Here is a 56,661-nt window from a genome sequence, read left to right on the forward strand (position 1 = left end):
AGGCCCCACACCCGTCACCCACCACACACCGAAGCCCCACCCCTCACCACCCCCGCCGAAGGCGAAACCCACCACGGCGGGAGAGCCGACAACGTACGCGGGCCCCCGCCGAAGGCGAACGGCGGGAGAGCCGACAACGTACGCGGGCCCCCGCCGAAGGCGAACGGCGGGAAAGCCGCAAACGTACGCAGCGCCGCCGGCTACCCCCGCTTCAGGACGACGACGTCCCCCGCAGCCCCCACCACGACGTACCCGGCCCGCGGATGCCGTGCCTGCGCGTCGGCCAGGACCTGTGCGGGCGTTCCCCCGTCGCGGAGTTGGGCCGCGACGTAGTCCGGCACCAGTCCGCGGGTGTCGCCGGTCCAGTAGACGCGGGTGCGTCCGGTGAGGTGGCTGAGCGGGCGGACGTCGGACTCGACGCTCGCGCCGTCGGGTATCCGGTCGAGGAGCCGTTCCGCCGCGGTCGCCGACGGGGGCGTGCGGTAGGTGTCGGCCTCGGTCAGTCGTGCCAGCGGCAGCGTGGTGGTGAGCGCGAGGGCGGCGGCCAGGACGGCGGCGGGCAGGTGGTGGGCGTACGAGCGCAGCCAGGGCCGGCGGGAGGCGAGGGCCCGGGGGAGGACGTCGACGAGGGCGAGGAAGACGACGGGCATCAGGACGGCGCTGTAGTGCCAGTCGGTGCCCCAGTAGTGCGGTTCGTGGGAGAGGAAGCGCCAGCCGAGGGTCGGTGCGGCCACCAGCAGCAGTGGGGAGCGCAGGGCGAGCAGTCCGGTGGTGGGCAGCAGGGTCCACAGCAGGGTGCGCAGGGCGACGTCGAGGGGTATGGCGGGGCCGGCGTCGCCGTTGCCGCTGAGTTTGTTCCAGTAGTCGTACGAGCCGGAGCCGTTGAAGGCGGGTATCAGGAGGCCGAGGGTGACGGCGGTGGCGGTGATGCCGAGGGCGACCAGGGCGAGCGGCAGCGGTCCGGGGCGGCGGGAGCGGATCAGGCAGAGCGCTCCGATGGCGGCGGCGGTGACGCCCAGGTCCTCCTTGACCAGGACGAGCGGTGCGGCCCAGCACACCGCGGTGTTCCAGCGGCCGCGCAGTGCCGCTTCGAGGGCGAAGGCGATCAGCGGGACCGCGAAGGCTATTTCGTGGAAGTCGAAGTCGACGGCCCGTTGGATGCCCCAGGACAGGCCGTAGGCGAGGCCGAGGGCCAGTCCGCGCCGGCGGCCCAGGTGGTGGGCGGCGGCGCGGGTGACGGGTATCGCGGAGAGCGCGAACAGGGCGGCCTGCGCGGTGAGCAGGGTCAGGGGTGAGGGCAGCAGCCGGTAGAAGGGGGCGAGCAGCACCAGGATGGGGCTGAAGTGGTCGCCGAGGATGTTGGTGCCGGGGCCCTTGAGGTCGACGACGGGTGCCTGGAGGTGGGCGTAGCCGCGGATCGCCTGCTCGAAGATGCCGAGGTCCCAGGAGATCGTGGACAGGGTGCGGTAGCGCCAGAACGAGAGCACGGCGAACGCGAGGAAGAAGAACCCGGCGGTCCAGTACGGGTCGAGGCGCGGGGCGCGGAGCGCGGCGAACCGGGATGCCGGGTCGGGGGCGGACGGCGGACCGGACGCGGTGGCGGTGCCGGGGGAGGGCCCGGAGCGGTCGTCCGCCGTGGTTGCTGCGGCCGTGTCCATGGGCATCCTCACTCTCGATTTCCGAAAAGATATCCGAACCGGGAGGCGGGCCGGTCCGGCGTTCGCCGGCCGGTCCGCCCCCTTGTTCACCTGTCCCGCAACCCTGTTGACACGCTCTTCGGATTGGACGCCCCACGTGATACCGACCGTCACTTCCGCCCGCCGCCCGGCCCCACGCCTCGTCAGCGCCGCCGCCCTGGCCGCGCTGTTGACCGTCGCCGGCTGTTCCGGCCACGGTGCCGGGGGAGGCGGTGGTGCGCACTCGGGGGCGGACCCGTCCGCTTCCGCGGGCGGCGACGGGCGGTCGGGGGCGGCGGGCAGTGCGCTGCGCACGCTGGACTCGTTGGCCGTCAAGCGCTCCGGGACGAAGGACGGTTACGCCCGGGACCGGTTCGGTTCGGCCTGGGCGGACACTGACGGCAACGGCTGCGGCACCCGTGACGACATCCTCAAGCGGGACCTGCGCGGCACCGCGTTCCGGGACGCGAAGCAGTGCGTGGTGGTGTCCGGGACGCTGCCGAAGGACCCGTACACGGGGAAGTCGCTGCACTACCAGCGGGGGCGCAGCACCGTCGACATCGACCACGTGGTGGCGCTGTCGGACGCCTGGCAGACGGGCGCGCGGCAGTGGGCGGGCCGCAAGCGGGTGGCGCTGGCGAACGATCCGCTGAACCTGATCGCGGTGGAGGCGTCGGCCAACCGCAGCAAGAGCGACGGGGACGCGGGGGACTGGCTGCCCCCGTACGCGGGTTACCGCTGTACCTACGTCGCGCGGCAGGTGGCGGTGAAGAAGAAGTACGGGCTGTGGGTGACCCGGGCCGAGAAGGACGCGATGGCGAAGGTGCTCAACTCCTGCCCGCGGCAGGCGCTGCCGAGCGGGGGGACGCCGACGGAGGCGCCGGCGCGCTTCACGGCGAAGTAGCCGCCGGGAGGCGGGGAGGCGGAATGGACGGCCCCCGGGCCCGGAGTCGCGCGCCGCGCGGTCCGGGCCCGGGGGCCGTCGGTCGTCCTGCTCCGCGTCCGTCCGGTGGGATCGCCGGACGGGCCGCTTCGGTCAGCTGGTCGGCAGCTTCCAGTGGACGCCCTGCATGTCGATGTCCGGGGCGACCTCGACGTCGAGTTCCTTGGCGGTGGGCGGCGCGTCGAAGGCGACGTCCACGGTGGCGGTGGCGCCCGGGGCGATCGAGCCGTCGAAGCCGATGCCGATCTTGCCGTCGATGATCTGCTCCGCCTTGCGGCCGTCGGCGCCGGTCTTCGCCTTGATCTGGGTCAGCGCCGGGTTGAAGACGGCCTTGCCGCTGTTCTTGATCTGGACGGTGACCTTGTACGCCTTGTTGCCGGCGGTGTGGCCGGAGACGATCTCGCCGACCGTGTACGGGGAGAGCTTGGCGACGCTCACCTCAAGGCCCTTGTCCGGGTAGGTGGCCGCGTCGCCCGGCCCGTAGGGCTTGTCGCCCTTGCTGCCGTCCTTGGGCTGCGCCTGTGCGCCGTTGACCTGCTTGTTGATCTCGTCGACGGCCTTGTTCACGGCGAACACGGTGACGACGATCCCGACGATCGCCAGGATCATGGCGAGGGCGCCGAGGATCGTGCCGGTGAGCGCCACGCCCTTGTTGGTGGCCTGGCCCTTCTTGACCCGGCTCAGGCCGACGAAGCCGAAGATCAGCGACAGCAGTCCGAGCGGCCCGGCCAGCCAGAACAGGATCATCGGGATGCCGCTGAGGGCGCCGATGATGCCGAGGATCAGGGCGGTGACGCCGAGGCCGTTGCGGGCCGCCTGGTGACCGGGGGCCGGCATGCCGGGCGCCCCCTCCGGGACGGGCTGGTACTGCATCTGCTGGGACATGCGAAGGGGCCCCTTCCGGGCGCTGGACTGCGTTCCGTCGAATCGGTGGGTCAATAACAACAGAGGCTGTGAATCGAGTCAACACGAATTCACGAAATGCAGTTGTTCACGGCGTGAAGGGGTTCGTTCGTAGTGCATGGGTATGCTCGTCGACACAGGGGGCACGCAGAAGTCACGGGGTCATCGGGACGGGAGCCACACAGGTGCCGGAGCAGGCGACGGACGACAGCGCGGACCGCGGCGCTACGGACACCCGCGCGAGGAGCGGGACGGACGGCCGCCCGACCGAGGTGACCGCCGCCGGCATCGCCCGGCTCGCCGGTGTCGGCCGGGCCGCGGTCAGCAACTGGCGCCGCCGCCACGCCGACTTCCCCAAGCCCGTCGGCGGCACCGAGACCAGCCCCGCCTTCGCCCTCCACGACGTCGAGCAGTGGCTCCGCGACCAGGGCAAGATCGCCGAGGTCCCGGCCCGCGAACGGGTCTGGCAGCAACTCGTCGGCCACCCCGCCGGCGCCGCCGCCGCGCTCCGCCAGGTCGGCGCCGTCCTCCTGCTCGTCCACGAACGCCCCGCCGCCTGGCGGCAACTCCGCGCCGCCGCCGCCGACACCGAACTCACCGGCGTGCTGCCCGCACTGCTGGAGTCCGTGCTGGCCGCCCGGCTCGGCCCCGAGCACCCGGTGCGCGGTCTGACCCGCGCGGCCCTCGCCCGCTCCGCCGATCTCGTCCGCGCCGCCGGCGACCTCGCCACCACCGACGGGCCCGCCGCGGCCTACGCCTTCCTGCTCGGCCGCCACCTGGACACCAACCCCCGCCAGTACACCCTGACCCCGCCCGGGCCGGCCGCCCTGATGGCCGAACTCGCGCACGGCGACGGCCCGTCGGCCACCGTCCTGGACCCGGCCTGCGGCGTCGGCGGACTCCTGGCCGCCGCCCGCGAGCACGCCGTCGGCGACGCCGCGGCGGACACCGGCGGGGCCCCGGACGCCGCGCCGCCCGCCCTCCACGGGCAGGAGGCCGACCCCGACCTCGCCGCCCTCACCGCGCTCCGGCTCGCCCTGGAGGCACCCGGCGCCGCGATCCGCATCCGGGCCGCCGACACCCTGCGCGCCGACGCCTTCCCGCAGCTCGCCGCCGACGCCGTCCTGCTCCACCCGCCGTTCAACGAACGCAACTGGGGCCACGACGAACTCGCCTACGACCCGCGCTGGGAGTACGGCTTCCCGGCCCGCACCGAATCCGAACTCGCCTGGGTCCAGCACGCCCTGGCCCGCCTGCGCCCCGGCGGCACCGCCGTCCTCCTCATGCCGCCGGCCGCCGCCTCCCGCCGCTCCGGCCGCCGCATCCGCGCCGACCTGCTGCGCCGCGGCGCCCTGCGCGCCGTGATCGCGCTGCCCGCCGGCGCCGCCCCGCCCAACAACGTCCCCCTGCACCTGTGGGTGCTGCGCAAGCCCGGCGGCCCCACCCCGCCCGTTCCGCACCTGCTCGTCGTCGACACCGCGGCGGCCGCCCCGAAGCCCGAGCCGGGCACCGCCCCCGCCGGCGGCCGCGACAAGCTCGACTGGCAGACCGTACGGGCCACCGCCCTGGACGCCTGGCGGGACTTCGACCGCGACGGCGGCATCGAGGAAGTGCCCGGCGTGCGGCGCTCCCTGGCCGCCATCGACCTGCTCGGCGACGACGTCGACCTCGCCCCCGCCCGGCACCTCCCGCCGCCCGCCGCGGCCGGCGGCCCCGCCGAACTCGCCCGGGTCCACGACCGCCTCACCGCGACCCTGGCCCGCACCACCGAACTCACCCCGCACCCCGCCCCGGACGCCACCGCCGCCGAACCGCCCGCCGCCCGCTGGCCGCTGACCACCGTCGGCGAACTCGCCCGCTCCGGCGCCCTGGTCCTGCGCGCCGGCGGCCCCGGCACCGCCGGGCCCGAAGGCGGTCCCGCGGTCCTCACCGACCACGACGTGATCGGCGGCCTCGCCCCGTCCGGCACCCTCCCCGAGACCCCCACCGGCACGTCCCCCGAGGAGCCGGTCCTCGTCCAGGAGGGCGACGTGATCGTCCCGGTCCTCGGCGGCGGCACCACCGCCCGGGTCGTCGACGAGGCCACCGCCGGCGCCGCCCTGGGCCGCAACCTCGCCCTGCTCCGCCCCGACGCCGCGGCCCTCGACCCGTGGTTCCTGGCCGGCTTCCTGCGCGGCACCGCCAACAACCGGCAGGCCAGCAGCTACGCCTCCACCGCCACCCGCCTCGACGTCCGCCGCCTGCAACTGCCCCGGCTCCCGCTCGCCGAACAGCGCCGCTACGGCGGTCGCTTCGCCGACCTGGCCGCCTTCGAAACGGCCCTGCGGCTGGCCTCCCGGCTCGGCGAGCAACTGGTCCAGGGGCTGCACGACGGGCTGACGGACGGGTCGGTCGCGCCCGACTGAGCCGGCCCGGCGGGGGCCGGCGGATTGCCCGGGGCAATCCGTACAACCCTGCACACGCGATCAGCGTCGTATATACGCTCGCAAGGCACGTGCGCGCCCGGTGGACCCGCCGGCGGCGCACGCGGCCGCCGGCGGGCGCACCACCCCGTTCGAGCGGAGTCGATGGGGGAGACCCGGCCCCCGGCCACGAACGATGCCTCAGGAGCAGTGATGCACGGCCCAGTCCCGGCCCCGCGGCCGCACCGTCCCCCGGCGCGCGGAACGGTCCTCGCGCTGCGGGTGCTCTTCGTGGCCGCCACGGTGCTCAGCCTGGGCTTCCTGGGCTGGGCCGCGATGCTGCGGGCCGCGATCGTGCAGCGCCGGCCGCTGGGCTGGTGGCTCTTCGCCGGCCAGTTGGCGCTGTTCATCGGCACCAGCGTGCTGATCGTCAGCTTCCCGGAGACCGACTGGCGCACCAACCTGGGCGTGGCCCTCCTGCTGCTCCAGATCGCCGGGGTCGTCGCCTACTACCTCGTCGTCGACCTCCGTGTCGCGCGCCTCCAACCCGCCGGGCCGGTCCCGCCGACCTACCCCGCCGGCGCCTTCCCGCACCCCTACGCGCCGCCGGGCGGCGGCGCCTTCCCCCCGCACGCCCCGCGGTACGCCCAGGAAACCCAGCCGTACGCCGCCGCGCCCCCGGGACCGGCCCCCGCCCCGGTCAACCCGTACGCCACCACCGCCACCGGGCTCCCCCCGCAGCAGCCGCTGCCCGCCCACCCGGCGCCGGCCCCGCAGGGCCCCGCGCACCGCCCGCAGCCCCAGCGCATCGACCAGGTCCGCGCCGAACTCGACGAACTCAGCGACTACCTCCGCAAGGAGGGCGGCCGGTGAACGGGCGGGTCATCGCCGACCGCTACGAACTCTCCGGCCTGCTCGGCCAGGGCGGCATGGGCCAGGTCTGGATCGGCTACGACCGCCGCCTGGACCGTCGGGTCGGCGTCAAGCTGCTCCGCCCCGACCGGGTCGCCGGCACCCCCGACGGCGAGGAGATGCGCCGCCGCTTCGTCCGCGAGTGCCGGGTCACCGCGCAGGTCGACCACCCCGGACTCGTCACCGTCCACGACGCCGGCAGCGACGGCGAGGACCTCTACCTCGTCATGCAGTACGTCGACGGCGCCGACCTCTCCGACCACCTCGCCGAGCACGACCCCTACCCCTGGCCCTGGGCGGTCTCGGTCGCCGCCCAACTGTGCGCCGTGCTGGCCGCGGTGCACGCGGTGCCGATCGTCCACCGGGACCTCAAGCCCCGCAACGTCATGATCCGGCCGGACGGTTCGGTCGTCGTCCTCGACCTGGGCATCGCCTCCGCCCTGGACACCGACACCACCCGCCTCACCCACACCGGTTCGCCCATCGGCAGCCCCGCCTACATGGCGCCCGAACAGGCCATGGGCGGCGCCGTCGGCCCGTACACCGACCTCTACGCCCTCGGGGTGCTGCTGCACGAACTCCTCAGCGGCGAGGTCCCGTTCGCCGGTTCCACGGCCCTGGGCGTGCTGCACCGTCACCTCCACGAGGAGCCGGTCCCGGTCCGCCGGCTCCGCCCCGACGTGCCCGAGGAACTCGAAGCGCTCGTCCTGCACCTGCTGCGCAAGGACCCCCAGGCCCGACCCGCCGACGCCCAGGAGGTCTACGCGGCCCTCGCCCCCCTCCTGCCCACGTCCACCGGCGGCCCGCGCGCCCCGCTGTCCCCCATGGACCCCACCCGCCCGTTCTGCCAGCCGCACGCCCCCTGGCCGACCCGCTCGGCCGCCCCGGCGCCCGCACCGACCCCGACGGTGCTGGCCACCCCGCGCGTCCCCGAGGCCGCGGGTGCCGCCGCGACGCCCGCCCGGGCCGTCCCTGACCCCCGCGCCTCCCTCGCCGGCAACGCCCCGTGGAGCGCACTGGGCCCCACCCCCGCCCGGCCCGCGGTCGCGGCCGGGCCTGGTGCCGGCGTTACCGACGTCCGCGCCCCGGCCCCCGCCGGCCCGGACGTCGCCGCCGCCGTCGACGAGGTCAAGCACCTCCTGGACCAGGGCCGGATCACCCGCGCCGTGGACATCCTCGGCGGCATCCTGCCGGCCGCCGCCGAACGCCACGGCCCGCACTCCCCGGTCGTCCGCACCCTCCGCAAGCAGTACGCGGCCACCCTCATGGACGACGGCCAGTACCGCCGCGCCCTGCCCGAACTCCGCCTCCTGGCCGAGGAGTACGCCAAGGAGTCCGGCGCCGGCGCCACCCGCCAGGCCCTCCAGTTCCACTACGACGCCGCCCAGTGCCTCGAACAACTCGGCGAGGTCGCCCGGGCCCTGGAGGAGTACCGGTCCCTCCTGCCGTACTTCGAGCACTACGCCGACGACCCCGTCCGCCCGCTCGAAATCCGCCGCTCCATCGGGCACCTGCTGCTGGCCCAGGGCGAACAGGGCGCCGCCAAGGAGACCCTCTCCCGCCTCCTCTACGACGCCGAGCGCCTGCACGGACCGCACCACCCCTTCCCCACGGAGATCCGCCGGACGCTGTACTGGCTGGGGCAGATGCAGGGGTGACGCCGCGCGCGGAGGGCGCGGCGGCGGGCCGCGGTGGGCCACCCGGGCGGGCCGCCCGCCGCCGACCGGAACCGACCCCGGCGCAGCTCGTTGGCCGAAGCAGTGGCCTGGGCCACGCCGACTCCCTAGCATCGATCATTCAAGGTCGTCACTAGGTCGCAAGTAGGTCGTCACTCCGTAAGAGGTCGTCACTCCGTCGCACGATCCGATCTGCCGGGAGGCCACGTGCTCCGTCGTAGGACAGCGCTCTCCGTTACCGCCGCCGCCGCTCTGCTGGCCGCGACCCCGTTGCTCACCGCCTGCGGCACCGACGCCCACCCCGGCGCCGCCGCCGTCGTGGACGGCAAGCGGATCACCGTCGCCCAACTCCAGTCCCGGGTCAAGGACGTCCGCACCGCCCAGGCCACGTCCCCCCAGGGCAAGCAGCTGATCGCCAACACCGGGCGGCTCAGCCTCGCCACCCTCAACAGCATGATCTTCGACCGGGTGTTGGACCGGGCCGCCGCCGACGCCGGGGTGCAGGTCACCCGCGCCGACGTGCAGAAGGGCCGGGCGGCGGCCGAGGAGCGGGCCGGCGGCGCCGCCCGCCTCAAGACGATGTGGCTCCAGCAGAGCATCGCCCCCGACGAGATCGACACGGTCGTCCGCAACCAGCTCCTCCTGGACGGCCTCGCCAAGCACCTGCACGCCGACCGCGCCCGCCCCGACGGGCAGCAGAAGCTCGTCCAGGCGCTGTCGAAGACCTCCCGCGACCTGCGGGTCGACGTCAATCCGCGGTTCGGCAAGTGGGACGACCAGGAAGTGATCCTCGGCCAGACCAAGGAGCCGTGGATCGTGCCGGCCACCGCCCACCCGCAGCAGGCGTAGCCGCCGGGCCGCGGCGGGCGGCCGGGGCGCTGTCAGCGGCGTGCGTTACGTTCGTTTACGTGAACGCTGACGCCGCTGACGCCACTCCCGCCGCCGGTCCCGGCGCCGCGCCCCACCCCGAGGGCCCCGGCACCGGCCGCCTGGTCCTGCTCACGACCAGCCACCGGGTCGCCCCCGGCCTGCTGTCCTGGCCCGCCTGGCAGGTCCTGCGGGCCGCCGACCGCGTCCTGTGCGCCGACCCCGACCACCCCCAGCTGCCGTACCTCCGCGAGGCCGGCGTCGTGGTGGAGACCGCCGCCCCCACCGCCCGCGAGCTGGTCGACGACGTCGTCCCCGGCGACCGCACCGCCGTCGTCCTGACCTCCGCCGACGGCGAGAGCGCCCTCACCGACGGCCTGGCCCGCCTCGCCGGCTCCGGCCGCGAGACGATGCCCGACCTGGAGCTGCTGCCCGGCTCCTACGACCTCCCCGGCGCCCGCCTGCTCGACCTCGTCCAGGTCATGGACCAGATCCGCGCCGAGTGCCCCTGGAGCGGCATCCGCACCCACCGCGACCTCGCCAAGTACGCCATCGAGGAGGCGTACGAGCTGGTCGAGGCCATCGAGGAGGGCGACCGCGAGGCGCTGCGCGAGGAGCTGGGCGACGTCCTCCTCCAGGTCGTCTTCCACGCCCGGATCGCCCACGACGACCCCGACGAGCCGTTCTCCGTCGACGACGTGGCCGGCACCCTCATCGAGAAGCTGCTCCACCGCCACCCGCACGTCTTCGGCGACGAGTCCGCCGAGACCCCCGAGGACGTCAAGGCCCACTGGCTGCGCACCAAGGCCGAGGAGAAGCAGCGCGCGTCGATCACGGAGGGCGTCCCGCTGGCCCAGCCCGGCCTCGCCCTCGCCGCCAAGCTCGCCTCCCGGGTCCGCACGGCCGGCCTGGACGTCCCCCTGCCGTCCGGTTCCGGGATCGGTTACGAACTCCTCGCGCTGGCCGTCCGCGCCGAGTCGGAGGGCGTCGACCCGGAAGCCGCCCTGCGGGCCGCCGCCCGCGCCTACCGCGACGCGGTGGTGGCGGTCGAGGGGGGCGGCGCTTAGTGGTCGGCTCCGGAAGTCCTACGGGTGTTGGCTCCAGAGCTGATGTCGTGCGTGGCGTTCGGTCAGATGTCGGGGGCAAGGTAAGGGTCGCGGGCGCAGTCGGCTGATGGCGTCTTCCTCGTGTCGGCTTCTTGAACCGAACGGGCCTGGGTACCGTCCTATTAATTCCTAGGATAGTAGGGGGAGTTGAGATGACGGGTGTTGAGGTAGCCGTCGGGGTCTTATTCGCCTGGGCGGTGCAGAAGGCCAGGCGCGTGGCCGGGCGGGCCGATGCAGAGGTCGACCGGGCGCTGGACTCGGCGATGGACGAACTCCATGACCTGGTGAGCGCGCGGCTGGGCCAGCAGCCCGCGCTGCTGGAGCTGACCGCCGAGGCCGCAGAGCAGGCCGAAGAAGCCGGAACGGAAGAGGCCGCCGTGCCCACCGGCCCCGTCCGGCAACGGATGCAGCGCGCACTCACGGACGCGGCCGAGCATGACGCGGACTTCGCCGCGGCTCTGGAGCGCGCCGTCCAACAGGTGCAGGATGCCCGGAACGGCACGGCCGGTCAGGCGACGGCGGAAGGCGCCGGAGCCGTAGCCGTCAATGGCACCGTCAACGTCACCGCCCAGAACGGGGGCGCAGCTGCCATGACCATGGGGAACGTGACGCTGAACCCTCCGCAGCCGGGCCCGCAGCACGGCTGAGCGCGCCCGGCGTCCGCCAAGCCACCCGGGCCGCGCAAGCTCCTGAGGCCACACAAGACGCGCTCCCACACGTCCCCGGAGGGAGCGTCACCCACGCCACGAACGGCGGAGTGGCGGTCGGGCACGCCGAACACGTCTCCTACGTTCGCAAGCTACGCCGCGCGCGGGTCCTGCTAGCCGTGGTGCCCGTTATCGCGGTGGGTGGCACATACTTGGCCATCAGGCTCGCGCCGCACCAGTCCACCCCCGGAGACCGGCCGCCGGCGCAGGGACCACTGTCTTCCTCGGCGTCGCCCTCGCCGTCCCCGTCGGCCTCTGCCGCGTCCCGGTCCCCCGAAACGCCCTCCCCCTCGCCCGCCACGCCCGCGCCAGGCCCGCACGGCACCGACGGCCCGGCACCGACGCTGCCGCAGCCGCCCGCGCCGACGGAAACGCCGAACCCCACCCCCGGCGGCGGCTCGAACGGGCACTCCAATCCGACAAGACTGTCCCCGGGTTCCAGCTCCCACCTGGAGAACGTCGCGGCCCGCAAGTGCGTCGCCGGTGACGGCGCCTTCCTGTCCATCGGCTCGTGCGGTGCCAGCTATGTGTATACCTGGAAGCTACTCCCCACCGGAGGCGACACTTTCGAGCTGGTTAATCGAGCCAGTGGCTCCTGCCTGACGGCGCCCCAGGTCAACAACGTCCAAGCCAGCCTCACCCCCAACTGCAGCTCCGGCAACAACCGCTGGCGCATCGACACCACGTCCGCGGCAGGCCAGACCGTGAAGAGCGCCGAGACCGATCACTGCCTGGAGATCGACTCCCCTTTCAGTGCCGCCATGGTGATGGTGACCACCTGCAACAGCGACGATCCGAAGCAGTTGTGGAGAGGCGGTGGGGCGGGCTAAGTGGTCGGCTCCGTAAGTTCTTCGGGGGTTGATCACGTTGCCCGTCCGACAGAGGATTCTTCCTGGTGGTCGGCGGTGTGCCGGTCGAGCCTGGCCAGTAGATCGTCCAGGTCGGAGGTGGTGAACTTCCACTGAACGGCTGTGCTGTGGCGTTGTAGCGGTCGGCGAAGGCTCGGAGCCGCTCCCTGACCTGAGCGAGTCGTTGAAGTCGTTGGGGTGGAGGACCTTGCGCTGCACGACGGAGAAGTAGATCTCCACTTGGTTCAGCCAGGAAGCGTGCACTGGGGTGTGGATCAGCACCGCGTTCGGGAAGGCGGCCGATCGGTCGGCCGCCTTCTTGCCGCGGTGGGAGGAGCCGTTGTCCACGCCCCAGAACACGCGTTTCGCGCTGGCGTAGGGCTCGCGTGTCATGGCCTGGGTGACCAGGTTCGTGAACGGGTCGATGCCGGTGGTCTTCTCACAGCGGCCGAACACCTTCGCGGCGTGGACGTCGTAAGCGCCAGGTAGGCACCACCTGTGCGCGCGCCCGCAGCCGGTGCTCGGTCTTGTGGCCGTAGGCCATCGTCTTCAGCCGCGCGCGTTCGGCGGCACTCGGGGCTGTCGGACAGGCAGTGAGGAGGGGCATGGCGGGTGAGCCGACACGGGCAGGCACTCGGCGAGCAGGTCGATGACGTCGCGCCAGGCTCGCTGTGCGTGCCGTGGGTGGTAGCCGACGCCGGGGACCACGGGGTGGTCGACCGGCGGGTGGTGGAAGGCGTGCAAGGCGCCGCCGTAGACCGCGAGGCGCCAGTCGACGCCCGCGGCCTGCATCTCGGCGGTGAACGCGTTCCGTTGCGCGGGCGGCATGATCGGGTCTTCCGACCCGACCCCGGCCCACACCGGGCAGCGAATGCGCGCCGCCTCGCCCGGTCGGCCCGTGATAGTCGCGTTGACCGTCCCGATCGCGCGCAGGTTGACGCCGTCGCGCCCGAGTTCGAGCGCTACGGCGCCCCCGGTGCCGTAGCCGACGGCGGCGATCCGGTCGGGGTCGGTCCGCGGTTCGGCGCGCAACACGTCGAGCGCCGCGTGGCCGATGCCCCGCATCCGGTCGGGGTCGGCGAGCAGCGGCATGCAACGGGCCAGCATCTCCTCGGGGTTGCCCAAATAGCGCCCGCCGTGAAGGTCGAAGGCCAGCGCCACGTATCCCAGCTCGGCGAGAGCATCGGCCCGGCGGCGCTCGACGTCGCTGAGCCCCATGCCCTCTGGCCCGAGCAGCACCGCGGGCCGGCGGTCGGCACCGGCCGGGAGCGCGAGGTGCCCGATCATCGTCAGACCGTCGGCCGGGTACTGGACCGTGCGCGTGGTAATCGTCGTCATGCGACGGGACAGTAGTGATCGTCGAGTCCGGTCGGGCCGCTGTTCTGCCGCTGGCAGAACAGCGCGGGTGCCCCTCTGAAATGCGGCGGTGGCTCACAAGATCCGTCACAACCCCCGTTCCCACGGCAGCACCTGCCCCGGCACCACGCACGACACAGGTTCCGGAGCCAAACCCCCGAAGGATTTACCGAGCCGACGACTTGGTACCACGTGGGCTGTCCCGCCCGGCGAACGTGCTGGTCCACCGGGCGGGACCCTTCCCTCACCGCGCCGCGGTGGCGCGGCACCCTTCGGGGGAGCGTCCGCAACGCTCCCCGCAGGGCGGACCGGGCGGGGCCGTGCGGCGAGCCGGTCGGCTCAGACGGAACGCGTCCCGTCCCGCTCGGCGGTTGCCCGGTCGGGGGAGTCGTAGGCGGGCGCGGGGAGCCGGGCGCCCCGGCTGACCGCGATCCGCCGCACGTTGCTGAGCGAGGCGGTCAAGTCGCTGGTCAGCAGGTGGATTTCGCCCGGCGTCCAGCTCCGTTCGCGCAGGACGTCCCGGGCCTCCTCGATGAGTTCGGCCGCCGCGTCGAGCTGTTCCGTCTCGACCCGGTCGGCCATGCGGGAGACGTATCCGGTCCCGTCGCTGCCGAGGAGATAGCAGGGCTTCCCTTCCAGGCTGCTCCATGGCAGAAGTCGCCCGTCGTGCAGGAGCCGTCGCTTAGGCTCGGTCATGTCGTCAACCTCCTGGGGTTGGTGACCACGCCCTCGGGCCGGTGCACGCCGGTCGCGAGGGTCTCTGCGTTTCTTCACGCTGTGTGGTCGTTCCCTCACAGGATCAAGCCCGCTGTGGCTAGGCTGCTAGTGGGGCGAGCCCGACAAAGCAGCCGTCAAGCAGGGGAGTTCAGCCCATGGAGAAGGAACGCAAGCCGCGCACGCCCAAGGAGAAGTACGGGCAGGAGTTGAGGATCCGCCGCATCGCAGCGGACATGACGCAGGAGGCGCTGAGCGAGCGGGTGGTGTGCTCGCCGACGCTGATCAGCCATTTCGAGGCGGGGAGGCGGATCCCGAAGCCGGATGACGCACAGCGGATCGACCGAGCGCTGGGAACGGACGGGTTCTTCGTTCGGTGGTTGGTGGATCTGGAGTCGAAGTACGCCGACTACTTCGCTTCTGCGGCGGAGTTGGAAAAACTGGCCAAGCTGATCCAGCAGTTCGCGCTGTCGTTGGTACCCGGAATGCTTCAGACAGACGACTACGCGCGGGCGGTATTCGCTGCATACCGCCCTAACCACACACCCGAAGAACTTGACGACGAGGTAGTCACTCGAACACAGCGTGCCCGGATTCTCGACGGGCCGTTGAAACCGGTGGTCTGGACGATGCTTGACGAGTCCGTGTTGCGGCGCCGCGTCGGCGGCGCCCAGGTCATGGCCGAGCAATTGCGCAAGATCGCGGGCCTGGCCGAGTCAGGGCGGCTGCGGTTGCACGTGCTGCCGCACGGTGTTGGTGCGCACGCGCTCATGGACAGCGATCTCACGCTGATGAGCTTCGAGGACTGTGCCCCAGTGGCGTACGTCGAAGGCTTTCTGACCGGCAACTTGATGGACGACCCGGCGCTGGTGGCCGCCAGCCAGACCGCTTACGCTCTAGCTCTGAGCGACGCGTTGTCGCAACAGGAGTCACTGGCCCTCGTCAAGGCCGTAGCGGAGGAATACGCACATGGTCAGCAGTGAGCACGCTGTCTACGACTCGTCCACGCTCAGCGGCTGGTACAAGTCCAGCTACAGCGGCGGCAATCAAGGCAACTGCCTTGAAGTAGCTCGCGGCCACGCCACCATCCCCGTCCGCGACAGCAAGCGCCCCACTGGCCCTGCGCTGGCCTTCTCCCCTGGGAGCTGGTCGGCGTTCGTGACGGCCGTCGCGCGTGGGGAGTTCGGCGCCTGAGGCGCCTCGTCAGCCCGTAGCGGAGGAACACGCACATGGTCAGCAGTGAGAGCACCGTCTACGACTCGCCCGCGCTCACCGGCTGGTACAAGTCCAGCTACAGCAGCGGAGACACCCCCCAAGGCGACTGCCTAGAGGTGGCTCGCGGCCACGCCACCATCCCCGTCCGCGACAGCAAGCGCCCCACCGGCCCCGCGCTGACGTTCTCCCCCGGAAGCTGGTCGGCGTTCGTCTCGGCCGTCACGCGTGGGGAGTTCGGCGTCTGAGGCGTTCCGCTGCGCATGTCGCCACCAGGGCCAGCGCCACGCCGGCGCCCAGCGCGCACACGCCGCCCCAGCCGCCCAGGCCCCAGACCATCGAGGTGAGGGCGGAGCCCACTGCGCCGCCGGCGAAGTAGCTGGTCATGTAGGCGGAGTTGAGGCGGTTGCGGGCCTCGGGGCGGACGCCGTAGACGAGGTTCTGGTTGCTGACGTGGATCGCGTGGGCGGCCAGGTCCAGGACGATCACGCCGGCCAGGAGGGCCGCCAGTGACCAGGCGCCGCCCGTGCCGCCGGCCGCCAACAGGCCCCAGGAACCCAGCAGCAGGACCGCGCTGACGCCGGTGACGCGGTGCGCCAACCCTCGGTCCGCCAGGCGGCCGGCCGTCGAGGCCGCGAACGAACCGGCCGCGCCGACGAGTCCCAGCAGCCCGATGGTCGACTCCCGCCAGCCGTACGCGGGCCCGGACAGCAGGAACACCAGCGCCGTCCACAGGACGCTGAAGCCCGCGAAGGTCAGGGCGCCCAGCGCGGCCCGCCAGCGCAGCACCGGCTCCTGCGCGAACAGCGCCAACGTCGAGCGCAGCAGGGCGGGGTAGCGCAGTCCGGCGGTGGTGCGGAGGGCGGGCAGGCGCAGCCGCAGCAGGAGCGCGATCAGCAGCATCAGGGCGGCGTTGATCCAGTAGACGGTGCGCCAGCCGCCGACCTCGGCGAGTAGTCCGGACGCCGTGCGGGCCAGCAGGATGCCGAGCAGCAGTCCGGTCATGAGGGTGCCGATGGTCCGGCCGCGTTCGGCGGGGGCGGACAGGGTCGCCGCGAACGGCATGACGACCTGGGCGGCGACGGAGGTCAGGCCGGTCAGGGCGGTGCCGGCGAGCAGCAGCGTGCCGTTCGGGGCGCTGGCCGTCACGGTCAGGAAGACGGCGGTCAGGGCGCACAGGGTGACCGCCAGTCGGCGGCGTTCCAGCAGGTCGCCGAGGGGGGCGAGGAGCAGCAGGCCGAGGCCGTAGCCGGTCTGGGCGACGGTGACGACCAGCGCGGCGGTGCTGGTGGAGAGGCGGAGGTCGTGGCCTATGACGTCCAGGAGGGGCTGGGCGAAGTAGTTGCTGGCGGCGGAGAGGGCCGTGGCGACGGTCATCAGGAGCAGGGTGCCGCGGGTCAGCAGGGGTGTCGTCGGGGCCTCCGCTGCGGGCCCCGGAGCGCCTCCGGGGCGCGCCTGCGGTCCGGTCGTGGGGTGCGCGCCGTGCGCGGCTTCGTTCATGCGGCCCAGCGTCCCGCCGGGATCATCGATCGGTCCAACGCATAGTTTTCATCGCATCGATCGTGGAACGCGATCGATGGCGCGGGGCGGCGGGTGCCTACGATCGCGCGCATGGAGCTCCAGCAGATGCGGTATGTCGTCGCGGTCGCCGAGACCGGTGGGTTCACCCGGGCCGCGGAGCGCTGCCACGTGGTGCAGTCCGCCCTCAGTCACCAGATCGCCCGGTTGGAGAAGGACCTGGGGGCGCGGCTCTTCGACCGGACCAGTCGCAGCGTGCGGCTGACCGCCGCCGGGGAGGCGTTCCTCCCGGTCGCCCGGCAGGCGTTGCAGGCCGCGGAGCGGGCCCGAGCGGAGGTGGAGGCGGTCACCGGGGAGGTGCGCGGGCGGCTGGCGGTGGGGGCGATCTCCACCGTGGGGGCGGTGGACCTGGCCCGGGAGCTGGGCGCGTTCCGCACGAAGTACCCGAAGGTGCGGATCAGTCTCCAGATGGAGATGAGCGATCCGCTGATCGAGCGGGTGCGGGCGGGCGTGCTGGACGTGGCGTTCGTCGGGCTGGTGCCCGGGGCGCGCGCGGTCGGCGTGCGGGAGGAGGTGCTGGCGCGCGGGGAACTGGTCGCGGTGGTGCCGCCGGAGCACCCGTTGGCCCGGCGGGAGTGGACGACGCTGGCACGGGTCGCGCGGGAGACCTTCGTCGACTACGCGGAGGGCTCGGCGGCGCGGCGCCAGCGGGAGGAGGCGTTCCGGGCGGCGGGGCTGACGACGCAGGTGGCGTTCGAGGTGACCACGGTCGAGTTCCTGGCGGAGCTGGTCCGGGCCGGGCTCGGCATCGGCATGGTGCCGGAGGTGTCCGCGCGGAAGCTGACCGGGCTGCACCTCGTGCGGGTGCGGCCGGCGCCGGTGCGGACCGAGCGGGTGGTGTGGAGCGGGTTGGGGCCGTCGCCGGCCGCGGCGGCGTTCCTGGCGGGGCTGGGCGTCCAGACGGGGTGACCTGCTGTGTTGCGTGGGGCGGGTGCGGCACCGGTTACGGTCGAGAGGTGCAGCAGACGTCCGACGCCCGCCAGGAGAACCGGTCCGACTCCCACCCGGAGGCCCGGCCCGAAGCCCGTCCGGCGGGTGATCCGCCCACCGGCTGTCCGGTCGCCGCGTCCCCGGCCGCCGCCGGCCCGACCCCCGCCCTCTTCTCCTGGGAGTTCGCCGCCGATCCCTATCCGGCGTACGCCTGGCTGCGCGAGCACGCGCCGGTGCACCGGACCCGGCTGCCCAGCGGCGTCGAGGCGTGGCTGGTCACGCGTTACCCGGACGCCCGGCAGGCGCTGGCCGACGCCCGGCTGTCGAAGAACCCGGTGCACCACTCCGAGGCCGCGCACGGAAAGGGCAAGACCGGCATTCCGGGCGAACGCGGCGCCAACCTGATGACGCACCTGCTGAACATCGACCCGCCGGACCACACCCGGCTGCGCCGCCTGGTCTCCAAGGCGTTCACCCCGCGCCGGGTCGCCGCGTTCGCGCCGCGCATACAGGAGCTGACCGACCGGCTGATCGACGCCATGATCGAAAAGCAGCACGGCGCACAGCGGGGGAGCGCGGACCTGATCCACGAGTTCGCGTTCCCGCTGCCGATCTACGCGATCTGCGACCTGCTCGGCGTCCCGCCCGAGGACCAGGACGACTTCCGGGACTGGGCCGGCATGATGATCCGGCACGGCGGTGGGCCGCGCGGCGGCGTCGCCCGGTCGGTGAAGAAGATGCGGGCGTACCTGGCCGAGCTGATCCACCGCAAGCGGGCCGACCTCGGCGACGACCTGATCTCCGGGCTGATCCGGGCCTCCGACCACGGCGAGCACCTCACGGAGAACGAGGCCGCGGCGATGGCCTTCATCCTGCTCTTCGCCGGCTTCGAGACCACCGTCAACCTCATCGGCAACGGCGCCTACACCCTGCTCCGCCACCCCGCCCAGCGCGAACTGCTCCAGAAGTCGCTCGCGGTCGGCGACACCGAACTGCTCGGCACCGCCGTCGAGGAACTGCTCCGCTACGACGGACCCGTGGAGCTGGCCACCTGGCGGTACGCGACCCGCGCGCTGACGCTCGGCGGGCAGCGGATCGCCGAGGGGGACCCGGTGCTGGTGGTGCTGGCCGCCGCCGACCGGGATCCGGCGCGGTTCGACGAGCCGGACGTGCTCGACCTCACCCGGCGTGACAACCCACACCTGGGCTACGGGCACGGCATCCACTACTGCCTCGGTGCCCCGCTGGCCCGGCTGGAAGGGCAGACCGCGTTGGCGACCCTGCTGACCCGCCTGCCGGACTTCCGACTTGCGGTGGAACCGGATGATTTGCGCTGGCGTGGCGGGCTCATCATGCGCGGACTGCGCACCCTGCCGGTGGAGTTCACGCCCGAGCCGTCCTGACCGGGCGCCATCCCGTAATTGACACTTCGTCAGCTGCGTAACCATTGCGTGATCTCCGCTACACCGGCTTGTGACTGCCCGTGACCCCGGTTACCTTTCCACCGACGATCGGGGCCGGCCCCGGGATGCCGCCCGGTGTCCCCGCCGACACCGGTCCGACAACTCAACCGCCGCGCGAAAGGCAACCGCATGCGTTCCGGGAACGGCCGACACCGTCGCCCCAGACAAGCACCGGCCATCTTTGTCACGGCAGGAGTGACCGGCGCGGGCCTGGCCCTCCCGCTGTTCACCGCGGGCGGCGCCCACGCGGCCGACGCGTCCACCTGGGACCGCGTCGCGCAGTGCGAGAGCGGCGGGGTGTGGAGCTCCGCCACCGGCAACGGCTTCTACGGCGGCCTCCAGCTCACCCAGGAGATGTGGGACGACTACGGCGGCTCCGCCTACGCCTCCCGCCCCGACCTCGCCAGCCGCGCCCAGCAGATAGCCGTGGCCGAGGCGATCCTCGACGACCGGGGCCCGGACGCCTTCCCCAGCTGCGCGGTGAAGGCCGGGCTGACCAAGGGGGGCCGCAAGCCCGCCGTCGACCCCGGCGCCACCACCCGGCCCGCGCCCCGCCCGACCCACGGCCACACCGGCACCGGCGACCCCTCCGACGCGGCCGGGGACCAGGGCGAGGCAGGTCCGGGCAGCAAGACCCCCGCACCGTCCGACGGTGACTCCGCCGGTTCCGGCACCGGCACCGACGCGGGTGCCGACGCCGGCACCGACGCCCCGGACGCGCCCCCGGCGACCCCGGACCCGACGGACTCCCCGTCCGCCACCCCCGCCCCGTCCGACTCCGCGACGCCGGGCGACTCCCCGTCGGGCACGCCGTCCGACCCGGCGGACCCCAGCACCCCCACGTCCCCGTCCGGCTCCACCGGCTCCACCGGCCCCGACCGGCCCGCCGAGCCCGGCACGCCGCCCGCCGCCGGCAAGCACCGCGGCACGCCGGACGACGGCGCGGCCCCCGCGGAGGACCGGGACGGCGGCAGCGGCCGGCACGCCTCGCGCGGCGGGGAGACGCCCCGCACGCCCCCGGCGGAGACCGGCAGCTACCGCGTGCGCGTCGGTGACAACCTGTCAGCCATCGCGGACCGCCATGACCTGCCGGGCGGCTGGCCCGCGCTCTACCACCGCAACCAGGGCGTCATCGGCGCCGACGCGGACCTCATCCACCCCGGCCAGTTGCTCGATCTCGGCCGGACAGAGGGGTAGTTACCGGCAGTTCGTCGTTTTTCGCGGCGTTCCGTAAAAGTGAGATATGGCTCTCGTTGCGGGGGGCGGACCCCGGTTCGCCCCCCGTTCTCATACCGGTGCCGACCTGCGGAAATGACCACCGCGATGATCAAAAACGGTCAACTTGGTTCAGAAGATGGGGTTTGAACACCAACGGGATTACTGATTACGGTCAGGACCGCTCGCCAAAGCGGGCCCTTCGATCGCACGCCGAGTCCTGCCGGCGGTCGGAGTCGACGACGCGCAAGCGCCGAAGGCAGGAGCGGGGGACCCAAGGTAAGTGCCGGCCCCGCCCGTGAAGACGGGTCAGCCGGCTTGGGGTGAAGTCGCGTGTCCAGTACACGCGGCCGGGCAGCTCACACGGCCCGAACCCGACAGCTCACCTCGTAGGCGTCGGTGAGAAAACGAACGCACGATGCTGATCAACAAGGGCAAGCACCGCCGCAGCTCCAAGGCCGTCCGCGTCGCCACCCTGGCCGGTGTCGCCGGCGCCGCCGTCGCCGTCCCGCTGATGGGTGCCACCTCCGCTTCCGCCGCCTCCGTCGCGACCTGGGACAAGGTCGCCCAGTGCGAGTCCGGCGGCAACTGGTCGATCAACACCGGTAACGGCTACTACGGTGGCCTGCAGTTCTCGAACTCCAGCTGGGCCGCCGCCGGTGGCACCCAGTACGCGGCCCGCGCCGACCTGGCCACCAAGTCCCAGCAGATCGCCGCCGCCGAGAAGCTCCTCGCCATCCAGGGCCCGGGTGCCTGGTCCTGCGCCGGCGCCGGCAACCTGACCTCCGGTGGCCCGGCCGCCAACGTCGACCCGTCCGGCGGCGCCACCGTCAAGAAGAGCCAGGGCGCCTCCGAGGCCCGCAAGCAGACCGAGGGCACCACCAAGAAGTCCGCCCCGGTCCGCGAGAAGGCCGAGAAGGCCCAGCCGGCCCCGCAGCAGTCGCAGCGCTCCGGCGACACCTACACCGTCAAGGCCGGCGACACCCTCGCCAAGATCGCCAAGGCGCACGGCACCCACTGGAAGGCGCTCTACGCCGCCAACAAGTCCGTCGTCGGCGGCAACCCCAACCTCATCTTCCCGGGCCAGAAGCTCAGCATCTGAGCCGTCCCGGTTGCCCGAGAGAGCTGCCCCGCCGCGGCGCGTACCCCCGAGCGCGCCACGGCGGGGCTTCTCCGTTCCCGGGCCCCGGAAACCCGCCGTGGTCCGGCCGCCCCGCCCGGATTGACCGCGGCGCCCGTCCTGACGTGCACCGATCGCCGGGCCTCGCCGACGGCCCGGCGCGACGTTCCCCGCTCAGCGAACATTGCCCGTAAACCTCCCGTGAACTGGGCTTTTAGCCTGCTTGTTGGGGTTTTTCGTCCCACGGAGCGGGCCACAGGCGAGCGGATCCGTCCGGGGCCGTTAGGCTCATGCCGAGAACTCCAGACACCCACGAAGGAGACAACGTGCCGTCCATCGACGTCGTCGTAGCCCGCGAAATTCTCGACTCGCGAGGTAATCCCACGGTCGAGGTCGAGGTCGGCCTCGACGACGGCAGCACCGGCCGTGCCGCTGTGCCGTCCGGCGCCTCCACCGGCGCCTTCGAGGCCGTCGAGCTCCGGGACGGCGACCCCAACCGCTACCTCGGCAAGGGCGTGGAGAAGGCCGTCCTCGCCGTCATCGAGCAGATCGGCCCGGAGCTCGTCGGCTACGACGCGACCGAGCAGCGGCTGATCGACCAGGCGATGCTCGACCTGGACGCCACCGACAACAAGGGCTCGCTGGGCGCCAACGCCATCCTCGGCGTCTCCCTCGCCGTCGCGCACGCCGCCTCCGAGGCCAGCGACCTGCCGCTGTTCCGCTACCTCGGTGGCCCGAACGCGCACGTGCTGCCCGTCCCGATGATGAACATCCTGAACGGCGGCTCGCACGCCGACTCCAACGTGGACATCCAGGAGTTCATGATCGCGCCGATCGGCGCGGAGTCCTTCTCCGAGGCGCTGCGCTGGGGCGCCGAGGTCTACCACACCCTCAAGAAGGTGCTGAAGGCCAAGGGCCTGGCCACCGGCCTCGGCGACGAGGGCGGCTTCGCCCCCAACCTCGGCTCCAACCGCGAGGCCCTGGACCTGATCCTCGAAGCCATCAAGGAAGCCGGCTACGCCCCCGGCCAGGACATCGCGCTCGCGATGGACGCCGCCGCCTCCGAGTTCTACAAGGACGGCAAGTACCAGTTCGAGGGCAAGGAGCGCTCGGCCGCCGAGATGACCGAGTACTACGAGGAGCTCGTGGCGGCCTACCCGCTGGTCTCCATCGAGGACCCGCTCTTCGAGGACGACTGGGCCGGCTGGAAGGTCATCAACGACAAGCTCGGCTCCAAGGTGCAGCTCGTCGGCGACGACCTCTTCGTCACCAACCCCGAGCGCCTGGCCCGCGGCATCGAGGAGGGCTCCGCCAACGCCCTCCTGGTCAAGGTCAACCAGATCGGTTCGCTGACCGAGGCCCTGGACGCCGTCGAGCTGGCCCAGCGCAACGGCCTCAAGTGCATGATGTCGCACCGCTCCGGCGAGACCGAGGACGTCACCATCGCCGACCTCGCCGTCGCCACCAACTGCGGCCAGATCAAGACCGGCGCCCCGGCCCGCTCCGAGCGCGTCGCCAAGTACAACCAGCTGCTGCGCATCGAGGAGATCCTCGACGACGCCGCGGTGTACGCGGGCCGTTCCGCCTTCCCGCGCTTCAAGGGCTGACCACGCCCTGACGCCGTCGGCGCCCCGCGCCCGCACGGCAAGCAGCACCGCACCGTCCGGCCGCGCCCCCGCGGGTCCGCCCCAGGACCCGACGAGGGGCACGGCCGGGGCGAAGCACACCGTCCCCGGCACCGGTCCCGTACCGTTGCCGGGGACGTACGTCATGACGACCGCCGTGACGACGTCGGGACGGACGGAAGCTGAAGGGGAGGCGAGGCGACGTGCCCGCGGACCGGTTCTCCACCGCGACCCGGCTCAAGGCGCTCGGCGAACAGGCCGCCGCCCGTGTCCACCGCGCCAAGCGGCGCCCCCGCCGCAACCGCCTCACCGGCCGCGCCGCCCTGTTGGCGCTGGTGATGTGTTCGCTGGTGGTCGCCCTCGCCTACCCCATGCGGCAGTACATCTCCCAGCGCTCGGACATCGCCGACCAGCGCCGCAAGGCCCAGGACGCCGCCGCCGCGCTCGACCGGCTGCGCGACGAGAAGGCCCGCTGGCAGGACCCGGCGTACGTCCGGCAGCAGGCCCGCCGCCACCTCCACTACGTCATGCCGGGCGAGACCGGATACGTCGTCCAGGACGGCTCCGGCGTCCGCGCCGCCCCCAAGGAGGCCAAGGCGGCCCAGCGCCCCTGGTACGACAAGCTCTGGAGCGATGTCGACGCCGCCGACACCGCTGACGCCGCGGGACCCGCCGCCACGATCGGGCGGTAGCCCCCGACGGCCACGACCGGCGAGACTGTACGCGCGGGCCCGCACGCGGTCGCGCGGGACGCCACCGGTCTCCCGCCGCCGCCCGGCCCCGCCGCCACCCACCTCCGGCCCTGACCGAAAGCGCACATGGACACCCCCCCGCCCCAGACCGAGCCCACCGAGCCCACCGCCGCGGACATCGCCGCCTTCAAGGACCAGCTCGGCCGCCCGCCGCGCGGCCTGCGCACCATCGCGCACCGCTGCCCGTGCGGGCAGCCGGACGTCGTGGAGACCGCACCGCGCCTGGAGGACGGCACCCCCTTCCCCACGCTCTACTACCTCACCTGCCCGCGGGCCGCGTCCGCGATCGGCACGTTGGAGGCCAACGGCGTGATGAAGGAGATGACCGAGCGACTGGCGAACGACCCCGAACTGGCCGCCGCCTACCGCGCGGCCCACGAGGACTACATCCGTCGGCGGGACGCCATCGAGGTGCTCCAGGGCTTCCCGAGCGCGGGCGGGATGCCCGACCGGGTCAAGTGCCTGCACGTGCTCGTCGGCCACTCGCTGGCCGCCGGGCCGGGCGTCAACCCGCTCGGTGACGAGGCCCTGGCGATGCTCCCCGAGTGGTGGCGCAAGGGCCCCTGCGTGACGCCCTGCGCGGAGCCCGCCCCGGGCCCCGCGCACACCTCCGAAACCCGGCCGGACGCCGCCGACGGCGACCGCCGTCCCGAAGGAGACGCCAAGTGAAGCGGGTCGCCGCCATCGACTGCGGTACCAACTCCATCCGCCTGCTGGTCGCCGACCTCGACCCGGAGACCGGTGAGCTGAAGGACCTGGACCGCCGGATGGAGATCGTCCGGCTGGGCCAGGGCGTGGACCGCACGGGGCGGCTGGCGCCCGAGGCGCTGGAGCGCACCTTCGCGGCCTGCCGGAAGTACGCCGCGGTGATCAAGGACCTGGGCGCGGAGCGGCTGCGGTTCGTGGCGACCTCCGCGTCCCGGGACGCGGAGAACCGCGACGAGTTCGTCCGCGGGGTGGTGGACATCCTCGGCGTCGAGCCCGAGGTGATCAGCGGGGACCAGGAGGCGGAGTTCTCCTTCGTCGGCGCCACCAAGGAGCTGACCGGCCACCCGCACATCGAACTCCCCTACCTCGTGGTGGACATCGGCGGCGGCTCGACGGAGTTCGTGCTCGGCGACCGTACGGTCCGGGCGGCGCGCTCGGTCGACGTCGGCTGCGTCCGGATGACCGAGCGCCACCTGGTCCACGACGGTGTGGTCTCCGACCCGCCCGCGCCGGAGCGGATCGCCGCGATCAAGGCCGACATCGCCGCGGCCCTGGACCGCGCCGAGGAGACCGTCCCGCTGACCGAGGCCGCCACGCTGGTCGGCCTGGCCGGTTCGGTGACCACCGTCGCCGCGGTCGCGCTCGGCCTGGACCAGTACGAGTCGGCGGCCATCCACCACTCCCGGATGTCCCGGGCCACGGTCGCCGAGATCACCGAGCGGCTGCTGACCTCCACCCACGCCGAGCGCGCGGCGATCCCCGTCATGCACCCGGGGCGGGTCGACGTCATCGCCGCCGGCGCCCTGGTCCTGCTGTCGATCATGGATCGGGTGGGCGCCGACGAGGTCGTCGTCAGCGAGCACGACATTCTGGACGGAATCGCCTGGAGCATCGCCTGACCGGCAGGTCGGTCAGGCCCCGTGGGCGGCGCCGCAACCGCCGTCCGCACCGCGGCTTTTGAGCGGGCGCGGCGCCGCCCGAGCGGGTTTCGGGGCCCCTGGAGGGGTCCCGGAAGGTCGTCCGGGAAGAAAGTTCGTGAAATCCTTCACATGAAAAACCCGCCTCCCGGGCGAACTGGAGGGCCATTCGACCCTCATTCGAAGGTCCAAGGACTCATCTGCCCGAAGAATGCGGGGTCTACGGTGGGTCTCCACCGTGTTACGCGAGTGCCCTCCAGGGCCTTGGTACGGCCCTTCACGAGGGGACAACCCCTGATCAACAGGGGTATCCAACGTGTCGCGTTATACCGTGGTTCCCCGAACGCGCTATGGCGTCGGTCACGGGGACGGCGGAGTGTAGCAGATGCCTCCGTCATTCTTGTGAAGGGGCTCACGAGCGACCCCCCAAGTGGGGGTGGATACTCGATTGCATGAGCACCACGGAGCGTCCCAGGATCCTCGTTGTAGGCGGTGGGTACGTAGGCCTGTACGCGGCACGCCGCATCCTGAAGAAGATGCGGTACGGCGAGGCGACCGTCACGGTCGTCGACCCGCGCTCGTACATGACGTACCAGCCCTTCCTCCCTGAAGCTGCGGCCGGCAGCATCTCCCCCCGTCACGTTGTGGTCCCGCTGCGGCGCGTGCTGCCCAAGGCGGAGGTCCTCACCGGTCGGGTGACCACCATCGATCAGGACCGCAAGGTCGCCACCATCGCCCCGCTCGTGGGCGATGCGTACGAGCTGCCCTTCGACTACCTGGTCGTCGCGATGGGCGCCGTCTCCCGCACCTTCCCGATCCCCGGCCTGGCCGAGAACGGCATCGGCATGAAGGGCATCGAGGAGGCCATCGGCCTGCGCAACCACGTCCTGGAGCAGCTGGACAAGGCTGACTCCACGACTGACGAGGAGGTCCGCCGCAAGGCGCTGACCTTCGTCTTCATCGGTGGTGGCTTCGCCGGTGCGGAGACCGTCGGCGAGGTCGAGGACATGGCCCGCGACGCCGCGAAGTACTACAAGAACGTCAAGCGCGAGGACATGCGCTTCCTGCTGGTCGACGTCGCGGACAAGATCCTCCCCGAGGTCGGTCCCAAGCTCGGCGCCTACGGCAAGGAGCACCTGGAGTCCCGGGGCGTCGAGGTCTACCTCAAGACCGGCATGAAGTCCTGCGTCGACGGCCACGTCATCCTGGACAACGGCCTCGAGGTGCTGTCCAACACCATCGTGTGGACCGCGGGCGTCAAGCCGAACCCGGCGCTCTCCCGCTTCGGCCTGCCGCTGGGCCCGCGCGGTCACATCGACGCCGAGCCCACCCTCCAGGTCAAGGGCACCGACTACATCTGGACGGCCGGCGACAACGCCCAGGTCCCCGACCTGGTCGGCCGCAAGAACGGCAACGAGAACGCCTGGTGCCCGCCGAACGCGCAGCACGCGCTGCGGCAGGCCAAGGTCCTCGGCGACAACGTGGTCTCCGGCATGCGGGGCTTCCCGCAGAAGGAGTACAGCCACGCTAACAAGGGCGCGGTGGCCGGCCTCGGCCTCCACAAGGGCGTCGCGATGATCGTCATGGGCAAGATGAAGATCAAGCTCAAGGGCCGTCTCGCCTGGTACATGCACCGCGCGTACCACGGCATGGCGATGCCGACGTTCAACCGCAAGATCCGGGTCTTCGCCGACTGGACGCTGGCCGTCTTCCTCAAGCGCGAGGTCGTCTCGCTCGGCGCCATGGAGAACCCCCGCGAGGAGTTCTACGAGGCCGCCAAGCCGGCCCCCGCCCCGGCCGCCGCGGCCGACGGGGACAAGCCGAAGGCCAAGGCTTCCTGAACCATCGGTCGGGTACTCCGACCAGCCCGAAGGGCGTCCGCCATCCGTGGGGCGGGCGCCCTTCGGCATGCTCGGGTGTGGCTGAAACGGCACGCCGTGTTGTTCTCTAGCAGGCGAACGGGACTATCTGAGGGCCCACTTGGCGTTTACGTGGTGGGTGAAACTTCTTTGCCCGACTCGTCATGACGGAGGTGTTGCGACATGGCCGGTGCCGCTGGACGGCTCACCAAGCTCGCCGAGGAGGTGCTGGGGACCCCGCTCCCGGTGCGGATCCGCGCCTGGGACCGCAGCGAAGCCGGCCCCCCGGGAGCCCCCACGCTGGTCTTCCGCAATCGTCGGGCCCTGCGACGACTGCTGTTCAAGCCAGGCGAGTTGGGCCTGGCCCGGGCCTGGGTGGCCGGTGACGTCGACGTCGACGGGGACCTCTACGAAGCGCTCGACCTGCTCGCCGGGCTGATCTGGGAGCGCGGCAGCGCCGCCCCGAAGCCCGCCCGCGCCGCCGTGCTGCGGGCCCTGGCCCGCCCCGAGGTCCGTGCCGCCGGCAAGGAACTGCTCTCCCTGGCGGGTCTGCCCGTCCCGCCCGCACCGCCCGCCGAAGAGGCCCGGCCGCGCCGCGGGCCACTGCACTCCCTGCTCCGCGACCGCCAGGCCATCAGCCACCACTACGACGTCGGCAACGACTTCTACGCGCTGGTGCTCGGCCCGTCGATGGTCTACTCCTGCGCGTACTGGGAGTCCCCGGACGGGAGCCTGGAGGACGCCCAGCGCGCCAAGCTCGACCTGATCTGCCGCAAGCTCGGCCTGACGGAGGGCCAGCGGCTGCTGGACGTGGGCTGCGGCTGGGGCTCGATGGTGCTGCACGCGGCCCGCGAGTACGGCGTGCGGGCGGTCGGCATCACGCTCTCCGAGGAGCAGGCCACCTTCGCCCGCAAGCGGATCGCCGACGCCGGGCTCGCCGACCGGGTCGAGATCCGGGTCCAGGACTACCGCGAGATCGCCGACGGGCCGTTCGACGCGATCTCCTCGATCGGGATGGCCGAGCACGTCGGCCGGGCACAGTACGCGGAGTACGCCGGTCTGCTGCACGCCCTGCTGAAGCCCGGCGGACGGCTGCTCAACCACCAGATCGCGCGGCGGCCGCTGGCGGACGAGGAGACGTACCGGGTCGACGAGTTCATCGACCGCTACGTCTTCCCCGACGGCGAGCTGGCGCCGGTGGGGCGGACGGTCGGGCAACTGGAGGAGGCCGGCTTCGAGGTCCGGGACGTCGAGGTGATCCGGGAGCACTACGCGCTGACGTTGCGCCAGTGGGTGGCCAACCTGGAGGCCCACTGGACCGAGGCGGTGCGGCTCACGTCCCCCGGCCGGGCCCGGGTCTGGCGGCTCTACATGGCCGCCTCGGCGCTGTCGTTCGAGCGCAACCGCATAGGGGTCAACCAGGTCCTCGCCGTCCGCACCCCGGACTCCGGCGCCTGCGGGATGCCGCTGCGGGCCCGGACCTGGGCCGGCTGACGTGCCCCCGCCGCCGTCCCCGGCCCCCCTCGGGGGGCCGGGGACGGCGGCGGCACCGAGGCGACCGGACGGCCGGCCCGGTCCCGGCTCCGCCCGGCTACTCGGCCTTGATCGCGGTGAGCACGTTGAGCCTCGCCGCCCGGCGTGCCGGCCACAGCGCGGCCAGGACGCCCACGAGCGCGGCCAGGGCGAGGAAGCCGCTCATCCGGCCCCAGGGCAGCACCGTTTCGTAGGTCGACAGTTGGCCGGTGGCCTTGATCAGTTCGCCGGTCGACCAGGCGAAGAAGACACCGAGGCCGACGCCGAGTACTCCGCCGAAGAGGGAGATCACCAGCGACTCCAGGCGGACCATTCGCTTGATGCCGCGGCGGTCCAGACCGATGGCGCGCAGCATGCCGATCTCCTGGGCACGTTCGAAGACCGACATCGCGAGGGTGTTGATGACGCCGAGCACCGCGACGACCACCGCCATGGCCAGCAGGCCGTAGAGCATGTTCAGCATCAGCGTGAAGTTCTGGGCGAGGGAGTTGGAGATGTCCTTCTTGTCCGCGATGGTGATCGCCGGGTTCTTGCCGAGGGCCTTGTCCAGGGTGTCCTTGGACTCGGCGCTCGCGCCGTGCTTGGTCTTGACCAGCACCTTCGTGTCGGTGGCGTGCTTCTGGTGCGGGGCCAGGACGGTGTTGTCCAGGACGAGGCCGTGGAGCATCTGACTGCTCTGGTAGATGCCCGAGACGGTCAGCGTGTCCTTCTTGCCGTCCTCGAACGTCACCGGCACCTGGGAGCCCGGCTGCCAGCCCTTCGCCTTGGCGGTGGCGTCGTCCACCACCGCCCGTCCGCCGCGCAGGTCACCCAGCGAGCCCTTGGTGAAGTCGAGCTGGGTGAGCTTGCCGAAGTCCTTGCCGTTGACGCCGGTCAGCTGCTCGACGTCCGAGCCGACCCGGGCCGAGGCGCTGCGCAGCGGGCTGATCGCGGTGACCTCGCCCAGACCGCTGAGCTCCTTCGCCACGTCGGGGGAGAGCGGCGTCCGGGTCGCCATGGAGACCACGTAGTCGGCCTGCAGGGAGCTGGTGGTCTCTTTGTCGATGGCCTGCTGGGCGCTGCCCGCGACCACCGTCATGCCGGTGATCAGCATCAGTCCGATCGTCAGCGCGGAGGCGGTGGCGGCCGTGCGGCGCGGGTTACGGACCGCGTTCTGCCGGGCCAGGACGCCGGAGATCCCGAAGAGCCGCAGGACGGGGGAGGCAAGTGCGATCAGCGGGCGGGAGAGCAGCGGAGTCAGGACCAGCACACCGATCAGCAGCAGCCCCACACCAATGCCCATGGTGGCCCGGGCGGACCCGCTGTAGGACATCCCGGTGGCGGTCAGGACCGCCGCCGCACCGCCACCGGCGAGGAGCGCGCCGATGGTGTTGCGGACCACCAGCGACTTGGTGGTGGCGGTGGCGTGCGTGCTGTTCATCGCGGCGACCGGCGGGATCTTCGCGGCCCGGCGGCCGGGCAGCCAGGCGGCCAGGACCGTGACGACGGTGCCGACCAGCAGGGACGTCACGATCGTGGACGGTGAGACCACCAGCGGGCCGTCGGGCATCGTGGAGCCGGTGGCGCCTATCAGGGCACGCAGTCCGGCGGCGATGCCGATACCGGCCAGCAGTCCGGTCACTGCGGCCACTGTGCCGATGACGAGCGCCTCGGCCAGCACCGAGCGGGTGATCTGGCGGCGGCTGGCGCCGACCGCGCGCATCAGTGCCAGCTCCTTGGTGCGCTGGGCGACGAGCATGGTGAAGGTGTTGGCGATGATGAAGATGCCGACGAAGAGGGCGATGCCGGCGAAGGCCAGCAGCGCGTTCTTCATGCCCTCCATGGCGGTGGCGATGAACTTTGCCTGGGCGTCAACGAGTTGCTTGCGGCTGGTGGCGGTGGCGCCCTGCGTGGGCAGGATCTTCTCGGCCGCGTCCTTCAAGGCTGTCTGAGAGGTGCCGGGGGCGGCCTTGATGTCGATCTCGTTGAACACGCCGGGCGCCGTGAACAGCCTCTGGGCGGTGGCGGTGTCGAACAGTGCGAGGGTGCCGCCGGCCGCGACCGCGCCGTCGTCGGTCGTGAAGATGCCGGTCAGCTTCTGCTCGCGGACCGGTCCGTCGACGGATATCCGGACGGTGTCGCCGACCTTGTAGCCGCCGCGGTCGGCGGTACGGGCGTCGAGCGCGAACTCCTGGGGGCCCTTGGGGGCGGCGCCGTCCCGCATCGGATAGCGGGCGTCCTTGCCGCCCCTGCCGGGGAAGTAGTTGCTGCCGGTGGTCGGGAAGCCGTCGCCGATCAGCTTGCCGCCCTTGTCGGCGATGGCGGTGAAGCCGGAGACGGTACCGGTGGCGGAGGCGGCGCCGGGCAGGTGGGCAGCCTTGTCGAGCAGCTTCTGGTCGAGCGGGGAGCGCGCTCCGGGTGCGCTCCGGGTGTCGTCGGATCCCTTGATGGCCACATCGACGTTGTCGAAGCCCTTGCGGGAGGAGTTCTGGGTGGCGTCGGAGATGGTCGAGGTGAAGACCAGGGTGCCGGAGACGAAGGCCACGCCGAGCATGACGGCGAGGACGGTCATCAGCAGCCGGGCCTTGTGCGCGAGCACATTGCGCAAGGCGGTACGGAACATGAGTGGGTCAGTCCTGGAGAAGTGGTCCGGGGTGTCCGGGTGGGGAAGGTGGCTGCTGCCGGTCAGCTGACGCGGCCCGTGGTGTCGAAACCGGGGGTCCGGGGCCGCGCGGCGGCGCCGTCGGAGAGGCCCAGCATGCGCTCCAGCACCATGTCGGCGCTGGGGTCGGGCATGTCGTCGACGATCCGGCCGTCGGCGAGGAATATCACGCGGTCCGCGTACGACGCCGCGACCGGGTCGTGGGTCACCATCACCACCGTCTGGCCCAGCTCGCGCACGGAGTTGCGCAGGAAGCCCAGGACCTCGGCGCCGGAGCGGGAGTCGAGGTTGCCGGTGGGCTCGTCGGCGAAGATGATCTCGGGCCGGGAGGCCAGGGCGCGGGCCACCGCCACGCGCTGCTGCTGGCCGCCGGAGAGCTGGCTCGGGCGGTGCTTGAGCCGGCCGGACAGGCCGACGGTCTCCACGACGCGGTCCAGCCAGGCGCGGTCCGGCTTCCGGCCGGCGATGTCCATGGGGAGGGTGATGTTCTCCAGGGCGGTGAGCGTCGGGAGGAGGTTGAACGCCTGGAAGACGAAACCGATCTTGTCGCGCCGCAGCTGGGTGAGCTTCTTGTCCTTCAGCCCGGTCAGCTCGACGTCGCCGATCTTCGCGGACCCGCTGGAGATCGCGTCCAGGCCGGCCATGCAGTGCATCAGCGTGGACTTGCCGGACCCGGAGGGGCCCATGATCGCGGTGAACTGGGCCTGCCGGAAGTCGACGGAGACCGCGTCCAGGGCGACCACCCGGGTCTCGCCGTGTCCGTAGACCTTGGTGAGATCCGTGGCGCGGGCGGCTACCGCGGTGCTGCGGCCGGCGGGGGAGACACCGGAGTGGGTGGTGGTCACGGGAAATGACTCCTGTCAGGACGGGGAACGGGCCGCTCCCGCGCCGGCACGGTGCCGCGGTGGGTGGGCGGTGGAACATCGGTTTCCATCGTCCGGCAGCTCACCGGGTCCGGACGTCAACCCGTGTGACCGTCCTTGGACCGCCCCCAGGGATTAGCTCTCCCCGCTCCGTCATCCCTCGGTATGAGGCCGTCTCTGAGGCCGGCGGCGCCGTGAGGGGGGCCGCGGGGGCGGTGGCGGAGGGGCCGGGAAGGCCGTCGGGAGGCCCTCGCGCAGGCGTCGAATTTTCGTCAATTCAGGGTCGAATTTCGCCCTCGCGGGCACCGGTGAACATGGGCATCAGGCATGTGCCGGGGGCCCTGGCGGTCACTGATGCACCCTCAGTTGCCAATAAAATAAGACAACCTCGGGAAGAGCGGCCGATCTGGTTGGTGCGCTGCGGGCTACGCTCGTGCTGCCTTCTTGGAGGGTGGCATGGGGGACCCCAAGCCCGGATGGTGGAATGCAGACACGGCGAGCTTAAACCTCGCTGGCCTTCGGGCCGTGCCGGTTCAAGTCCGGCTCCGGGCACTTCCGCGGGCAGCGGGACAAAGACCCGTAAATACCTGAATATTCAACTTACTTGCGGAGAGGGGCCGCCGGGATTACCCGGCGGCCCCTCCTCGGTATTGTGCGGGCCCCGCTCAGCGCTCCACGAGCGCGAACAGCGCCTCCCAACGGGCGACGATCTCGTCGGTCGAGAACCGCTGGATGTTCTCCCGGGCCAGCTCGCCCATCCGGTCCCGCAGCTCCTCGTCCGACATCAGGGCGTCGAGGTGCCGGGCGAATTCGGTGATGTTGCCCGGCGGGGCCAGGAAGCCGTCGACGCCGTCGGTGATGATCTCGCGGACGCCGGGCGCCACGTCGAACGCCACACACGGCACCGCGGTGGCCATCGCCTCCATGGGCGCGAGCGGGAAGCCCTCACCGCGCGAGCTCAGCGCGAAGACCGCGCTCTCGCGCAGCGCGCCGGCGACGTCGCTGGTGCGCCCCATCCACTCGACCGAATCGGTCACCCCCAGCTCGGCCGCCTGCTTGCGCAGCGCCTCGGCCTCCTCGCCGGAGCCGTAGAGCCGCAGTGTCCAGTCCGGGTGCTGCGGCGCGACCTTCGCCCACGCCTCCAGGAGCAGGTCGACGCCCTTCTCCTCGTGCAGCCGGCCGATGCTCGCGACGACCTTCTGGGAACGCTCCGAGGGCACCTCGGGGAAGAACGGCAGCGGGTTCGGCATGAAGCCGACGTTGTCCATCCGCTGCCGGATCCACTTGTCCGCGTCCTCCCGGGTCAGCGGCAGCATCCGGTCGACGTCCTGGTAAAACCGCTTGACGCGGGCGAAGCGGGACGACTTGCGGCAGGTCTCGAACGACTCGTGGCTCATACCGATGACCGCCAGCCCGGCGGTGTCGGCCAGCGCCACCCACTCCATCGCCCACACCTGCGTGACGATCACCACGCCGTGCGGCCGCGCGGCCCGGAACAGCGCGCTCATCTTGGCGGCCTGCTCGTGCATGCCGGCCTCGCGGGCGGCCCGGCGGCGCTGCTCGACGACGTTCAGCTTGTCCTTCAGGCCCCGCACCGGGCGGACGCTCGGCGGGTGCACGTCGTAGAGCGTGGTGGTCTCGTAGGGCAGGTCGGGGCCGAGCTCGTGGATCCGGCCCTCGGGCGGCGGCACGATTCCGATGACGTGCACCCGGTGGCCCTGCTCGGCGAACAGGCGCGCCATCTGGTGCGACCAACTGGTGATGCCGCCCAGCTCGTTGACGCTGTTGGAGACGAAGAAGACGTCCCGCGGCCCGGCTGCGTTCGACTTGGTCATCAACGGCTCCACTGCGCAAAGAACTGGTCGACGATGCTCTGTGCGGCGTCGCCCTGGTCGTATTCCCCGAACTTGGCGACGAATTCCTTGCGGTCCTTGGCGTATTCCAGCTGCTGGGACTCGAAAGAAGCCATGGCCTCGAAGAAATCGTCCTCGGTGCGCACCACCGGGCCGGGGGCGTGCTCCAGCAGATCGAAGTACGTTCCGCGGCCCTCGTGCACGTATTCGTCGTAGTCGTAGGTGAAGAAGATCAGCGGCCGGTCGAGCAGCGAGTAGTCGAACATCACCGACGAATAGTCCGTGACCAGGCCGTCGGCCAGCTCCAGGATCGGCGTGATGTCGTGCCGTGCGGAGACGTCGATGACCCGGCCCTGCACGGTCGGCGGCAGCACCACGTGGTTGAGGTAGTGCGAACGGACCAGCAGGACGTAGCGGTCGCCGAACTCGTCGGCGAAGCGCTCCACGTCGAAGGGGAGCGCGAACCGGCCGTGCCGGCCGCCCGCCTTGCGGAACGTCGGCGCGTACAGCAGCACCTTCTTGTCCGCGGGGATGCCCAGCTCCGCGGCGAGCGGACCGCGCTCCCGGTGGCCCAGCTCGGTCTCCCGCAGCCGCGCCTTGACCAGCGCGTCGTTGCGCGGGTAACCCACCCGCAGCAGGGTCTTCTCCTTCAGGCGGAACGCCTTGGCCAGCGTCCGCGCGTCGTGCTCGGTGCGGCACAGGAACCGGTCGAAGCGGTCCAGCGACTGCTGCTGCTCGGCCTGCTGCTGGCGGGTCTGGGCCTTGAGCGAGGGCTGGTCGAAGCCCATGTTCTTCAGCGCCGACCCGTGCCAGGTCTGGATGTAGGTGGTCTCGGGGCGCTTGGTCAGCTTGAGCGGGTAGCTCTGGTTGTCCACCCAGAACTCGGCCTGCGCGAGCGCCTTGAGGTACGGCAGCGACCAGCGCTTGACCAGCGTGGCGTCCTTGGGGAAGTCCTTCGGGGACCCGGCGTACGCCCAGATCGCCTCGAACTTCAGGCCCTGCCGGCGCATCTCCTCGTAGATGGCGCGCGGGCTGTCGCTGTACTGCTTGCCCAGGTGGCTCTCGAAGACCACCGTGCGCTTCTTGATCGGCAGCCGGCTGAACACCTCGTGGTACGCACGCAGCTTGGTGTCCCCGGAGGTCAGCGTCTTGCGCAGCGCCTTGGCCTTGCGGAAGCCGCTCTTCGCCAGGGTCCCCGGCCTGCCGCGGACGCCCTTGGCGATGAGCTCCTGCACGCGCTCGGCCTTCTGGCCCTCGCTGATCAGGCGGAACGCCAGGTGGCCCTTGGAGGAGATGTGCGGCTCGATGTGGTCGGCGACCATCCGGCTCAGCCGCGGCCGGATCGGCAGCGGTCCACCGGCCAGCTCGGTGTCGGCCACCGTCAGCCGGGAGGTGGTGGGCTTTCCGTCGACGGTCAGCCGCAGCCGGACGTCCCAGATGGTGTCGACGATGCCCAGCGGGCGCAGCTGGGCGGTGAGGTCCGCTGCGGTCTCCCACACCACGGCGTCACCGTCGTGGCGCACCGTCTGCACCGGGAAGGAGAAGGACTGCAGGCTGCGGCGGCGGGCGCTGAACTCCAGCGCGCCGGCGAGCTTGGCGCCCTCGGGGACCACGCCGAGCGGATTGGTGATCCGTCCGGCCAGCGAGACGGTGTTGCCCTCCTCGGCGAACCGGGTGAGCTGGTTGCGCAGGAACAGCTGGTTGACCGGCTTCTCGTGGTACCCGATGTCCGTCACGTCCAGCACCTGGCGGCCGAACGCGTCGTCGAAGTGCCCGTCGCACCAGTAGATCCGGCCGTCGTGCTGGGCCAGCGGCGAGGAGAGCTTGTCACGGTTGATGAGGGTGTCGACCGCCGGGATGAGGTTGTCCCAGTCACCCTGCTGGAGCAGGTAGGCGCAGATGGCCTGTATCGGCAGGACCCGCTCGTACGCCTCGGGCGCGAGGTTGGCGAGGTACTCCTTGGAGAGCGCGGCGAACTCCTGGCGGTACGCCTCGTCCCGGAAGGGCAGGTCCCGCAGGTGCAGCACCAGGTCGTGCTTGAGGAATTTGACGTCCTTGGCGAGCTTCATCTCGGTGAGCCCGCGCTCCACCAGTGCGGCGTCGATCCGCCGGTGGACCTCCAGCCGGTGGATGTAATTGGTCATCTCGTGGCGCCGGTTCGTCACCGACTTCACGGCGGCCTTCTCGAAGACGTTCCAGAAGTAGACCTGATTGGGGATCAGGGTGATGCGCTTCGCCGCGAGATAGGCGTCGGCGATAAACATCAGGTCTTCGTAGAACATCCCCTTGGGGAACCGGAGGTCATTCTCGATGAGGAACTCGCGCCGGTAGCACTTGTTGGTGGAGAGGGTGTCCCAGACGAAAAGGTCCGGCAATTCCGTAACGGACTCAAGGGTGCGCGTCGTGGAATAGAGCCAGGAGTACCACTCGTCGCGCTTCTGGTTCCGGGTGTCCTTGTGGATGCGGACGCAGAGGCCGGAGACGATGTCCGAGCCGGTTTCCTCCGCGGCCTCCAGCAAATTGCGGCAGGCGTTGTGCTCCAGGACGTCATCGCTGTCCAGGAACATGACGTACTGTCCCCGGGTGTGCTGGATGCCGTGGTTCCGCGGCTCTCCGCCGGCACCGCTGTTCTCCGGCAGCTGGAAGGCTCTGACCCGCTCGGGGTGGGTGGCGGCGAGCGCTTGCGCGACCTCGAAAGAACGGTCGGTGCTGCAATCGTCGACGATCACCACCTCGACGTCCCGGAGCGTCTGGTCCAGCACGGACTGGACCGCGGTCGGCAACCGGTCGGCGTCGTTGTAGACAATGACGACTACTGAGACGTCAGGCACAGGCACCTCAACCCTCTTTCGCTGCTGTTTCCGGCCAGAATAGCCCCATCTACACACGGGGTTTACGACCACCCGCACCCGGACCGCTACACGTGGTGACGGGGTACTGCCCGGGCAAGGGCAGGTACCGGCTAGCCAGTATGACGACGCCTCTGGTCAATCGGTTGCCCAGGTGTGGCGCGATCAGACATTTATCGGATTCGGATCATGCCGGTGACCCCGGGCTCCCGGAGTTGACGGGGCCGGGAAATGCCCGTTCGACGGCGGCGGGAAAAGATCGATTACCCGGATTTTGTCCGGACTATCTGGATGGCCCGGATGCCCGGCGCACGCGCCGGCGAGTGGCACATGACACAGCGGCAGGTGTGACGAAGACGGCGCCGGTCGGCACCGGATCGGCCGGTTCGGGCACCTCCGCGCGTCCCTGGACGTCCTCTCTGGAGAGGACGTGTACTGCGTGGGGTGGGGGAAGATCCTGCCCAAGAACGAGAGACGCGTCTTTGCCAAGCCATTACGCTTGCGTCAAGGCCGCGCAGGGCGGCCATGGAGGAGTGAGATGAGGAGCAGCAACCCGGTCTTCTCGCGACGGGGGTTCAGCCGAGGCACCGGCTACGCGGGCTTCAACGCACCGCCGCAGGCCGGGGGCCCCGCCGCCAACCCGTACGCCGGAGCCAACCCGTACGCCACCGAGGCGCCGCAGCACGCACCGCAGTACACCCCGCAGACCCGCCCCATGACGATGGACGACGTCGTCGTGCGCACGGGCCTGACGCTCGGCACGGTCATCGTCGGCGCCACCGCGGGCTGGCTGTTCCTGACCGGACAGCTCGCCTTCGCGATCGGCGCGGGGCTGGCCGCGACGGTGCTCGGCTTCATCCAGTCCTTCAAGCGCAAGCCCGTGCCTGCGCTGATCCTGGGCTACGCCGCGCTGGAGGGCGTCTTCCTCGGCGCGCTCAGCGGCTTCATCAACGACCTGCCGAAGATGAACGGCGCCCCCATGCAGGCGGTGCTGGGCACGATGGCGGTCTTCGTCGCCATGCTGGTCGCCTACAAGACCCGGATCGTCCGGGTCACCGCGCGGTTCACCCGCTTCGTGATGATCGCGGCGCTCGGCTTCGTGCTGCTGTCGCTGGTCAACCTGCTCTTCATGGTGTTCGGCGGGGGTGACGGCCTCGGCTTCCGCAGCGGCGGCCTGGGCATCGTCTTCGGCATCGTGGGTGTGGTCCTCGGCGCGCTCTTCCTCGCCATGGACTTCAAGCAGGTCGAGGACGGCGTCGCGTACGGCGCTCCGCGCGAGGAGTCCTGGCTGGCCGCGTTCGGCCTGACCACGACCCTGGTGTGGATCTACTGGGAGATGCTGCGCCTGATCTCGATCCTGCGCGACTGACGCCCCGTACGACGGACGAGGGGCCCGTGGGCAACTGCCCGCGGGCCCCTCGCGCGTTCACGGGACGCGGCCCGGGCCCGGTCAGAACTTGCGGGCTGCGCGCCGGAGATCGTGTTCGTGCACGATCGCCTTGGCGTGACCGTAGGAGAGGTCGTGCGCACCGCGCAGCCAACTGACCTTTTCGTCGAAGCGGACGAGTGCGGGGCCCTCGTCGACGGTGCGGAGCCAATCGGAGATTTCCCGGCCGGTGCAGTGCGGGATGCGGGAGAGCATGTTCCGGTGGGTTTCTTGGGAGAAGGACTGAGACATCGGCGCCTCCGGACGCGGTCGATGCTGGTTCTTCCGTTCTTCCGCTCACCGTGCCTGAGGCTTCCGGCATTGGCAACCACCCGGGAGTTGCGCTTAGGCTCGCGCCGTGCTTGACGTGATGCCTTTGCAGACCGCCGTGGACGCGCTCGCCGACCGGCTCAGGGCGCTGCCGCAGAGCGCCCTGAGCCGCGGTGCCGCGGCCGAAGGGCTGGTGCTGGCGCGTGAGTTGGCGACCCGCGCGCAGCTGATCGAACGCCCTGGGGCGCAGCCCCGGGAACTCCCGGACGCCGGGATGTTCGCGGTCGGCGACCAGGTGGCCGTGGCCGGACACGACCTCGTCGAGGCGCTGCGGACGGCCGCCGCGGAAGCGGTGGCGGACGGCCCCGGCGGTGCGGAAGCTGACGTGAAAACGGCCCCCGCCACGCATCTGGCGGAGGCCGTGCAGCGCGTCCGGGACGCGGCTCAGAGCGAGGCGATGACCCGGTCCGCGAGGATGTAGACGTTCTCGTCGCGGCGCTCGCCCCACGAGAACGTCAGCGCGTACGCCCCGGAGATCCCCGACCCGCCGAGCAGTACCGGGCGGTGGCCGTCGCGCAGCGCGCCGGCCACGCTCTCGGCGGTCTCGCGGTCGCCGGGGGTCAGGCAGAGCGTCGTGCCGTCCGCGAAGACGTACACGTCCAGGGTGCCCAGCGGACCGGGGCGGACGTCGGCGAGCGGGGTGCCCTCGTGGGCCAGCTCCGCCAGGCGCGCCACGGTGCGCTCGTGGTCGGCGACGGCCGGCACGGGGGAGAAGTCCGGGTGCGAGGGGTGGCGCCGGCGGGCGGCGGCGAGTTCGGCGGATTCGCTCTCCTCGGCCAGCTCGAACTCCGGCGCGTCCAGGGCCTCCAGCGCCTCGACGGACTCCAGGGTTTCCAGCGACTCCAGTGATTCCAGGGCCTCGACGGGCTCCAGCGCCGGCAGCGGCTCCAGGCCCTCCGGGCCCAGCAGCGACTCCAGCCCGGCCAGGTCCGCCTGGCGCGGCACGAACGGATGCCCGTCGAACCGGTCCAGCTCCAGCCGCTCGGACTGCTCCCGCCGGCCCTCGCGGCCGTCGAGCGGACCGTCGTCGCCGAAGCCGGGCAGCGGCCCGGACAGCGACGGGGCGTCCGCGTTCAGGGACTCCCTGGCCTCCTGCGCGGCCCAGAAGGCGCGCGCCTCGGCCAGTTCCCGCTCCCGCTCCTCGGCCAGCGCGTCCGCGACGGCGGCGCGTATGTCCGCGAGCGGGGTCTCGCCGGTGGGCACCCCACGGGCGGCCGGGACCGCCGCGGCGGCCACGCTCGCGGCCTGCGCGCGGGCGGTGGCGTCCGCGCGGGCGGCGACGAGCTCGGCGTGCAGCGCGGTGATCTGGCGGCGCAGCACACGGGCGGTGCACAGGGCGACGGCGCCCAGCACCACGGCCACTGCTGCGGCCAGCAGCAGGACGAGGGTGGTGACACTCATGCCGAAACCTCGCTTCGCTCGGCCTCGCACTCGCGAGGCGCGCACCTTTCGGTGGTTCGCTCACTTCCGGGCATACGCACCACACACTGTCGCGGACCGGTCACCGGCGTACTCCCGTTAGCAGATTGTTCTCCGACTTCCTACAACAGCGTGACCGAGGTCGGCGAGAGATCGCAGGGTGGTATGTCCTTGAATGGGGGGTCCATGAGGGCTTCTGCGGTGGGGCGCCCCCCGGCTGAGCTGCAAGAACGCTGCTTCCCCGGGATGTTGGTCACAATCCTGGGGGCGATTGGGTCGCGATCTTGTCACCGAGTGGCCTGGGTCACTCGCCGTCGCGGACGGTGCCCAGACGAGCGCGAAGGGTGCGCGGGGAACGGGAGTTGGTCCGTTTCCCCGCGCACCCTTCGGCGCACGCAGGCGCCGGGCCGGACGGTGCCGGCCCGGCCCCGCTCGGCTCAGCTCAGCCGCTCGATGACCATCGCCATGCCCTGGCCGCCGCCGACGCACATGGTCTCCAGGCCGAACTGCTTGTCGTGCCACTGGAGGGAGTTGATCAGGGTGGTGGTGATGCGGGCGCCGGTCATGCCGAAGGGGTGGCCGACGGCGATCGCGCCACCGTTGACGTTGAGGCGGTCCAGGTCGATGCCCAGGTCGCGGTAGGACGGGATCACCTGCGCCGCGAACGCCTCGTTGATCTCCACCAGGTCGATGTCGGAGATCGAGAGGCCGGCGCGGCCGAGGGCCTGCTTGCTGGCCTCCACCGGGCCGTACCCCATGATCTCGGGGGAGAGGCCGGAGACGCCGGTGGAGACGATCCGCGCCAGCGGGGTCAGGCCCAGCTCGCGGGCCTTGGTGTCCGACATGATCACGAGGGCGGCGGCGCCGTCGTTCAGCGGACAGCAGTTGCCCGCGGTCACCAGGCCGTCGGGGCGGAAGACCGGCTTCAGGCCCTGCACGCCCTCCAGTGTGACGCCGGCCCGCGGGCCGTCGTCCTTGGCGACGACCGTGCCGTCGGGCAGCGTCACCGGGGTGATCTCGCGCTCCCAGAAGCCGTTCTTGATCGCCTGCTCGGCGAGGTTCTGGGACCGCACCCCGAACTCGTCCATGTCCTGGCGGGTGACGCCCTTGAGGCGGGCGAGGTTCTCCGCGGTCTGGCCCATCGCGATGTACGCGTCCGGGACCAGCCCGTCCTCGCGCGGGTCGTGCCAGTCGGCGCCCTCCTGCTCGGCGCGCGCCGCGGTGCGCGCCTCGGCCTCCGCGAACAGCGGGTTGTGGGTGTCCGGCAGGCCGTCGGAGGTGCCCTTGACGCTGCGCGAGACCATCTCGACGCCCGCGGAGACGAACACGTCGCCCTCGCCGGCCTTGATGGCGTGCAGCGCCATGCGGGTCGTCTGGAGCGAGGAGGAGCAGTACCGGGTGACGGTGCAGCCCGGCAGGTGGTCCATCCCCATCTGGACGGCCACGATGCGGCCGAGGTTGTGGCCCTGCTCGCCGCCGGGCAGGCCGCAGCCCAGCATCAGGTCGTCGATGTCGGTCGGGTCCAGCCCGGGCACCTTGGCGAGGGCGGCCTGCACGATCGTCGCGGTGAGGTCGTCCGGGCGCAGGTCCTTGAGCGAGCCCTTGAAGGCGCGGCCGATCGGAGAGCGGGCGGCTGAGACGATCACGGCTTCGGGCATCACGGCTCCAAGGGGTGAGTGGGTGCGGCGTCCGGCGCCCCGGCGCGGTGGTGACCGGTGGTGGGCGGCGAACAGGGCGGACCGTCTGGGAAGTTACCTGCACGTAGTGCGAGAGGTCACGGGGTGGGTGCTGTGATGCGGACCTCTTTTCTAAGCGAGCGCTTATGGGGAACGGCGGGGGCGGAGCGGCTATTCCCGTCCCGGCCCGCCGCGCACGCACGCGGCGGGCCGGGACGGGCCGCACCGACGGGCGCCGCGTGCCCCGGGCGCCGCGTGCCCCGGGCGCCGCGCGGCTAGCCCGTGACCGACGGCCGCTCCGTCGGGCTCTCCTCCGCGGTCGGCAGCTGACGGCGCCGACGGTGCTTGAGCAGGGCCCAGGGTGCGCGCGAGGCGGTGACCTCCGTGCCGCCCTCGGAAGCGGCCCGGGCCGCGGCCTGCTCGACGGGCAGGAGGCCCTCGCGCCGGGCCGGTTCGGGCCGCTCCTCCTCCGGCCACAGCCCGAGCGCCGCGCACACCGTGGGGAAGACGGCCATCGCCGCGGTGGCGTACCCCTCGGCCGAGGGGTGGTAGTTGTCCGGGCCGAACAGCTCCCGCGGACGGGCCTCGAACTCCGGGCCGAGCAGCGCGCCGAGCGAGACCGTCCGGCCGCCGTTCTCGACGGCGCCGATGGTCTGGGCGGCGGCCAACTGCCGGGAGAGCCGGCGGGCCACCCACCGCAGCGGCTGGTAGACCGGCTCGATGGTGCCCAGGTCGGGGCAGGTGCCGACGATCACCTCGCAGCCCGCGGTGCGCAGCGCCCGCACCGCCTCGGACAGGTGCCGCACCGACTCCGCGGGCGGCAGTCGGCGGGTGACGTCGTTGGCGCCGATCATGATGACGCAGAGGTCGGGGGTCTCCGTGCCGTCCGCGAGCAGCAGCTCCACCTGGCGGGGCAGGTCGTCGGAGCGGGCGCCGGGCAGCGCCACGTTGCGCAGGTCGACCGGGAGTTCGGCGAGCGCGGCCAGGCCGGAGGCGAGCAGCGCCCCGGGCGTCTGGGAGGCGCGGTGGACGCCCTGGCCCGCCGCGGTGGAGTCGCCGAGGAAGCCCAGCCGCAGCGGCGGCCGGTCGGTGCGGTGGTCGAAGGCGGCGCCGTAGCGGCCGTCGGCGCACGGCGGGACGTCGCTGGAGCCGCCCACCGTGCGGCGGGCCAGTCGGACCTCGGTCAGCAGCAGCCCGACGCCGGCCACGCCCAGCAGCCCGATCCCGCCGCCGCCGAACGCGGCCGCGGTCGCGATCCGCCGTGCCACCCTCGCCCTGGACCCCGTCATCACTGTCGTCACCATCGACCGGCACCTCCCCGTGCAGCGCGGGCGCGCCGCGGCCAGCCGGCCGGACGCGCTCGTGGAACCGAGAACCCCTTCACCGGGTAAATGCCCGTTCCGGGCGGTGCCGCAACGCACCGGAGCTTCCGATGGAGCCCAGTGATCGAACCCGCGGGCCCATGGTCCACCTGGGCAATAGGCTGGCTGCACGGGCGCAGGAGAGCGTGCCCCCGACCGCGGAGACCACCGTGCAGTTTTACGATTCGATGATTGAGCTCGTCGGCAACACCCCGCTCGTGCGACTCAACAACGTCACTCAAGGGATCCAGGCAACCGTCCTGGTGAAGGTCGAGTACTTCAACCCCGGAGGGTCGGTCAAGGACCGCATCGCGGTGCGGATGATCGAGGCCGCCGAGGAGTCGGGCGAGTTGCAGCCGGGCGGCACCATCGTCGAGCCGACCTCCGGCAACACCGGGGTGGGCCTGGCGATCGTGGCCCAGCAGAAGGGCTACAAGTGCATCTTCGTCTGCCCCGACAAGGTGTCGACGGACAAGATCAACGTGTTGCGGGCCTACGGCGCCGAGGTGGTGGTCTGCCCCACGGCGGTGGACCCCGAGCACCCCGACTCGTACTACAACGTCTCCGACCGCCTGGTGCGCGAGACGCCGGGCGCCTGGAAGCCCGACCAGTACAGCAACCCCAACAACCCGCGCTCGCACTACGAGACCACCGGTCCCGAGCTGTGGGAGCAGACCGACGGGCGGATCACCCACTTCGTGGCCGGCGTCGGCACCGGCGGCACGATCAGCGGCACCGGTCGGTACCTCAAGGACGCCAGTGAGGGCCGCGTCCAGGTCGTCGGCGCGGACCCGGAGGGCTCCGTCTACAGCGGCGGTTCCGGCCGGCCGTACCTGATCGAGGGCGTCGGCGAGGACTTCTGGCCGACCGCCTACGACCGCACGGTCGCCGACGAGATCGTGGCGGTCTCGGACAAGGACGCCTTCCAGATGACCCGGCGGCTGGCCAAGGAGGAGGGCCTGCTGGTCGGCGGCTCCTGCGGGATGGCCGTGGTGGCCGGTCTGCAGGTCGCCGAGCGCCTCGGCCCGGACGACGTGGTGGTCGTCCTGCTCCCGGACAGCGGCCGCGGCTACCTCTCCAAGATCTTCAACGACGAGTGGATGGCCGACTACGGCTTCCTGGAGGAGAGCGGCACCGCCGCCCGGGTCGGCGAGGTCCTCCAGCACAAGGAGGGCGAGCTGCCGTCCCTGGTGCACATGCACCCGGAGGAGACCGTCGGCGAGGCCATCGAGGTGCTCCGCGAGTACGGCGTCTCGCAGATGCCGATCGTCAAGCCGGGCGCCGGGCACCCCGACGTGATGGCCGCCGAGGTCGTCGGCTCGGTCGTCGAACGGGAACTGCTGGACGCGCTGTTCACGCAGCGCGCCTCGCTGTCCGACCCGCTGGAGAAGCACATGTGCCCGCCGCTGCCGCAGGTCGGCTCGGGCGAGCCGGTCGCCGACCTGATGGCGGTGCTGGAGAACGCCGACGCGGCGATCGTCCTTGTCGAGGGCAAGCCCAAGGGCGTGGTGAGCCGGCAGGACCTGCTGGCGTTCCTGGCCCGCAGCGTCGCCAAGTAGCGGCTCGACGCCGCGCCGTGCCCGGCGCGGCGTCAAGTGTCCGTCAGGAAAAGGCCCGTCGCCGCAAGGTGTACGTATGCGTCACGTGCACGCAGCACGCGCTTAACACTTCTCCGGCACATTGTTGTGCAGGCGATGCGGACCTCCGGAGCGGCTCCCGGACCTCCACGATCGCCAGGATGCGACGACCGGCCCTGACCCGGTTCGCGTCTCGGGCGGGGACCGCCGTCGTCCCGCCCCCGGCTCCGGCCGGGGGCGGCGGTCCCCGCATTAACCCCCGCTCCCGGCCGTCAGCCGCGGTCGGCTTCCGTCCGCCGTGCGGCCGGTGAGCGCTGCGCCAGGCCGTACACGGCGTTGACGCCGACGATGCCGGCCCAGCACACCGTCAGGCCCACCAGCCCGGCGTTGGCCACCGCGATCGCGGACAGCGGGATGGCCAGCACCAGGGAGACCACGGCGACCGCGAAGCGCTGCCAGAACTCGGTGCCGGCCGCCGGCGCCCGCGGCGGCTGCGCCCCGCGGGCCACCTGCATCTGCTGCTCGGCCAGGTGCCGGCGCACTCGCCGGTCGACGTCCTCGTCGAGCTTCGTCAGGAAGGACTCCACCAGTTCGGACTCGTACTCCGGCCCCAGCTCCTTGCGGGTCTGGAGGGTCGCGTCGAGGTCCTTCTTCAACTCGGGGTCGTGTCTCGCCATGTTCCCGAGGCTACGGCCGGGCGGTGGGGCGGCGCGGTAGGGCTAGCCCCCCGATCCGAGCGGAGCCTACTGCCCTTCCCCGGGCCGCGAGCCGACCAGCCGCGCGGTGTCGTGGCGGGCGGCGAACCAGTAGAGGACGGCCGGCACCGCCAGGCCGACCAGCCAGGAGACGTCCGCGCCGCCGAGCGGGGCGACCAGCGGGCCGGTGTAGAACGCCGTGGCGAGGAAGGGGAGTTGGGCGAGCACGCCGACGACGTAGACGGTCAGTGCGCGGACGTTCCAGGCGCCGTACCGGCCGGCCGGGTCGCTGAGCGCCGGGACGTCGTAGCGCTCCTTGGAGATCAGGTAGTAGTCGACGAGGTTGATCGCCGACCAGGGCGTGAAGAACGTCAGCAGGAAGAGCAGGAAGTCCTTGAAGGAGGTGAGGAAGGAGTCCTTGCCCACCAGGGCCACGGCGGTGCCGGCCACCATGATCCCGGCGAGGTACGCGGACCGGCCGCGCGCCGAGAGGGTCCGTTGCCCGCGGAAGCCGCTGACGCTGGTGACCAGCGACATGAAGCCGCCGTAGGTGTTGAGGATGTTGATGGTGAGCTTGCCGAGGGCGATGACGAAGTAGAGGAGCGAGGCGATCAGGCCCGTGCCGCCCAGCCCGACGAGGTAGCCGACCTCGTGGCCCACGAACGCGCCCGGAGCCGCGGCGGCCGCCAGCGCCCCGAACGTCATCGACCACTGCGCGCCCAGCACGGAACCGCCCAGCGTCCACCAGAAGGTCGCCCGGGGCGAGGTGTCCCGCGGCAGGTAGCGCGAGTAGTCCGCCACGTACGGGCCGAACGCCAGCTGCCAGGAGGCCGAGAGCGAGACCGCGAGCAGGAGGACCGGCAGCGCGAAGCCGCGGTCGTGCAACAGGGCGCCGAGGTCGGCGCGCTCCAGCAGGCGGACGCCCAGATAGACGAAGGCCAGCGCGCAGACCAGGCCGGCGACCTTGCCGAGGAGGTGGATCAGGCGGTAGCCGACGGCCGCGGCGAGCGCGGTGACGGCGGCGAAGAGCACGATCCCGGTCGTCTGGCCGAGGTGCGTCAGCTCGCCCACCGCCTGCCCGGCGAGCACGCTGCCGCTGGCGAAGAAGCCGACGTACATCACGATGACCAGCGCCAGCGGAACCACCGCCCCACGCACCCCGAACTGCGCCCGGGAGGTGATCATCTGCGGTAGGCCGAGCCGCGGCCCCTGCGCGGAGTGCAGCGCCATCACCGCGCCGCCCGCGAGGTTGCCCAGCAGTAGGCCGATCAGCGCCCAGAACGCGTTGGCGCCGAAGACCACCGCCAGGGCACCCGTGACGACGGCGGTGACCTGGAGGTTGGCGCCGAGCCAGAGGGTGAACTGGCTGACCGCGCTGCCGTGCCGTTCGTCGTCCGGGACGACGTCGATCGAGCGCCGTTCGATCACGCCTGCCATGGGTGCCGCCTCTTCGCCGCGCTGCATGTATGGATCCATGCAGGATCAGGGTCGATGAATGGGAGGTCAATAGGTCGGCGGCGATTCGCCCGCTCGCGGGGTCCCGACGCACCGAGCAGACTGGTGCCCGCCGCTCCGGTACGGTCTGGGCACGAAAGGCCGGACGCCGGCGGACGGGGAAACGGCGGATCTCATGGAGCAGCCCACCAACAACGCGGAGCACGCCACGACCGGCGGGGGCCGGGCGTCCGACCCGGACGGGACCGCGCCGGACACCGGCCGACGCCCGCCGGAACCGGGCGACCTGGCCGACCGGCTGGAGGCGCACCGCACCGAACTGACCGGCTACTGCTACCGGATGCTCGGCTCCGCCTTCGAGGCCGAGGACGCCGTCCAGGAGACCATGGTCCGGGCCTGGCGCGGCCACCACCGCTTCGAGGGACGGGCCTCGCTGCGCTCCTGGCTCTACCGCATCGCCACCAACGTCTGCCTGGACCTGCTCAAGAGCAGCAGCCGCCGCGCCCGCCCGATGGACCTCACCTCACCGGCGAGCCTCGACACCCCGGTCGGCACCGGCCTGCCGGAGACCACCTGGATCGGGCCGGTCCCCGACGAGCGGGTGCTGGCCCGGGCCGGCGACCCGGCGGACACCGCCCTCGCCCGCGAATCCGTCCGGCTGGCGTTCGTCTCCGCACTCCAGCGACTGGCCCCCCGGCAACGGGCGGTGCTCATCCTGCGCGAGGTGCTCAGCTGGTCGGCGAGCGAGGTCGCGGAGCTCCTGGACAGTTCGGTCGCCTCCGTCAACAGCGCCCTCCAGCGCGCCCGGGCGACCCTGGCCGCCACCGGCGACGACCCGGCCGGGCCCCCGGCCAGGCCGCTGGACGCCGCCCAACAAGACCTCCTCAAGCGCTACGTCGACGCCTTCGAACGCTTCGACATGGCGGCCCTGACCGCCGTACTGCACGAGGACTGCACCCTGTCGATGCCCCCTTACGCGCTGTGGCTGCGCGGCCGCGCGGACGTCGTCGGGTGGATGCTGGGACCGGGCTGCGGCTGCCGGGGCTCCCACCTGGTGCCGCTGTCCGCGAACGGGACGCCGGCCTTCGCGCAGTACCGCGCGGACGGCACCCCCTGGGCCCTCCAGGTCGTCGAGCTCGCCGACGGCCGGATCACCGCGCTCAACTCCTTCCTCGACACCGAGCGGCTCTTCCCGCTGTTCGGACTGCCGTTGCGGTACCCCGGGTAGCCCCCGCGGGGCGCGCGAGGGCGGGTCCGGGGAGCCGGTGGCGGCCGGCGGCGACGGGGCTGCGGCCCGGCGCGGACGGGCGGTCGGGCGCCGCCAGGATGGCCGGAGTCCGCCGCCACGCGCCGCTCCGCGCCGGACCCGGGACCGGCGGGCCCGAGGAATTCCGTACAGTCGGTGCACCGACGTCAAGGCCCCGGACCGGGCCGGGAAGAAGAGGCGATGAGCGGGGACGGGGAGAACGGCGTCAGCACCAACGGGACGCAGCCGCGGGGGACGCGCGCGGCGGGGAACACGGCAGCGGGGAATACGGCAGCGGGCGGTGCCACCGGCACCGGCGCCCGCCTCCAGCGGCTCTTCGAAGGGCACCGGCTGACGCCCACCCAGCGGCGGATCGCCCACTGCATGGTGCGGCGGGCCGCCGACGCGCCGTTCCTCTCCAGCGTCGAACTGGCCGAGTTGGCCGGCGTCAGCCAGCCGTCCGTCACCCGCTTCGCCGTCGCGCTCGGCTTCGACGGCTACCCGGCGCTCCGCCGCCACCTGCGGGACGTCGCCCCGGCCGAGCAGCCCGGCGTCTCCGGGGTGGACAACGAGTACCAGCAGGCCGTCCAGGCGGAGATCGACAACCTCCGCCACCTCGCCGACGCACTCGCCGACCCCGGCCCGGTGACCGAGGCCGGCCGCCTCCTCGCGGCCTCCCGGCCGCTCCCGGTCCTCGGACTGCGCGCCGCCACCGCCCAGGCCGCCGGGTTCGTCTACTTCGCGCGCAAGGTGCACCCCGACGTCCGGCTGCTGGACGAGGGCGGCACCCTGCTCACCGACCGCATCGACGCCGCGGTGCACGCCGGCGCCACCGCCCTGCTCTGCTTCGCCCTGCCCCGGCACCCCCGCGAGGTCATCGAGGCGCTGGCCTACGCCCGCACCGCCGGACTCGCCGTCGTCACCGTCGCCGACAGCGCCTTCGCCCCCGTCGCCCACCACACCGACCTGCTCCTGCCGGCGCCGGTCGGCACCGGCCTGGCCTTCGACACCGCCTGCGCCCCGATGCTCCTGGGGCGCGTCCTGCTGGAGGCGATGTGCGACGACCTCCCGGACGCGCAGGCCCGGCTGGAGGAGTTCGACGCCAAGGCGGCGGAGCGCCAGCTGTTCGTGGAGTGAACGGCCGCGGCCCGGCCGTCGCTCAGCCCAGCGCCAGCTTCCGCAGGCCGTCCGCGTGCTCGGCGCCGCTCTCCGCGGTGAGTTCCTCCAGCGTCTGCGGGGTGCGGACGGTCGCGAAGGCGTGGGTGCCGTCGGGGGCCGGCGCGTAGCCGTAGACGCCGGGGCGAGGCAGCGAGTTGTAGGCGAAGTGGGTGGAGAAGTAGTACGCGCCGGTGTCCAGGAGGGCGACGTGGTCGCCGGCCTCCAGACGGGGCAGCGGCCGGTTCTCGGCGACCAGGTCGCCGGCGAAGCAGCACGGTCCGGCGATGTCCTGCGGCACCGGCGCCCCGGTCTTCGGGCGCCCCGCGGCGTCGTACGCCGCCACCCGGATCGGCCAGGACGCGGGCGCGAAGACGGTGCGGGTGGCGACCTGCGCCCCGGCGTGGGTCAGCGCGATCGACCGGCCGCCGGCCCACTTGGCGTACTCCACCCGGGCCAGGACCATGCCGTGCTTGGCCAGCAGCGACCGCCCGAATTCGGTGACCAGGCCGTAGCGCCCGGAGAACAGGCCGGGGACGGCCGAGCGGAGCAGCGCGGCGTACTCCCGGTAGGTCGGGGTGACGGCGTCCGAGGAGAAGTTGACGGGCAGGCCACCGCCGATGTCGAGGGTGGTGATCCGGGGGGAGCCGGCCTGTTCGTTGATCTCCTCGGCGAGGTCGTAGAGCGCCCGGACGCCCTCCGCCATCCGTTCCAGCGGCATGCCCTGGGAACCGACGTGGGCGTGCAGCCGGGTCAGCCACGGGCGGTCCAGGCAGGCCCGGACGACCCATTCGCGGGCGCCCGGGTCGCGCAGCGGGATGCCGAACTTGGAGGTGTCGGTGGCGGTGCTCATCGCGCCGATGGCGCCGCCGCCGATCTGTGGGTTGACCCGGAGCCCTATCGGCGCGGCGGAGGGGGCCGAGGCCATCATCCGGTCGATGCGGGAGAGTTCCTCGTGGTTGTCGACGTTGACCGCGATGCCGAGGGCCAGCGCCTCACGGAGTTCGGGGAGGGTCTTGGCGGGGGAGTCCAGGACGGTGTGCCGGGCGGGGACGCCGGCCGCCCGGGCCAGCGCCAGCTCGCCGGGGCTGGCCACCTCGCAGCCGATCCCCTCCTGGGCCAGCAGCCGCAGCACGGGCACCAGCGAGGCGGCCTTCACCGCGAAGGCGTGGAGCACCTGGGTGCCGGGGGCGGTGAACTCCGCGAAGGCGGAACGGAGTTCGGCCGCCGAGCGGCGGATGCCCGCGACGTCGAGCAGCCCGGCCACGGGCTGACCGGGGCCGATCAGACCCTGGGTGATGGCTGCCTGAACGGCACGGTCTCGGTCCGTGAAGGTCATGACTCAACTTCATCATCCGACGGGTGCCCCGCGCCACGGCCGGAGGGGGAGGTCGGAGCCCTTCCGGTGGCCATGTTGTAGTGATCTTGTGTGCCGTCCGTGGGCTGCCGGGCGTGACGTTACGCAGTGCGCCGCCGCCCGCCGCCCGCCGCCCGCCGCCCGCCGCCCGCCGTTCGCGCGCCGCGCGCACCGGCCCTCGACGTCGGCCGCCGGGTCCGCAACGGCCCGCACCCCGCCCCGCACCCCGCCCCCGCGGCGGGGCCCGGAGGTGCGGCGGGGGCGCGGGACGGCGGGCCCGGGCTCACGCCGCGGGGGCGCCGCCGAGTTGAGCCTTGGTCTGACGGGCGGTCAGTCGGGACCCGGACTCGCGGCGGGCGGCCCGGCGCAGCAACGGAACCGCCAGCAGGAAGCCCAGGACGGCCCAGGCGGCCAGGACCATGGCGACGGTGGGCAGTTGCCAGGAGCCGGCGGGCTCGGCGGCGCGGGCGGCATCCGGCAGCAGGGACGCGCGCAGGCCCTGCGCCATCCACCGCAACGGGAAGACCGAGGCGATGTTCTGCACCACGGTCGGCAGCGTGGTGATCGGGAACATCGCGCCCGACGTGACCAGCAGCGCCATCGCGGGCAGCATGATCAACGCCAGTGCCTCCCGCGGATTGGGCAGCACCGCGCCGATCGCGGCGCCCAGCGGGACGACGGCGAGCAGGCCGAGGCCGGTGACCCAGAGCAGCGTCAGCCAACCGCCCGGGCCGTGCGGCAGCGGCCCGTCGACCAGCGCCGCGGCGGCGCCCAGCAGGACCACCAAGGTGGCCACGGCCACGCCCACGATCAGCAGCGACTTGGCGACGAGGTAGGCCGGTATGCCGCCGGGGGTGGCCCGCAGTCGCAGCAGGGTGCCCTCTTCGCGCTCGGTCACCAGCATCTGCGGGAGGTTGATCACGCCGATTTGGAACAGCAGGTACGCGGCGAACCCGGAGAGGGTCAACTGCGCCATAGGGATCCGGGTCCCGGGCACGTCGTCGCTGATGAAGGTGGCGAGCAGCAGGGCCACCACGACGTTGGTCAGATAGCCGCTCATCTCCTTGCGGTCGCGCAGGAGGTGGCGCAGCTCGATGCCGCCGCGCCGCAGGCCCGCCCGCAGGGGGCGCAGCCACCCGGGCCGGGCCCCGCCGCGCCCGGCCGCCCCGTCACCGCTCGCCGCATCGTCGCCCCTCGCCGCACCGCGGTCGCGGTCCGGCGCCGCCGGGCCGGTGTCCGTCGTCGCCGTCATGTCCGTCCCCCTCATGCCGCTGCCTCCCCCGTGTCGCCGCCGGCCGCCAAACCGGTGCGGTGTGCGTCGTCGTCGGTGCTGTCGGTGCTGTCGGTGCCGTCGGTGTCCGTGCCCTGCCGGTGCACCATGTGCAGGTAGGTGTCCTCCAGTGTCGGGCGGCGCACCTCCAGGTCCGCGATCGGACCGGCTGTCTCCCGGTGCAGCTCCCACACCAGGCCGGACGGGTCCGAGGTGCGCTCGTGGCGCGGCCGGCCGTCGGGCGCCGTCCAGCGGACCTCGGCCTGGGCGGCGGCCCGCCGGGCCAGCTCCGCCGGCGTGCCGCAGGCCCGGATCCGGCCGTCGACCAGCATGGCTATGCGGTCGGCCAACCGCTCGGCCTCGGCCAGGTCGTGGGTGGTCAGCAGGATCGTGACGCCCTCGGTGCGGGCCAGGCGCTCGATCAGGTCGTGGAAGTCGCGGCGCGCCTCGGGGTCGAAGCCGGTGGTGGGCTCGTCCAGGAAGAGCAACTCGGGCCGGCCGATGATGCCGAGCGCGACGTCGACACGGCGGCGCTGCCCGCCGGAGAGCCGGTCGACGCGCTGCCGCGCCTGGTGGGTGAGCCCGACCAGGTCGAGCAGCTCGGCGGGGTCGCGCGGATCCGGGTAGTACGTCGCGAAGTGCGTCAGCAGCTCGGCGACCTGCCAGCGGCGGTGGTCGCGCCAGGATCGCAGGACCAGCCCGATCCGGCCGCGCCAGGCGTCGTCGGCGCGGGCCGGGTCGGTCCCGAGGACGCGCACCTCGCCGGCGGACCGCTGCCGGAACCCCTCCAGGATTTCGACCGTGGTGGTCTTCCCGGCGCCGTTGGGCCCGAGCAGGGCGAAGATCTCGCCGCGCCGGATCTCCAGGTCGACGCCCCGGAGCACGGGGGTGCTGCCGTAACTCATCCGCAGGTCGCGGGCCTCGACGACCGGTGTGGCGCCGGCCGTCGCGGCGGGTGCGGTGACGGCTGCGGGTGTGGTGGTCATCGTGGTGGCCTCCGGGCGTGCGGTCGTGGTCATCGGCCTGCCTCCGCGTGCTCGTGGGGCGCCGGTCGGACCGGCGCGGGGCCCGCGCCCTCGACGATGGCGCGGAGCGCGGCGACGTGTCCCTCGAAGGCGGTGCGGCCCCGGGCCGTCAGGCGCACCTTGGTGCAGCGCTTGCGTCCGCCGCCCTCCTTCTGGATCTCCAGGTATCCCGCTTCCTCCAGCGTGTGCAGTTGTTTGGAGAGCGCGGAGTCGCTGAGCGAGAGGCTGTCGCGGATGAACGGGAAGTCGGCCCATTCCGTGGCGGCCAGCAGGGCCACCACGGACAGCCGGGTGGACGGGTGGATCAGTTCGTCGAAGCCCGAGGGGGTGCTCAACGGTCTGTCTCCTCCTCATGGACGGTTGTCGGGGAGCGGTCGCCGAGCGCGCGGCTCCGCAGCGGACTGATCGCCCAGCGGTTGGCGGGGCCGACGAAGAGCAGGAAGGCGCCGGCGGAGACGGTGGCCTGGATGAGGTTGCCGTAGGGCAGGGCCAGCCACTCGGTCAGGAAGTCGGTGAGGACGATCGTGCCGCCGCTGACGACCCCGCCCGCGAGGAAGGTGGCGAAGGTGCGCCAGGTGTACCGCGAGCGGTGCAGCCGCACGCGGGTCCGGCGGCTGTAGACGATCCCCAGGGCGACCAGTGCGCCGATGTAGAGGGCGAGCATCAAGAAGGAGCCCCAGGGCGGGAGCTTGAGCCCGTAGCCGGCGAGGAAGAGCCACATCAGCGCGGCGGTCACGTACGTCGACCGCTGGTCGCCGTGTGCGCAGCGCTCCACCTCGTCGTACACCCGCTCCTGCGGGACCCGGATGCGCTGGAGATCCTTCCAGGCCTGCTCGGCATCCACCGGTGTCGTCATGTCCTTCGCCTCCCCGTAGACGTGTCGGACGGGCCGTGTCGCACGGCCGGTGCCGGGGTCGCCGAGGGCACCCCCGTCCAACTTTCCCACTAGGAAAGCTAACACTTGACTTTCCCGTCGGGCAAGTCGAACGGGCGGGTTGGGGAAAGCTGTCGTCGCGCCCTGTTGACTAGCGGTATTCAGTGGCTCCAGACTGTGAATAGGTCAATCCATTCAGAGTCAGGGAGGCACGGCCCATGTCGGGACCGCGACCCGTGCGGGCACCGCGCGGTACGGAGCTGAGCGCACGGGGATGGCAGCAGGAAGCCGCGCTGCGCATGCTGCAGAACAACCTCGACCCGGAGGTGGCCGAACATCCGGACCAGCTCGTCGTCTACGGCGGCACCGGCAAGGCCGCCCGTGACTGGCGCTCCTTCGATGCCATGGTGCGCACCCTGACCACGCTCAAGCAGGACGAGACGATGCTCGTCCAGTCCGGCAGGCCGGTCGGCGTGATGCAGACGCACGAGTGGGCGCCGCGGGTGCTGATCGCCAACTCCAACCTCGTCGGCGACTGGGCCAACTGGGAGGAGTTCCGCCGCCTGGAGGCCCTCGGCCTCACCATGTACGGCCAGATGACGGCCGGTTCGTGGATCTACATCGGCACCCAGGGCATCCTCCAGGGCACCTACGAGACCTTCGCGGCGGTCGCGGCGAAGAAGTTCGGCGGGACGTTGGCCGGCACTATCACCCTCACCGCCGGACTCGGCGGCATGGGCGGCGCCCAGCCGCTCGCCGTCACCATGAACGACGGCGTCGCGCTCTGCATCGACTGCGACCCGCGCGCCATCGAGCGCCGCATCGAGCACCGCTACCTGGACGTCAAGGCGGACAACCTCCAGCACGCCCTTCAGCTCGCCGTCGAGGCCCGCGACCAGCGCAAGCCGCTCTCCATCGGCCTGCTCGGCAACGCCGCGGAACTCCTCCCGCAGATGCTCGCCGAGGGCGCCCCGATCGACATCGTCACCGACCAGACCAGCGCCCACGACCCGCTCGCCTACCTGCCCGTCGGCATCGACTTCGCCGACATGGCGGCCTACGCGGCCGAGAAGCCCGCCGACTTCACCCAGCGCGCCCGCGAGTCGATGGCGAAGCACGTCGAGGCCATGGTCGGCTTCATGGACGCCGGCGCCGAGGTCTTCGACTACGGCAACTCCATCCGCGGCGAGGCCCAGCTCGCCGGGTACCAGCGGGCGTTCGCCTTCCCCGGCTTCGTCCCCGCCTACATCCGGCCGCTCTTCGCCGAGGGCAAGGGCCCGTTCCGCTGGGCGGCGCTCTCCGGCGACCCGGCCGACATCGCCGCCACCGACCGCGCCATCCTCGACCTCTTCCCCGAGAACGAGTCGCTGGCCCGCTGGATCAAGCTGGCGGGGGAGCGGGTCCACTTCCAGGGCCTGCCCGCCCGGATCTGCTGGCTCGGCTACGGCGAGCGCGACAAGGCCGGTGAGCGGTTCAACGAGATGGTCGCCGACGGCACCCTGAAGGCCCCGCTCGCCATCGGCCGCGACCACCTCGACTGCGGTTCCGTCGCCTCCCCGTACCGCGAGACCGAGGCCATGAAGGACGGCTCGGACGCGATCGCCGACTGGCCACTGCTCAACGCCATGGTCAACGTCGCCTCCGGCGCCTCCTGGGTCTCCCTGCACCACGGCGGCGGCGTCGGCATGGGCCGCTCGATCCACGCCGGACAGGTCACGGTCGCCGACGGCACCCCGTTGGCCGGCGAGAAGATCCGCCGGGTGCTCACCAACGACCCGGGCATGGGCGTCATCCGCCACGTCGACGCCGGCTACGAGCGCGCCGACGAGGTGGCCGCCGAGCGGGGCGTCCGCATCCCGATGCGCGAGGGCGAGGGCGCGTGAGTTCCTCGTTCCACGAGATGTGGGAGGAGTTGCGGCCGCTCGGCCGCGACTCCTCCTCCGGGGGCTACCGCCGCTTCGCCTGGACCGGCGCGGACACCGACTGCCGCGCGTGGTTCCGGGCCCAGGCCGAGGCCCGCGGACTCGCCTACGAACTCGACCGCAACGGCAACCAGTGGGCCTGGCTCGGCGCCACCACCTACCGGGACGTGGCCCCCGGCGAGGCCGTCGTCACCGGCTCGCACCTGGACTCCGTCCCGGACGGCGGCGCCTTCGACGGCCCGCTGGGCGTGGTCTCCTCCTTCGCCGCCCTCGACGAACTGCGCGGGCGGGGAACGGAGTTCACCAAGCCGCTGGCGATCGTCAACTTCGGCGACGAGGAGGGCGCCCGCTTCGGGCTGGCCTGCGTCGGCTCCCGGCTGTCCGCCGGCGCCCTGACCACCGAGGCCGCGCACCGGCTGCGGGACGGCGACGGCGTCACCCTGCCGCAGGCCATGGAGCGCGCCGGCCACGACCCCGAGGCGATCGGCCCCGATCCGGAGCGGCTCGCCGCCATCGGGGCGTTCGTCGAACTCCACGTCGAGCAGGGCCGCGCCCTCGACCTGTCCGGGGACCCGGTCGGCATCGCCTCCGCCATCTGGCCGCACGGCCGCTGGCGGTTCGACTTCCGTGGCGAGGCCAACCACG

General features: G+C 72.3%; 48 protein-coding genes, 1 tRNA gene, 1 pseudogene and 1 riboswitch (1 of these 51 only partly in view). Of the genes and pseudogenes, 29 read left to right on the forward strand and 21 right to left on the reverse strand.

Translation table 11 applies throughout. From position 1 onward, the window contains the following. Positions 1–200 precede the first annotated feature (200 nt). The gene (locus ACLJT4_RS37420) at positions 201–1,658 is read right to left on the reverse strand and encodes a DUF2079 domain-containing protein (RefSeq protein WP_411129439.1); all 1,458 of its coding nucleotides are present in this window, start codon (positions 1,656–1,658) and stop codon (positions 201–203) included. Between the two features lie 136 nt (positions 1,659–1,794). On the opposite strand from ACLJT4_RS37420, the gene ACLJT4_RS37425 reads away from it, so the two are divergent. Then, positions 1,795–2,580, forward strand: coding sequence for an HNH endonuclease family protein (locus ACLJT4_RS37425; protein WP_411129441.1), 786 nt, complete (start codon positions 1,795–1,797; stop codon positions 2,578–2,580). Positions 2,581–2,712: 132 nt separating this feature from the next. On the opposite strand, the gene ACLJT4_RS37430 is transcribed toward ACLJT4_RS37425, so the two are convergent. After that, complete coding sequence (locus ACLJT4_RS37430; protein WP_411129443.1) at positions 2,713–3,504, reverse strand: DUF4190 domain-containing protein; 792 nt, start codon at positions 3,502–3,504, stop codon at positions 2,713–2,715. Between the two features lie 290 nt (positions 3,505–3,794). On the opposite strand from ACLJT4_RS37430, the gene ACLJT4_RS37435 reads away from it, so the two are divergent. The 7 genes from ACLJT4_RS37435 to ACLJT4_RS37465 all read left to right on the forward strand — a co-directional run bounded on the left by ACLJT4_RS37435 (position 3,795) and on the right by ACLJT4_RS37465 (position 12,022). After that, positions 3,795–5,927, forward strand: coding sequence for an N-6 DNA methylase (locus ACLJT4_RS37435; RefSeq protein WP_411129534.1), 2,133 nt, complete (start codon positions 3,795–3,797; stop codon positions 5,925–5,927). A 210-nt stretch (positions 5,928–6,137) separates the two neighbouring features. Continuing rightward, positions 6,138–6,797, forward strand: a complete 660-nt coding sequence (locus ACLJT4_RS37440) for a hypothetical protein (protein WP_411129445.1) — start codon at positions 6,138–6,140, stop codon at positions 6,795–6,797. Then, complete coding sequence (locus tag ACLJT4_RS37445; protein ID WP_411129447.1) at positions 6,794–8,494, forward strand: protein kinase domain-containing protein; 1,701 nt, start codon at positions 6,794–6,796, stop codon at positions 8,492–8,494. Before ACLJT4_RS37440 ends, ACLJT4_RS37445 begins: the two co-directional genes overlap by 4 nt. Positions 8,495–8,719: 225 nt before the next feature. Continuing rightward, on the forward strand, positions 8,720–9,361 hold the full coding sequence (locus ACLJT4_RS37450; RefSeq protein WP_411129449.1) for a SurA N-terminal domain-containing protein: 642 nt from the start codon (positions 8,720–8,722) through the stop codon (positions 9,359–9,361). A gap of 59 nt (positions 9,362–9,420) precedes the next feature. Beyond that, complete coding sequence (locus ACLJT4_RS37455; RefSeq protein ID WP_233658085.1) at positions 9,421–10,446, forward strand: nucleoside triphosphate pyrophosphohydrolase; 1,026 nt, start codon at positions 9,421–9,423, stop codon at positions 10,444–10,446. Between the two features lie 191 nt (positions 10,447–10,637). Then, the gene (locus tag ACLJT4_RS37460) at positions 10,638–11,132 is read left to right on the forward strand and encodes a hypothetical protein (RefSeq protein ID WP_411129451.1); all 495 of its coding nucleotides are present in this window, start codon (positions 10,638–10,640) and stop codon (positions 11,130–11,132) included. Positions 11,133–11,344: 212 nt separating this feature from the next. Continuing rightward, entirely contained in the window at positions 11,345–12,022 is a 678-nt protein-coding gene (locus tag ACLJT4_RS37465; protein WP_411129453.1) for an RICIN domain-containing protein, read from the forward strand. Between the two features lie 261 nt (positions 12,023–12,283). On the opposite strand, the pseudogene ACLJT4_RS37470 reads toward ACLJT4_RS37465, so the two are convergent. The 3 genes and pseudogenes from ACLJT4_RS37470 to ACLJT4_RS37480 form a co-directional block, all read right to left on the reverse strand. Next, a pseudogene (locus tag ACLJT4_RS37470) lies at positions 12,284–12,496 on the reverse strand (IS630 family transposase); the annotation flags it as partial. 93 nt (positions 12,497–12,589) lie between these two features. Beyond that, positions 12,590–13,378: a dienelactone hydrolase family protein gene (locus ACLJT4_RS37475; RefSeq protein ID WP_411129455.1), complete on the reverse strand. Its 789-nt coding sequence runs from the start codon at positions 13,376–13,378 to the stop codon at positions 12,590–12,592. Positions 13,379–13,735: 357 nt separating this feature from the next. Then, on the reverse strand, positions 13,736–14,092 hold the full coding sequence (locus ACLJT4_RS37480; protein ID WP_411129457.1) for a hypothetical protein: 357 nt from the start codon (positions 14,090–14,092) through the stop codon (positions 13,736–13,738). A gap of 176 nt (positions 14,093–14,268) precedes the next feature. Here ACLJT4_RS37480 and ACLJT4_RS37485 point away from each other — a divergent pair, with 176 nt between their 5' ends. The 3 genes from ACLJT4_RS37485 to ACLJT4_RS37495 are packed head-to-tail and all read left to right on the forward strand — an operon-like array spanning position 14,269 to position 15,570. Continuing rightward, positions 14,269–15,093 (forward strand): helix-turn-helix domain-containing protein, encoded by an 825-nt coding sequence (locus ACLJT4_RS37485; RefSeq protein ID WP_411129459.1) that lies wholly within the window; start codon positions 14,269–14,271, stop codon positions 15,091–15,093. After that, positions 15,080–15,304, forward strand: a complete 225-nt coding sequence (locus tag ACLJT4_RS37490) for a DUF397 domain-containing protein (RefSeq protein WP_411129461.1) — start codon at positions 15,080–15,082, stop codon at positions 15,302–15,304. The genes ACLJT4_RS37485 and ACLJT4_RS37490 overlap by 14 nt, the downstream gene beginning before the upstream one ends. 35 nt (positions 15,305–15,339) lie before the next feature. After that, entirely contained in the window at positions 15,340–15,570 is a 231-nt protein-coding gene (locus tag ACLJT4_RS37495) for a DUF397 domain-containing protein (RefSeq protein ID WP_411129463.1), read from the forward strand. On the opposite strand, the gene ACLJT4_RS37500 is transcribed toward ACLJT4_RS37495, so the two are convergent. Then, the gene (locus ACLJT4_RS37500; RefSeq protein WP_411129465.1) at positions 15,545–16,822 is read right to left on the reverse strand and encodes an MFS transporter; all 1,278 of its coding nucleotides are present in this window, start codon (positions 16,820–16,822) and stop codon (positions 15,545–15,547) included. The two genes, ACLJT4_RS37495 and ACLJT4_RS37500, sit on opposite strands and share 26 nt — an antisense overlap. A 111-nt stretch (positions 16,823–16,933) precedes the next feature. Between ACLJT4_RS37500 and ACLJT4_RS37505 the strand changes: the two genes are divergently transcribed. The 10 genes from ACLJT4_RS37505 (at position 16,934) to ACLJT4_RS37550 (ending at position 28,983) form a co-directional block, all read left to right on the forward strand. Beyond that, positions 16,934–17,809 (forward strand): LysR family transcriptional regulator, encoded by an 876-nt coding sequence (locus ACLJT4_RS37505; RefSeq protein WP_233658091.1) that lies wholly within the window; start codon positions 16,934–16,936, stop codon positions 17,807–17,809. Positions 17,810–17,856: 47 nt separating this feature from the next. Further along, on the forward strand, positions 17,857–19,233 hold the full coding sequence (locus ACLJT4_RS37510) for a cytochrome P450 family protein (RefSeq protein WP_411129467.1): 1,377 nt from the start codon (positions 17,857–17,859) through the stop codon (positions 19,231–19,233). A gap of 255 nt (positions 19,234–19,488) precedes the next feature. Beyond that, positions 19,489–20,490, forward strand: a complete 1,002-nt coding sequence (locus ACLJT4_RS37515; protein WP_411129469.1) for a transglycosylase family protein — start codon at positions 19,489–19,491, stop codon at positions 20,488–20,490. A gap of 259 nt (positions 20,491–20,749) precedes the next feature. Further along, positions 20,750–20,919: riboswitch (cyclic di-AMP (ydaO/yuaA leader) on the forward strand. A 7-nt stretch (positions 20,920–20,926) separates the two neighbouring features. Further along, positions 20,927–21,610, forward strand: coding sequence for a transglycosylase family protein (locus ACLJT4_RS37520; RefSeq protein WP_275464361.1), 684 nt, complete (start codon positions 20,927–20,929; stop codon positions 21,608–21,610). Positions 21,611–21,918: 308 nt separating this feature from the next. Next, positions 21,919–23,235 carry a phosphopyruvate hydratase gene (eno, locus tag ACLJT4_RS37525; RefSeq protein WP_044376130.1) on the forward strand — a complete coding sequence of 439 codons (1,317 nt, stop codon included), beginning with the start codon at positions 21,919–21,921 and terminating at the stop codon, positions 23,233–23,235. A gap of 221 nt (positions 23,236–23,456) precedes the next feature. Next, positions 23,457–23,945 (forward strand): FtsB family cell division protein, encoded by a 489-nt coding sequence (locus ACLJT4_RS37530; RefSeq protein WP_411129472.1) that lies wholly within the window; start codon positions 23,457–23,459, stop codon positions 23,943–23,945. A gap of 126 nt (positions 23,946–24,071) precedes the next feature. Then, entirely contained in the window at positions 24,072–24,674 is a 603-nt protein-coding gene (locus tag ACLJT4_RS37535) for a DUF501 domain-containing protein (RefSeq protein WP_411129474.1), read from the forward strand. Then, entirely contained in the window at positions 24,671–25,612 is a 942-nt protein-coding gene (locus tag ACLJT4_RS37540) for an exopolyphosphatase (RefSeq protein WP_411129476.1), read from the forward strand. Before ACLJT4_RS37535 ends, ACLJT4_RS37540 begins: the two co-directional genes overlap by 4 nt. A 470-nt stretch (positions 25,613–26,082) precedes the next feature. Next, positions 26,083–27,471: an NAD(P)/FAD-dependent oxidoreductase gene (locus tag ACLJT4_RS37545; protein WP_044376135.1), complete on the forward strand. Its 1,389-nt coding sequence runs from the start codon at positions 26,083–26,085 to the stop codon at positions 27,469–27,471. A 201-nt stretch (positions 27,472–27,672) separates the two neighbouring features. After that, complete coding sequence (locus ACLJT4_RS37550; RefSeq protein ID WP_411129478.1) at positions 27,673–28,983, forward strand: class I SAM-dependent methyltransferase; 1,311 nt, start codon at positions 27,673–27,675, stop codon at positions 28,981–28,983. Between the two features lie 97 nt (positions 28,984–29,080). Here the strand turns inward: ACLJT4_RS37550 and ACLJT4_RS37555 are convergent, their stop codons facing one another. Together ACLJT4_RS37555 and ACLJT4_RS37560 are read right to left on the reverse strand one after the other, a co-directional pair. Continuing rightward, positions 29,081–31,624, reverse strand: coding sequence for an ABC transporter permease (locus ACLJT4_RS37555; RefSeq protein WP_411129480.1), 2,544 nt, complete (start codon positions 31,622–31,624; stop codon positions 29,081–29,083). Positions 31,625–31,686: 62 nt separating this feature from the next. After that, positions 31,687–32,508, reverse strand: a complete 822-nt coding sequence (locus tag ACLJT4_RS37560) for an ABC transporter ATP-binding protein (protein ID WP_411129482.1) — start codon at positions 32,506–32,508, stop codon at positions 31,687–31,689. 488 nt (positions 32,509–32,996) lie between these two features. On the opposite strand from ACLJT4_RS37560, the gene ACLJT4_RS37565 reads away from it, so the two are divergent. Continuing rightward, positions 32,997–33,078: transfer RNA gene (locus ACLJT4_RS37565), tRNA-Leu, on the forward strand. A 113-nt stretch (positions 33,079–33,191) separates the two neighbouring features. Here ACLJT4_RS37565 and ACLJT4_RS37570 read toward each other — a convergent pair. Continuing rightward, a complete protein-coding gene (locus tag ACLJT4_RS37570; protein WP_411129484.1) occupies positions 33,192–34,361 on the reverse strand; it encodes a glycosyltransferase in 1,170 nt (389 codons plus the stop codon). After that, complete coding sequence (locus tag ACLJT4_RS37575; protein ID WP_411129536.1) at positions 34,361–37,210, reverse strand: CDP-glycerol glycerophosphotransferase family protein; 2,850 nt, start codon at positions 37,208–37,210, stop codon at positions 34,361–34,363. Before ACLJT4_RS37575 ends, ACLJT4_RS37570 begins: the two co-directional genes overlap by 1 nt. 556 nt (positions 37,211–37,766) lie before the next feature. On the opposite strand from ACLJT4_RS37575, the gene ACLJT4_RS37580 reads away from it, so the two are divergent. Beyond that, positions 37,767–38,597 carry a Bax inhibitor-1/YccA family protein gene (locus tag ACLJT4_RS37580; RefSeq protein WP_038519845.1) on the forward strand — a complete coding sequence of 277 codons (831 nt, stop codon included), beginning with the start codon at positions 37,767–37,769 and terminating at the stop codon, positions 38,595–38,597. Positions 38,598–38,678: 81 nt separating this feature from the next. Here ACLJT4_RS37580 and ACLJT4_RS37585 read toward each other — a convergent pair whose 3' ends face one another. Further along, complete coding sequence (locus ACLJT4_RS37585) at positions 38,679–38,906, reverse strand: DUF4287 domain-containing protein (protein WP_016574476.1); 228 nt, start codon at positions 38,904–38,906, stop codon at positions 38,679–38,681. A gap of 106 nt (positions 38,907–39,012) precedes the next feature. Between ACLJT4_RS37585 and ACLJT4_RS37590 the strand changes: the two genes are divergently transcribed. Continuing rightward, complete coding sequence (locus ACLJT4_RS37590) at positions 39,013–39,405, forward strand: hypothetical protein (RefSeq protein ID WP_411129487.1); 393 nt, start codon at positions 39,013–39,015, stop codon at positions 39,403–39,405. Here the strand turns inward: ACLJT4_RS37590 and ACLJT4_RS37595 are convergent. The 3 genes from ACLJT4_RS37595 to ACLJT4_RS37605 form a co-directional block, all read right to left on the reverse strand. Beyond that, a complete protein-coding gene (locus ACLJT4_RS37595) occupies positions 39,369–40,385 on the reverse strand; it encodes a hypothetical protein (protein WP_411129489.1) in 1,017 nt (338 codons plus the stop codon). The genes ACLJT4_RS37590 and ACLJT4_RS37595 overlap by 37 nt on opposite strands. A 455-nt stretch (positions 40,386–40,840) precedes the next feature. Beyond that, the gene (locus ACLJT4_RS37600) at positions 40,841–42,061 is read right to left on the reverse strand and encodes an acetyl-CoA C-acetyltransferase (protein ID WP_411129491.1); all 1,221 of its coding nucleotides are present in this window, start codon (positions 42,059–42,061) and stop codon (positions 40,841–40,843) included. 293 nt (positions 42,062–42,354) lie between these two features. Beyond that, on the reverse strand, positions 42,355–43,383 hold the full coding sequence (locus tag ACLJT4_RS37605; protein ID WP_411129493.1) for an SGNH/GDSL hydrolase family protein: 1,029 nt from the start codon (positions 43,381–43,383) through the stop codon (positions 42,355–42,357). A 227-nt stretch (positions 43,384–43,610) separates the two neighbouring features. Between ACLJT4_RS37605 and ACLJT4_RS37610 the strand changes: the two genes are divergently transcribed. Continuing rightward, the gene (locus ACLJT4_RS37610; protein WP_411129495.1) at positions 43,611–44,999 is read left to right on the forward strand and encodes a cystathionine beta-synthase; all 1,389 of its coding nucleotides are present in this window, start codon (positions 43,611–43,613) and stop codon (positions 44,997–44,999) included. Between the two features lie 290 nt (positions 45,000–45,289). Here the strand turns inward: ACLJT4_RS37610 and ACLJT4_RS37615 are convergent, their stop codons facing one another. After that, positions 45,290–45,694, reverse strand: a complete 405-nt coding sequence (locus tag ACLJT4_RS37615) for a hypothetical protein (protein ID WP_275464375.1) — start codon at positions 45,692–45,694, stop codon at positions 45,290–45,292. A 66-nt stretch (positions 45,695–45,760) separates the two neighbouring features. Further along, a complete protein-coding gene (locus tag ACLJT4_RS37620; protein ID WP_411129497.1) occupies positions 45,761–47,149 on the reverse strand; it encodes a purine-cytosine permease family protein in 1,389 nt (462 codons plus the stop codon). A 193-nt stretch (positions 47,150–47,342) separates the two neighbouring features. Here ACLJT4_RS37620 and ACLJT4_RS37625 point away from each other — a divergent pair, with 193 nt between their 5' ends. Together ACLJT4_RS37625 and ACLJT4_RS37630 are read left to right on the forward strand one after the other, a co-directional pair. Then, complete coding sequence (locus tag ACLJT4_RS37625) at positions 47,343–48,395, forward strand: sigma-70 family RNA polymerase sigma factor (protein WP_411129499.1); 1,053 nt, start codon at positions 47,343–47,345, stop codon at positions 48,393–48,395. Between the two features lie 219 nt (positions 48,396–48,614). Continuing rightward, positions 48,615–49,550: a MurR/RpiR family transcriptional regulator gene (locus ACLJT4_RS37630; protein WP_411129501.1), complete on the forward strand. Its 936-nt coding sequence runs from the start codon at positions 48,615–48,617 to the stop codon at positions 49,548–49,550. Between the two features lie 22 nt (positions 49,551–49,572). Here ACLJT4_RS37630 and ACLJT4_RS37635 read toward each other — a convergent pair whose 3' ends face one another. From ACLJT4_RS37635 to ACLJT4_RS37655, 5 genes are all read right to left on the reverse strand, one after another. After that, positions 49,573–50,907: a diaminopimelate decarboxylase gene (locus tag ACLJT4_RS37635; RefSeq protein ID WP_038519840.1), complete on the reverse strand. Its 1,335-nt coding sequence runs from the start codon at positions 50,905–50,907 to the stop codon at positions 49,573–49,575. A gap of 301 nt (positions 50,908–51,208) precedes the next feature. Next, positions 51,209–52,177 carry an ABC transporter permease gene (locus ACLJT4_RS37640; RefSeq protein ID WP_411129503.1) on the reverse strand — a complete coding sequence of 323 codons (969 nt, stop codon included), beginning with the start codon at positions 52,175–52,177 and terminating at the stop codon, positions 51,209–51,211. An 11-nt stretch (positions 52,178–52,188) separates the two neighbouring features. Then, positions 52,189–53,214 carry an ABC transporter ATP-binding protein gene (locus ACLJT4_RS37645; protein ID WP_411129505.1) on the reverse strand — a complete coding sequence of 342 codons (1,026 nt, stop codon included), beginning with the start codon at positions 53,212–53,214 and terminating at the stop codon, positions 52,189–52,191. Next, entirely contained in the window at positions 53,211–53,555 is a 345-nt protein-coding gene (locus tag ACLJT4_RS37650; protein ID WP_411129507.1) for a transcriptional regulator, read from the reverse strand. Before ACLJT4_RS37650 ends, ACLJT4_RS37645 begins: the two co-directional genes overlap by 4 nt. Beyond that, positions 53,552–54,076: a hypothetical protein gene (locus tag ACLJT4_RS37655; RefSeq protein WP_411129508.1), complete on the reverse strand. Its 525-nt coding sequence runs from the start codon at positions 54,074–54,076 to the stop codon at positions 53,552–53,554. Before ACLJT4_RS37655 ends, ACLJT4_RS37650 begins: the two co-directional genes overlap by 4 nt. A gap of 236 nt (positions 54,077–54,312) precedes the next feature. Between ACLJT4_RS37655 and hutU the strand changes: the two genes are divergently transcribed. Together hutU and ACLJT4_RS37665 are read left to right on the forward strand one after the other, a co-directional pair. Beyond that, a complete protein-coding gene (hutU, locus tag ACLJT4_RS37660) occupies positions 54,313–55,977 on the forward strand; it encodes a urocanate hydratase (protein ID WP_016574876.1) in 1,665 nt (554 codons plus the stop codon). A 17-nt stretch (positions 55,978–55,994) separates the two neighbouring features. Next, a protein-coding gene (locus ACLJT4_RS37665) for an allantoate amidohydrolase (protein WP_411129538.1) crosses the window boundary here: on the forward strand, positions 55,995–56,661 show its 5' portion. The gene runs 551 nt beyond the window's last position; 667 of the gene's 1,218 nt are visible here — the first part of the coding sequence; the start codon lies at positions 55,995–55,997; its stop codon lies beyond the right edge, outside the window.

The organism is Streptomyces sp. x-19 (assembly GCF_046549115.1).
Taxonomy (GTDB): Bacteria; Actinomycetota; Actinomycetes; order Streptomycetales; family Streptomycetaceae; genus Streptomyces; species Streptomyces albulus_C.

Coding starts and splice junctions, on each gene's coding strand:
- ACLJT4_RS37420 (WP_411129439.1), bottom strand. CDS start 1,658: ATGGACACGGCCGCAGCAACCACGGCGGACGACCGCTCCGGGCCCTCC.
- ACLJT4_RS37430 (WP_411129443.1), bottom strand. CDS start 3,504: ATGTCCCAGCAGATGCAGTACCAGCCCGTCCCGGAGGGGGCGCCCGGC.
- ACLJT4_RS37440 (WP_411129445.1), top strand. CDS start 6,138: ATGCACGGCCCAGTCCCGGCCCCGCGGCCGCACCGTCCCCCGGCGCGC.
- ACLJT4_RS37460 (WP_411129451.1), top strand. CDS start 10,638: ATGACGGGTGTTGAGGTAGCCGTCGGGGTCTTATTCGCCTGGGCGGTG.
- ACLJT4_RS37475 (WP_411129455.1), bottom strand. CDS start 13,378: ATGACGACGATTACCACGCGCACGGTCCAGTACCCGGCCGACGGTCTG.
- ACLJT4_RS37480 (WP_411129457.1), bottom strand. CDS start 14,092: ATGACCGAGCCTAAGCGACGGCTCCTGCACGACGGGCGACTTCTGCCA.
- ACLJT4_RS37485 (WP_411129459.1), top strand. CDS start 14,269: ATGGAGAAGGAACGCAAGCCGCGCACGCCCAAGGAGAAGTACGGGCAG.
- ACLJT4_RS37490 (WP_411129461.1), top strand. CDS start 15,080: ATGGTCAGCAGTGAGCACGCTGTCTACGACTCGTCCACGCTCAGCGGC.
- ACLJT4_RS37495 (WP_411129463.1), top strand. CDS start 15,340: ATGGTCAGCAGTGAGAGCACCGTCTACGACTCGCCCGCGCTCACCGGC.
- ACLJT4_RS37500 (WP_411129465.1), bottom strand. CDS start 16,822: ATGAACGAAGCCGCGCACGGCGCGCACCCCACGACCGGACCGCAGGCG.
- ACLJT4_RS37505 (WP_233658091.1), top strand. CDS start 16,934: ATGGAGCTCCAGCAGATGCGGTATGTCGTCGCGGTCGCCGAGACCGGT.
- ACLJT4_RS37520 (WP_275464361.1), top strand. CDS start 20,927: ATGCTGATCAACAAGGGCAAGCACCGCCGCAGCTCCAAGGCCGTCCGC.
- eno (WP_044376130.1), top strand. CDS start 21,919: ATGCCGAGAACTCCAGACACCCACGAAGGAGACAACGTGCCGTCCATC.
- ACLJT4_RS37535 (WP_411129474.1), top strand. CDS start 24,072: ATGGACACCCCCCCGCCCCAGACCGAGCCCACCGAGCCCACCGCCGCG.
- ACLJT4_RS37545 (WP_044376135.1), top strand. CDS start 26,083: ATGAGCACCACGGAGCGTCCCAGGATCCTCGTTGTAGGCGGTGGGTAC.
- ACLJT4_RS37550 (WP_411129478.1), top strand. CDS start 27,673: ATGGCCGGTGCCGCTGGACGGCTCACCAAGCTCGCCGAGGAGGTGCTG.
- ACLJT4_RS37555 (WP_411129480.1), bottom strand. CDS start 31,624: ATGTTCCGTACCGCCTTGCGCAATGTGCTCGCGCACAAGGCCCGGCTG.
- ACLJT4_RS37570 (WP_411129484.1), bottom strand. CDS start 34,361: ATGACCAAGTCGAACGCAGCCGGGCCGCGGGACGTCTTCTTCGTCTCC.
- ACLJT4_RS37580 (WP_038519845.1), top strand. CDS start 37,767: ATGAGGAGCAGCAACCCGGTCTTCTCGCGACGGGGGTTCAGCCGAGGC.
- ACLJT4_RS37585 (WP_016574476.1), bottom strand. CDS start 38,906: ATGTCTCAGTCCTTCTCCCAAGAAACCCACCGGAACATGCTCTCCCGC.
- ACLJT4_RS37595 (WP_411129489.1), bottom strand. CDS start 40,385: ATGAGTGTCACCACCCTCGTCCTGCTGCTGGCCGCAGCAGTGGCCGTG.
- ACLJT4_RS37600 (WP_411129491.1), bottom strand. CDS start 42,061: ATGCCCGAAGCCGTGATCGTCTCAGCCGCCCGCTCTCCGATCGGCCGC.
- ACLJT4_RS37605 (WP_411129493.1), bottom strand. CDS start 43,383: ATGGTGACGACAGTGATGACGGGGTCCAGGGCGAGGGTGGCACGGCGG.
- ACLJT4_RS37615 (WP_275464375.1), bottom strand. CDS start 45,694: ATGGCGAGACACGACCCCGAGTTGAAGAAGGACCTCGACGCGACCCTC.
- ACLJT4_RS37620 (WP_411129497.1), bottom strand. CDS start 47,149: ATGGCAGGCGTGATCGAACGGCGCTCGATCGACGTCGTCCCGGACGAC.
- ACLJT4_RS37625 (WP_411129499.1), top strand. CDS start 47,343: ATGGAGCAGCCCACCAACAACGCGGAGCACGCCACGACCGGCGGGGGC.
- ACLJT4_RS37630 (WP_411129501.1), top strand. CDS start 48,615: ATGAGCGGGGACGGGGAGAACGGCGTCAGCACCAACGGGACGCAGCCG.
- ACLJT4_RS37635 (WP_038519840.1), bottom strand. CDS start 50,907: ATGACCTTCACGGACCGAGACCGTGCCGTTCAGGCAGCCATCACCCAG.
- ACLJT4_RS37640 (WP_411129503.1), bottom strand. CDS start 52,177: ATGACGGCGACGACGGACACCGGCCCGGCGGCGCCGGACCGCGACCGC.
- ACLJT4_RS37645 (WP_411129505.1), bottom strand. CDS start 53,214: ATGACCACGACCGCACGCCCGGAGGCCACCACGATGACCACCACACCC.
- ACLJT4_RS37655 (WP_411129508.1), bottom strand. CDS start 54,076: ATGACGACACCGGTGGATGCCGAGCAGGCCTGGAAGGATCTCCAGCGC.
- hutU (WP_016574876.1), top strand. CDS start 54,313: ATGTCGGGACCGCGACCCGTGCGGGCACCGCGCGGTACGGAGCTGAGC.